General features: G+C 68.4%; 50 protein-coding genes and 3 pseudogenes (1 of these 53 only partly in view). 28 read left to right on the forward strand and 25 right to left on the reverse strand.

Going from position 1 to position 55941, the window contains the following annotated elements; genetic code table 11:
- Positions 1-159, reverse strand: partial view of an SDR family NAD(P)-dependent oxidoreductase gene (locus tag FOZ76_RS16840; protein WP_143949418.1) — the 5' end (the start) only. It extends 615 nt beyond the left edge of the window; only the first 159 of its 774 coding nucleotides appear in the window; its start codon is at positions 157-159; the stop codon falls past the left edge of the window.
- A 91-nt stretch (positions 160-250) separates the two neighbouring features.
- Here FOZ76_RS16840 and FOZ76_RS16845 point away from each other — a divergent pair, with 91 nt between their 5' ends.
- The 3 genes from FOZ76_RS16845 to FOZ76_RS16855 all read left to right on the forward strand — a co-directional run bounded on the left by FOZ76_RS16845 (position 251) and on the right by FOZ76_RS16855 (position 2834).
- Positions 251-1426, forward strand: a complete 1176-nt coding sequence (locus FOZ76_RS16845) for a thiolase domain-containing protein (protein ID WP_143949419.1) — start codon at positions 251-253, stop codon at positions 1424-1426.
- A gap of 2 nt (positions 1427-1428) precedes the next feature.
- Positions 1429-1827 carry a Zn-ribbon domain-containing OB-fold protein gene (locus FOZ76_RS16850; RefSeq protein ID WP_143949502.1) on the forward strand — a complete coding sequence of 133 codons (399 nt, stop codon included), beginning with the start codon at positions 1429-1431 and terminating at the stop codon, positions 1825-1827.
- 128 nt (positions 1828-1955) lie between these two features.
- The gene (locus FOZ76_RS16855; protein WP_143949420.1) at positions 1956-2834 is read left to right on the forward strand and encodes a crotonase/enoyl-CoA hydratase family protein; all 879 of its coding nucleotides are present in this window, start codon (positions 1956-1958) and stop codon (positions 2832-2834) included.
- A gap of 54 nt (positions 2835-2888) precedes the next feature.
- Here the strand turns inward: FOZ76_RS16855 and FOZ76_RS16860 are convergent, their stop codons facing one another.
- A complete protein-coding gene (locus FOZ76_RS16860) occupies positions 2889-3857 on the reverse strand; it encodes a Bug family tripartite tricarboxylate transporter substrate binding protein (RefSeq protein ID WP_143949421.1) in 969 nt (322 codons plus the stop codon).
- 175 nt (positions 3858-4032) lie between these two features.
- On the opposite strand from FOZ76_RS16860, the gene FOZ76_RS16865 reads away from it, so the two are divergent.
- Positions 4033-5097: a phosphotransferase family protein gene (locus tag FOZ76_RS16865; protein ID WP_143949422.1), complete on the forward strand. Its 1065-nt coding sequence runs from the start codon at positions 4033-4035 to the stop codon at positions 5095-5097.
- A complete protein-coding gene (locus FOZ76_RS16870; protein WP_143949423.1) occupies positions 5094-5474 on the forward strand; it encodes a DUF6285 domain-containing protein in 381 nt (126 codons plus the stop codon). Before FOZ76_RS16865 ends, FOZ76_RS16870 begins: the two co-directional genes overlap by 4 nt.
- Positions 5475-5510: 36 nt before the next feature.
- Here the strand turns inward: FOZ76_RS16870 and FOZ76_RS16875 are convergent, their stop codons facing one another.
- Entirely contained in the window at positions 5511-6641 is a 1131-nt protein-coding gene (locus FOZ76_RS16875; protein ID WP_143949424.1) for a CaiB/BaiF CoA transferase family protein, read from the reverse strand.
- 55 nt (positions 6642-6696) lie between these two features.
- On the reverse strand, positions 6697-7659 hold the full coding sequence (locus FOZ76_RS16880) for a Bug family tripartite tricarboxylate transporter substrate binding protein (RefSeq protein ID WP_170235499.1): 963 nt from the start codon (positions 7657-7659) through the stop codon (positions 6697-6699).
- A 182-nt stretch (positions 7660-7841) separates the two neighbouring features.
- On the opposite strand from FOZ76_RS16880, the gene FOZ76_RS16885 reads away from it, so the two are divergent.
- Positions 7842-8996 carry an acyl-CoA dehydrogenase family protein gene (locus tag FOZ76_RS16885; RefSeq protein WP_143949426.1) on the forward strand — a complete coding sequence of 385 codons (1155 nt, stop codon included), beginning with the start codon at positions 7842-7844 and terminating at the stop codon, positions 8994-8996.
- 49 nt (positions 8997-9045) lie between these two features.
- Here the strand turns inward: FOZ76_RS16885 and FOZ76_RS16890 are convergent, their stop codons facing one another.
- The 4 genes from FOZ76_RS16890 to FOZ76_RS16905 form a co-directional block, all read right to left on the reverse strand.
- Positions 9046-10422, reverse strand: a complete 1377-nt coding sequence (locus FOZ76_RS16890; protein ID WP_143949427.1) for an MmgE/PrpD family protein — start codon at positions 10420-10422, stop codon at positions 9046-9048.
- 23 nt (positions 10423-10445) lie between these two features.
- On the reverse strand, positions 10446-11405 hold the full coding sequence (locus tag FOZ76_RS16895) for a Bug family tripartite tricarboxylate transporter substrate binding protein (RefSeq protein ID WP_143949428.1): 960 nt from the start codon (positions 11403-11405) through the stop codon (positions 10446-10448).
- A gap of 26 nt (positions 11406-11431) precedes the next feature.
- The gene (locus tag FOZ76_RS16900; RefSeq protein ID WP_143949429.1) at positions 11432-12688 is read right to left on the reverse strand and encodes a CaiB/BaiF CoA transferase family protein; all 1257 of its coding nucleotides are present in this window, start codon (positions 12686-12688) and stop codon (positions 11432-11434) included.
- Between the two features lie 194 nt (positions 12689-12882).
- Positions 12883-13797 (reverse strand): LysR family transcriptional regulator, encoded by a 915-nt coding sequence (locus tag FOZ76_RS16905; RefSeq protein ID WP_211366284.1) that lies wholly within the window; start codon positions 13795-13797, stop codon positions 12883-12885.
- Between the two features lie 256 nt (positions 13798-14053).
- On the opposite strand from FOZ76_RS16905, the gene FOZ76_RS16910 reads away from it, so the two are divergent.
- The 5 genes from FOZ76_RS16910 to FOZ76_RS16930 all read left to right on the forward strand — a co-directional run bounded on the left by FOZ76_RS16910 (position 14054) and on the right by FOZ76_RS16930 (position 19135).
- A complete protein-coding gene (locus FOZ76_RS16910) occupies positions 14054-15604 on the forward strand; it encodes a class I adenylate-forming enzyme family protein (RefSeq protein ID WP_143949431.1) in 1551 nt (516 codons plus the stop codon).
- 69 nt (positions 15605-15673) lie between these two features.
- The gene (locus FOZ76_RS16915; RefSeq protein ID WP_143949432.1) at positions 15674-16498 is read left to right on the forward strand and encodes a TauD/TfdA dioxygenase family protein; all 825 of its coding nucleotides are present in this window, start codon (positions 15674-15676) and stop codon (positions 16496-16498) included.
- 46 nt (positions 16499-16544) lie between these two features.
- Complete coding sequence (locus FOZ76_RS16920) at positions 16545-17531, forward strand: Bug family tripartite tricarboxylate transporter substrate binding protein (RefSeq protein WP_143949433.1); 987 nt, start codon at positions 16545-16547, stop codon at positions 17529-17531.
- A 1-nt stretch (position 17532) separates the two neighbouring features.
- Positions 17533-18705 carry a thiolase C-terminal domain-containing protein gene (locus tag FOZ76_RS16925; RefSeq protein WP_143949434.1) on the forward strand — a complete coding sequence of 391 codons (1173 nt, stop codon included), beginning with the start codon at positions 17533-17535 and terminating at the stop codon, positions 18703-18705.
- A gap of 1 nt (position 18706) precedes the next feature.
- Positions 18707-19135, forward strand: a complete 429-nt coding sequence (locus tag FOZ76_RS16930; protein ID WP_143949435.1) for a Zn-ribbon domain-containing OB-fold protein — start codon at positions 18707-18709, stop codon at positions 19133-19135.
- A gap of 101 nt (positions 19136-19236) precedes the next feature.
- Here the strand turns inward: FOZ76_RS16930 and FOZ76_RS16935 are convergent, their stop codons facing one another.
- The 5 genes from FOZ76_RS16935 to FOZ76_RS16955 all read right to left on the reverse strand — a co-directional run bounded on the left by FOZ76_RS16935 (position 19237) and on the right by FOZ76_RS16955 (position 22635).
- On the reverse strand, positions 19237-19983 hold the full coding sequence (locus tag FOZ76_RS16935; RefSeq protein ID WP_143949436.1) for a FadR/GntR family transcriptional regulator: 747 nt from the start codon (positions 19981-19983) through the stop codon (positions 19237-19239).
- A 155-nt stretch (positions 19984-20138) separates the two neighbouring features.
- Positions 20139-20264: a hypothetical protein gene (locus tag FOZ76_RS28200; protein WP_281283011.1), complete on the reverse strand. Its 126-nt coding sequence runs from the start codon at positions 20262-20264 to the stop codon at positions 20139-20141.
- A 218-nt stretch (positions 20265-20482) separates the two neighbouring features.
- Positions 20483-20986, reverse strand: coding sequence for a MaoC/PaaZ C-terminal domain-containing protein (locus tag FOZ76_RS16945; RefSeq protein WP_143949437.1), 504 nt, complete (start codon positions 20984-20986; stop codon positions 20483-20485).
- Positions 20987-21022: 36 nt separating this feature from the next.
- A complete protein-coding gene (locus tag FOZ76_RS16950) occupies positions 21023-21445 on the reverse strand; it encodes a Zn-ribbon domain-containing OB-fold protein (protein ID WP_143949438.1) in 423 nt (140 codons plus the stop codon).
- Positions 21442-22635: a thiolase family protein gene (locus tag FOZ76_RS16955; RefSeq protein ID WP_143949439.1), complete on the reverse strand. Its 1194-nt coding sequence runs from the start codon at positions 22633-22635 to the stop codon at positions 21442-21444. Before FOZ76_RS16955 ends, FOZ76_RS16950 begins: the two co-directional genes overlap by 4 nt.
- Before the next feature lie 151 nt (positions 22636-22786).
- On the opposite strand from FOZ76_RS16955, the gene FOZ76_RS16960 reads away from it, so the two are divergent.
- The 3 genes and pseudogenes from FOZ76_RS16960 to FOZ76_RS16970 form a co-directional block, all read left to right on the forward strand.
- Positions 22787-24559 carry an FAD-dependent oxidoreductase gene (locus FOZ76_RS16960; RefSeq protein ID WP_143949440.1) on the forward strand — a complete coding sequence of 591 codons (1773 nt, stop codon included), beginning with the start codon at positions 22787-22789 and terminating at the stop codon, positions 24557-24559.
- Positions 24560-24675: 116 nt separating this feature from the next.
- The gene (locus FOZ76_RS16965) at positions 24676-24936 is read left to right on the forward strand and encodes an NIPSNAP family protein (RefSeq protein WP_246129583.1); all 261 of its coding nucleotides are present in this window, start codon (positions 24676-24678) and stop codon (positions 24934-24936) included.
- Positions 24929-25216: pseudogene (locus FOZ76_RS16970) on the forward strand (integrase); the annotation flags it as partial. The gene FOZ76_RS16965 and the pseudogene FOZ76_RS16970, both read left to right, overlap by 8 nt.
- 152 nt (positions 25217-25368) lie before the next feature.
- Here FOZ76_RS16970 and FOZ76_RS16975 read toward each other — a convergent pair.
- From FOZ76_RS16975 to FOZ76_RS17015, 9 genes are all read right to left on the reverse strand, one after another.
- Positions 25369-27087 (reverse strand): FAD-dependent oxidoreductase, encoded by a 1719-nt coding sequence (locus tag FOZ76_RS16975; RefSeq protein ID WP_246129569.1) that lies wholly within the window; start codon positions 27085-27087, stop codon positions 25369-25371.
- Complete coding sequence (locus FOZ76_RS16980) at positions 27084-27572, reverse strand: Zn-ribbon domain-containing OB-fold protein (protein ID WP_143949442.1); 489 nt, start codon at positions 27570-27572, stop codon at positions 27084-27086. The genes FOZ76_RS16975 and FOZ76_RS16980 overlap by 4 nt, the downstream gene beginning before the upstream one ends.
- A complete protein-coding gene (locus FOZ76_RS16985; protein WP_246129571.1) occupies positions 27569-28795 on the reverse strand; it encodes a thiolase C-terminal domain-containing protein in 1227 nt (408 codons plus the stop codon). The genes FOZ76_RS16980 and FOZ76_RS16985 overlap by 4 nt, the downstream gene beginning before the upstream one ends.
- Complete coding sequence (locus FOZ76_RS16990) at positions 28792-30072, reverse strand: CaiB/BaiF CoA transferase family protein (RefSeq protein WP_143949443.1); 1281 nt, start codon at positions 30070-30072, stop codon at positions 28792-28794. The genes FOZ76_RS16985 and FOZ76_RS16990 overlap by 4 nt, the downstream gene beginning before the upstream one ends.
- A 71-nt stretch (positions 30073-30143) precedes the next feature.
- Positions 30144-31112 (reverse strand): Bug family tripartite tricarboxylate transporter substrate binding protein, encoded by a 969-nt coding sequence (locus FOZ76_RS16995; RefSeq protein WP_143949444.1) that lies wholly within the window; start codon positions 31110-31112, stop codon positions 30144-30146.
- A 9-nt stretch (positions 31113-31121) separates the two neighbouring features.
- Complete coding sequence (locus FOZ76_RS17000) at positions 31122-31883, reverse strand: FadR/GntR family transcriptional regulator (RefSeq protein ID WP_143949445.1); 762 nt, start codon at positions 31881-31883, stop codon at positions 31122-31124.
- A 9-nt stretch (positions 31884-31892) separates the two neighbouring features.
- On the reverse strand, positions 31893-32867 hold the full coding sequence (locus FOZ76_RS17005; RefSeq protein WP_143949446.1) for a PDR/VanB family oxidoreductase: 975 nt from the start codon (positions 32865-32867) through the stop codon (positions 31893-31895).
- A gap of 9 nt (positions 32868-32876) precedes the next feature.
- The gene (locus FOZ76_RS17010; protein ID WP_143949447.1) at positions 32877-34199 is read right to left on the reverse strand and encodes a Rieske 2Fe-2S domain-containing protein; all 1323 of its coding nucleotides are present in this window, start codon (positions 34197-34199) and stop codon (positions 32877-32879) included.
- Positions 34200-34471: 272 nt separating this feature from the next.
- The gene (locus FOZ76_RS17015; RefSeq protein ID WP_143949448.1) at positions 34472-35401 is read right to left on the reverse strand and encodes a LysR family transcriptional regulator; all 930 of its coding nucleotides are present in this window, start codon (positions 35399-35401) and stop codon (positions 34472-34474) included.
- Positions 35402-35653: 252 nt separating this feature from the next.
- On the opposite strand from FOZ76_RS17015, the gene FOZ76_RS17020 reads away from it, so the two are divergent.
- The 7 genes from FOZ76_RS17020 (at position 35654) to FOZ76_RS17050 (ending at position 44594) form a co-directional block, all read left to right on the forward strand.
- A complete protein-coding gene (locus tag FOZ76_RS17020; RefSeq protein WP_143949449.1) occupies positions 35654-37027 on the forward strand; it encodes an MmgE/PrpD family protein in 1374 nt (457 codons plus the stop codon).
- A 40-nt stretch (positions 37028-37067) separates the two neighbouring features.
- Entirely contained in the window at positions 37068-38489 is a 1422-nt protein-coding gene (locus FOZ76_RS17025; protein WP_143949450.1) for an MmgE/PrpD family protein, read from the forward strand.
- Positions 38490-38549: 60 nt separating this feature from the next.
- Positions 38550-39920 carry an MmgE/PrpD family protein gene (locus tag FOZ76_RS17030; RefSeq protein WP_143949451.1) on the forward strand — a complete coding sequence of 457 codons (1371 nt, stop codon included), beginning with the start codon at positions 38550-38552 and terminating at the stop codon, positions 39918-39920.
- Positions 39917-41308: an MmgE/PrpD family protein gene (locus FOZ76_RS17035; RefSeq protein ID WP_143949452.1), complete on the forward strand. Its 1392-nt coding sequence runs from the start codon at positions 39917-39919 to the stop codon at positions 41306-41308. Before FOZ76_RS17030 ends, FOZ76_RS17035 begins: the two co-directional genes overlap by 4 nt.
- A gap of 59 nt (positions 41309-41367) precedes the next feature.
- Positions 41368-42375, forward strand: a complete 1008-nt coding sequence (locus tag FOZ76_RS17040; RefSeq protein ID WP_143949453.1) for a tripartite tricarboxylate transporter substrate binding protein — start codon at positions 41368-41370, stop codon at positions 42373-42375.
- Between the two features lie 62 nt (positions 42376-42437).
- Entirely contained in the window at positions 42438-43781 is a 1344-nt protein-coding gene (locus tag FOZ76_RS17045) for an MmgE/PrpD family protein (RefSeq protein WP_170235501.1), read from the forward strand.
- Between the two features lie 57 nt (positions 43782-43838).
- The gene (locus FOZ76_RS17050; RefSeq protein ID WP_143949455.1) at positions 43839-44594 is read left to right on the forward strand and encodes an SDR family NAD(P)-dependent oxidoreductase; all 756 of its coding nucleotides are present in this window, start codon (positions 43839-43841) and stop codon (positions 44592-44594) included.
- 100 nt (positions 44595-44694) lie between these two features.
- Here the strand turns inward: FOZ76_RS17050 and FOZ76_RS17055 are convergent, their stop codons facing one another.
- The 3 genes and pseudogenes from FOZ76_RS17055 to FOZ76_RS17065 all read right to left on the reverse strand — a co-directional run bounded on the left by FOZ76_RS17055 (position 44695) and on the right by FOZ76_RS17065 (position 48884).
- Complete coding sequence (locus FOZ76_RS17055; RefSeq protein ID WP_143949456.1) at positions 44695-46344, reverse strand: acyl-CoA dehydrogenase family protein; 1650 nt, start codon at positions 46342-46344, stop codon at positions 44695-44697.
- A 111-nt stretch (positions 46345-46455) separates the two neighbouring features.
- Positions 46456-47549 (reverse strand): annotated as a pseudogene (locus tag FOZ76_RS17060) (anhydro-N-acetylmuramic acid kinase).
- A gap of 33 nt (positions 47550-47582) precedes the next feature.
- Positions 47583-48884: a M23 family metallopeptidase gene (locus FOZ76_RS17065; protein ID WP_246129572.1), complete on the reverse strand. Its 1302-nt coding sequence runs from the start codon at positions 48882-48884 to the stop codon at positions 47583-47585.
- A 332-nt stretch (positions 48885-49216) separates the two neighbouring features.
- Between FOZ76_RS17065 and tyrS the strand changes: the two genes are divergently transcribed.
- The 7 genes and pseudogenes from tyrS to FOZ76_RS17100 form a co-directional block, all read left to right on the forward strand.
- Positions 49217-50452, forward strand: coding sequence for a tyrosine--tRNA ligase (gene tyrS / locus FOZ76_RS17070; protein WP_143949458.1), 1236 nt, complete (start codon positions 49217-49219; stop codon positions 50450-50452).
- A gap of 119 nt (positions 50453-50571) precedes the next feature.
- On the forward strand, positions 50572-51225 hold the full coding sequence (locus FOZ76_RS17075; RefSeq protein WP_143949459.1) for a YbhB/YbcL family Raf kinase inhibitor-like protein: 654 nt from the start codon (positions 50572-50574) through the stop codon (positions 51223-51225).
- A gap of 160 nt (positions 51226-51385) precedes the next feature.
- Positions 51386-52633, forward strand: a complete 1248-nt coding sequence (gene glyA, locus FOZ76_RS17080; RefSeq protein WP_143949460.1) for a serine hydroxymethyltransferase — start codon at positions 51386-51388, stop codon at positions 52631-52633.
- A 54-nt stretch (positions 52634-52687) separates the two neighbouring features.
- Positions 52688-53182 carry a transcriptional regulator NrdR gene (gene nrdR, locus FOZ76_RS17085; protein ID WP_143949461.1) on the forward strand — a complete coding sequence of 165 codons (495 nt, stop codon included), beginning with the start codon at positions 52688-52690 and terminating at the stop codon, positions 53180-53182.
- Positions 53183-53210: 28 nt separating this feature from the next.
- Positions 53211-54191: a D-2-hydroxyacid dehydrogenase gene (locus FOZ76_RS17090; protein ID WP_143949462.1), complete on the forward strand. Its 981-nt coding sequence runs from the start codon at positions 53211-53213 to the stop codon at positions 54189-54191.
- A gap of 63 nt (positions 54192-54254) precedes the next feature.
- Positions 54255-55403: a bifunctional diaminohydroxyphosphoribosylaminopyrimidine deaminase/5-amino-6-(5-phosphoribosylamino)uracil reductase RibD gene (gene ribD, locus FOZ76_RS17095; protein WP_143949463.1), complete on the forward strand. Its 1149-nt coding sequence runs from the start codon at positions 54255-54257 to the stop codon at positions 55401-55403.
- A gap of 275 nt (positions 55404-55678) precedes the next feature.
- A pseudogene (locus tag FOZ76_RS17100) lies at positions 55679-55941 on the forward strand (hypothetical protein); the annotation flags it as partial.

Raw genomic sequence — 55941 nt, forward strand, 5'->3', positions numbered from 1 at the left:
CAGCGTCTGCAGCGCGGCGGCCAGTGTCTGCGCGTTCATGTCCACGGCGACGACGTTGCCGCCGAGCTCGACCACCATCTCCACCACCGCCTTGCCGATACCCTGCGCCGCACCCGTGACGACGACCGTGCGTCCCGTCAAAGAAATCAATGCATCCATGGACCCTCCTTGTGTGTCTCGTTGAGCTTATTGTTTCGTTGGTTGAACCAATGATATATTTGGTGCAAGCCTAAGGTCAACAGGAGACACGATGAGCATCAAACGCAAGGCCTGCATCGCGGGCGCTTTCGAACATCCGACACGCAAGGCGCCGGACAAGACCGTGGCGCAGCTACATGCCGAATGCGCCCGGGCCGCGCTCGAGGATGCCGGCCTTGCGCTGCAGGACGTGGACGCCTACTTCTGCGCCGGCGATGCTCCCGGGCTGGGCGCCAACAGCATGGCCGACTACCTCGGCCTGACGCGCCTGCGCCACGTCGACACGACCGATACCGGCGGCTCGGCCTATCTGATCCACGTTGCGCATGCCGCCCAGGCCATCGCGGCGAACAAGTGCGACGTGGCGTTGATCACGCTGGCCGGCCGCCCGCGCACCGAGGGAGCGAGCGGGGTCGGCGTCGGTTCCCGCCTCGTCACCGCGGCCACGCCCGACGCCGCCTGGGAAATGCCCTACGCGCCCGTCACCGTCAACATGTATGCGCTGGCGGCTGCGCGCCACATGCACGAGTACGGCACGAGCGCCGAGCAGTTGGCCTGGATCAAGGTAGCCGCCGCGCACCACGCGCAGTACAACCCGCATGCGATGCTGCGCGAGCCGGTCACCGTCGAGGACGTGCTGGCCTCGCCCCTCATCAGCGACCCGCTGCACAAGCTCGATTGCTGCGTGGTCAGCGACGGCGGGGGCGCGCTGGTCGTGGTGCGGCCCGAGATCGCGCGCGGCCTCGGACGCCCCGTCGTCAACGTGCTCGGCGCCGGCGAGACCATCAAGGGCCAGTTGGGCGGCGCGGTCGACCTGACCTGGTCGGGCGCGGCCGTCAGCGGCCCGGCCGCGTTCGCGGAGGCCGGCGTGACGCCGGCGGACATCCAGTACGCGTCGATCTACGACAGCTTCACGATCACGGTCCTGATGCAACTGGAAGACCTGGGCTTCTGCAAGAAGGGGGAAGGCGGGCGCTTCGTCGCCGACGGCAACCTGATCTCCGGCACGGGCAAGCTGCCTTTCAACACCGACGGCGGCGGCTTGTGCAACAACCACCCGGCCAACCGCGGCGGCATCACCAAGGTGATCGAAGCCGTGCGCCAGCTACGCGGCGAGGCCCACCCGGCGGTGCAGGTACCCGACTGCGCGCTGGCGCTGGCCCAGGGCACCGGCGGGCTGCTCGGCTCGCGCCACGGCAGCGCAACCCTCATCCTGGAGAGAGCATGACCATGAGCACCCCGTATCAGGAGCGGCCGCTGGCCGCGCCGCTGCTCGACGCGGCGACCGCGCCCTTCTGGCAGGCGGCCGGGGAAGGCAGGCTGACGACCCGGCGCTGCACCGGCTGCGGCAAGCTGCACTGGTATCCACGCCCCGTATGCCCCTTCTGCCAGGGCAATACGCAGTGGGAGGCCCTTGCCGGCGAGGGCACGATCTACAGCGTGAGCGTGACGCGCAAGGCGGGCCCCATACCGTATGCGATCGCCTACGTGACGCTGGACGAAGACATTACGGTGCTCACGAACATCGTCGACTGCGAGCTGGATGGGCTGCGCATAGGCCAGCGCGTGCGCGTCTGCTTCAAGCCGGCGCAGAACGGCGCCAGCATTCCGATGTTCACACCGGCATGAGGCGCCCGTAGCCGTACTCGGCGAGCCGGCCGGCTCGCCGAGTACGCCGCGCCTGCGTCGCACATCCGTCCGAACGCACCCGCTTTCCTGCATGCGCCGCCGCGCGCCTCTCCTTTTTCGGAGCACGTATGGCCAAATGGCTCAGCTCGACCGACTGCATTGCCTTCGACATCCAGGATCGGGTGGCGCGCCTGACCCTGAACAACCCGGCGCGCCGCAATGCGCTGTCCTGGGACATGCTGGTGGAGTTGCGCGCCGCCCTGCTGGAAGCCGATGATCTACGCGAGGTTGCCGTCATCGTGCTCGAAGGCGCGGGCAAGGATTTCTGCGCAGGCTACGACATGCAGGCCGCCTACGCGCGCTATGCGAAGGAAGACGCGGCGCGCGACGCCTACCGTACCGGCAGCGCGTCGTTCGACGACGATGCCTGGAAGCTGGAGAGGTTCCAGGAACTGCTGCGCACCGCCTTCACCGTGCACAAGCCGGTCATCGCCAAGGTACATGGCAACTGCCTGGCCGGCGGCACCGACCTCGCCTTGTACTGCGACCTCGTCATCGCGGCCGACGATGCGCGCATTGGCTTTCCCGCCACGCGCGCGATGGGCTCGCCGCCCAACCACATGTGGTTCTACAACGTGGGGCCGCAGTGGGCCAAGCGCCTGCTGCTCTCGGGCGACACGCTGGATGGCCGGGACGCCGCGCGCATCGGCCTGGTGGTGGCCAGTGCGCCGCCCGAACGCCTGGAAGACGAGGTCATGACGCTCGCACGGCGGCTCGCCACGATCGACCCGGACCTGCTCGCGACGCAGAAGCGCATCGTGAACCTGGCCCTCGAGCTGGCCGGCGCCGGCACCCTGGCCCGGCTGGCCGCCGAGATGGACAGCCGGGCCCACCTGACGCGGGCCAAGCGGGATTTCGATGCCGATACGGCCCGGCACGGCTTCAAGGAAGCCGCCCGTCGGCGCGATGCGCCCTTCGGCGACGGCGTCGTCAAACCGTCCTGGTAGGGCCGCAGGGCCACCTGCCGGCGGGCCTGGCGCCCGCCGTGTGCAAAGCCCGGCTCAGATCCGTACCCGGCCGGACCGGGCCACCGACTCCGCCATGTCGAGTTGCTCCTTGACGAATGTGCCGGTTTGATCGGGGTTCCAGCCCACCGGCTCGAATCCCAGCTCGAGCAGGCGAGGCGCAACGTCCGGCAGCTTGACGATGCGCGCGAGCTCGGCCGACACGCGCTCCACGATGGCCTGCGGCGTCCCGGCGCGCGCATGCACACCGGCCCAGCCCGGGAAATCCACACTGGCATAGCCCGCCTCGGCGAATGTGGGCAGCGCCTGGTAGAGCGGGAACCGGGTCGGGCTCGCTACCGCCACCGCCTGCATGCGGTCCGGATATCGCATCACGCCGCCGACCGAGACGATGCAGGCATCCACGTGCTCGCCCAGCACTTCCTGGATCGCGGGCGCTTCGCCGCGATAGGGCACGTGGTTGAGCTGGATGCCCGCGGCTTCGCTCAGCATCTCGCCGACGAAATGCGCGGCCGAGCCCTGTCCGTAGGATGCATAGGAAAGCTTACCCGGCTCGGCCTTGGCCTTGCGCACGAACTCCTCGAGCGTGTTCACGCCCAGCGAGCGGCGCACGCCCAGGGCGACCGGCGTGATGCACAGCATGCAAACCGGCGCCAGGTCGGCCAAGGTGTAGTTCGGACTAGGCTGCAGCACCAGATTGGTGACGAAGCCGGTAAAGGTCAGCAGGAAGGTGTAGCCGTCGGCCGGAGCATTGAGCGCCGAGCCGATCGACACCATACCGCTGCCGCCGGAACGCGATTCGACCAGGCAGGGCTGGCCCCAGGCTTCGGTGAGCTTCTGGCCGATCAACCGCATCATGGTGTCGTGCCCGCCGCCCACCGGCGTCGGGATCAGGAACCGGATGGGCGCGTCGGGATACTGCGGCTGGGCCCGCAGCAGGGCCGGGCATGCGAGCGCGCCCAGCGCGGCGCTTCGATGCAGGAAACTTCTGCGATTCAGCTTCATACGGGTCTCCTCCGTGGTGGGGCTGGCGTCTAGGGCCTGTTAACGCTATGGCGCCCCTTTTTTTCTGGTTGCACGAAAGCGGATTCGCCTTCGGCTTTATATTTTGTTGGTTGATCCAATAGAATACAAGACCTATCCGGCCGGAAGCATCACCACTTCGGAGCGCAGATCGTCCATGACCAAAGAAGAAGCGGCTGTGCCCAGCCCCCACGGGCGGGCGCCCAGCGGCACCGAGTTCGGCGCCAGACTGCAGCGCGCGCTGCATCGGCACTTTCTTGCCGATGCGCGGATCGAGGCGCTGCAGCGCCTGACGGGCGGTGCGACCAAGCAGACGTGGTCGTTCGTGACAGGCGGCGGTGGTACGGCTGCCGCGGGCCGCTATATCCTGCAGTTGTCCGCACCGGTCCCGGCGGCGCGCGGCCCGGGCCCACGGGCGCCCCGCCTGTCGGCCGCGGCGGACGCCGCGCTGATGCGCCTGGCACGCCGCCATGGCGTGCCCGCGCCCGAGGTCTGCTGCGTGCTCGATGAAGGCGACGGACTCGGGCCGGGCTATGTCACACGGCACGTCGACGGGATCACCCTCGGCCGCGCTGTCGCGCGCGATCCGGCCTACGCGGCGGCGCGCCGGCGCATGGCCGCGCAAAGCGGGGAGATCCTGGCCGGCATCCATGCCCTGCCGACCCGCGACGCGGGTTTCCTGGACCACTTGTCGCCAACCGACGAACTGCAGGTCTATACCCGGCTGCTGCGGGCCCATGACCTGCGGCACCCGGCCCTGGAGTACGCGCTGCGCTGGGTGGCGCAGCGCCTGCCGCCGGATCGGGAGGACCGCGTCGTGCATGCCGACTTCCGTACGGGCAACCTGATCGTCGGGCCGGACGGTATCCGCTGCGTCCTGGATTGGGAGATCGCGCGCAGGGGTGACCCGCTGCAGGATCTGGGCGTGCTCTGCATGCGGACGTGGCGCTTCGGCGGCGACGGCGAAGTCGGCGGCTTCGGCAGCCGGGAAGACTTCTATACCGCCTACGAGCGCGCCAGCGGCCGCAGCCTGGATGTCGAGCGCATACGCTTCTGGGAGGCCTACGCCAACCTGAAATGGGCCATCAATTGTGTACGGCGCGGCATGGCGCAGGGCGCCGATGGCCGTCCGGCCAGCCTGGAACTGGCGGCGATCGGCCGCCGCCTGGGCGAGCCCCTCTGGGATTTCCTCGACATCGCCGCAGCGCAGGCCAGCACATGAGTGTTTCGATCCCATCCACGGACGCCCTGCTCGCCGCCGTGATCACCTATCTCGAGCAGGACCTGCTGCCCGGCCTGGAGGGCTACCATCGGTTCCAGACGCGGGTCGCGGCGAACGCCTTGAAGATCGTGCTGCGCGAACAGCGGCTGGGCACGGCGCACGCCGAACAGGACGCGGCGGCGGTCGCCGACGTGCTGGGCCGCAGCGGTGCCGGCGTGAACGGGGTGTCCAGCGAAGATATGGCGGACGCCCTGCGCGACGGCAAGCTGGCCCTGGATGCGCCGGGCCTGGCGCAGTGCCTGCGGGAGATGCTGCGGCGGCAACTGGCGGTGGACAGCCCGGCCTGGGTGCAAGGATCGGGTCGCCGGAGCGACTGAGCACGGTCGCCAGAGCGCGGCCGTGCTCAGTCGCGATCAGCGGCCGGCGGCCTGCGCGGCCAGGCGCCAGCCCTGCAGTACGTCATCGATGGAGACCGGCGCACGCGGCAGATCCTGCTGGATGGCCGACGCCGTCCTGGAAAAGCGCGGGCTGGGCGCGGGCTGCACCACCCCGTCGATCTCGACGAGGGCGCCGCGCGCGCGCAGGTGCGGATGCTCGACGGCTTCCTGCGCCGACAGCACCGGCGCGAAGCAGGCGTCGCTGCCCTCCAGCATCTGCACCCAATCGGCGCGCGTGCGCGTGCGGAACAGGCGCTCGAACTCGGCCGCCAGCGCCGGCCAGCGGCTGCGGTCTGCCTGGGCATCACGCAGCTCGCTAGCCACGCCCAGGCGCTCGCACAGCAAGGCGAAGAACTGGGGCTCTATCGGCCCGATCGAGACGTAGCGCTCGTCCGCGGTGCGGTACGCCCGGTAGTACGGCGCGCCGCCGTCCAGGACGTTCGCGCCGCGTTCGAAGACGTGCGTGCCGCCGGCCCATTGTTGATAGACCAGGCTCATCAGCGACAAGGTGCCGTCGCAGATCGCCGCATCCACCACCTGGCCCCGGCCCGAAGCCCTGGCTTCGTACAGGGCGGCGAGGATACCCGTGACCAGGTACAGGCTGCCGCCGCCGTAGTCGCCGACCAGGTTCAGCGGCGGCGCCGGCGGCGCGCCGGCCGGCCCGATGGCGTCGAGCGCGCCGGCGATCGAGATGTAGTTGATGTCGTGCCCGGCGGCCTCGGCCAAAGGGCCGTCCTGGCCCCAGCCCGTCATCCGGCCATAGACCAGGCGGGGGTTGCGGCCGGCAACCGTCTGCGGCCCCAGCCCCAGGCGCTCCATCACGCCGGGCCGGAAACCCTCGACCAGCACGTCGGCCTCGTCCAGCAGACGCAGGACGCGCTCGCGTGCCGCGGGGTCCTTCAAGTCGGCCTCGACGATATGCCGGCCGCGCTTGATGATGTCCGTGGCGCCGTTGCGTTCGCCCGGGCGCTGGACGCGCACCACGTCCGCCCCCATGTCCGACAACAGCATGCAGGCGAACGGGCCCGGCCCGATGCCGGCGAATTCGACGACGCGCAGCCCCGCCAGGGGGCCTCGCGGCGCGCGTGCATTCATTTTGGTGCCCATGGTTTCTCCGTTGCAGCCGGCGCGTTCGTGACGCCGGCCGGGTGAGTCTTGCAGACTACTTCTCCACCAGGCCGAGATCGCGGATCAAGGGCTCGAGCTTGTCCGCTTCGGCCGCCACCGTCTGGCCGAATACCTCGGGTGTGGAGCCTTCGACGATCATGCCGAGGTTGGCCATGGCCTCGACAGTCGCTGGCCTGCGGATGGCCCGCACCAGTACCTCGTTCAGTTTGGCCACCGTCTCGGGCGGCGTGCCCTTGGGCACCTGGATGCCGAACCAGGCTTCGCCCAGGAAGCCGGGCACGGTGGCGGCGACGATCGGCACCTGCTTCATCAGCGGGCTGGGCTCGGCCGACGCGGCGGCCAACAGCTTGACGCGCTTTTCGTTGATCAGGCCCTGCATGGCCTGCGAGAACGTGGAAACCAGCAGTTGGACTTCGCCGCTGACCAGAGCCATGGTGGTCGGCGCAACGCCCTTGTACGGAATGTGCAGCATGTCGACGCCGGTCTCCCGCGCGAACATTTCGGTCACCAGGTGGCCGTACGAGCCCTGCCCGGCCGATGCGTACTCGATCGGCTTGGGCTGGGCCTTGGCGTACTCGATGAAGCCCGCCACGTCATCGGCGGGCACGGCGGGGTTGACCATGAACATCATGGGCGAGCGCGTCAGCAGCGTGACCGGCACCAGGCTCGTGCGCGGGTCGACACCCGAACTGGGCTGCATCAACGGGCCTGCCACGCTCGGTCCGTTGTTGCTCAGCAGCATGGTGTAGCCGTCGGGCTTGGCGGTGGCGACGTGGCGCGCACCGATGACGCCGGCCGCGCCCGGCTTGTTCTCGACGATGACGGTGGTGTCGAAGGCCGCACCGAGTTCCTGCTGGAGCACGCGGGCGATCACGTCGGTGGTGCCGCCCGCCGGATACGGCACCACGATCGACATGGTTGCCGGCTGAGCATGCGCCGCGCCGGCGGCAATCGCGAACTGCGCCAGCAGCATGCCGGCAGTCTTGATCGGTTTCATCACTTCCTGTCTCCCCATGACGTGCGGTCCGCGACCGCGGTTCGTTTTTCTCCATCTCTGTTTGGACCAAATAACCAATGGATGGTCCATTGATGATACCATTTCCGTTCCTTCGCGGAACGCATCGAACTCAGGAAGACCGCATCGACCACGGCCTGCCTGCCATACCTAGGGGACACCACATGACACTGGTCAATACCACCGGACTCACCGAAGAACAGCGCATGATGCGCGAGGGCGTGCTCGACCTGCTCGAGCGCCACCTGCCCTGGGACAAGGTGCGCCAGATGGACGAGGCCCGCGAATTCCCGCACGAGGCCTACCAGGCGCTGGCCGATGCCGGCTACATCGGCATCTTCTATCCCGAGGAGCTGGGCGGGGCGGGCGGCAGCTACACCGACATCGCCGTCCTGCTCGAAACAATGGGCTACTACTACACCGGCATCGCGCAGGCGATCACGACCAGCGCGATCTACGCGGGCATGCACGTCGCCAAGTTCGGCTCACCCGAGATCAAGCGCAGCATCGTGCCGAAGATCGTCGATGGCAGCGTCAAGCTCGCGCTCGCGATGTCCGAGCCCGGTACCGGATCGGACGTCGCCGGCCTGAAGACCAACGCGCGCCGCGAAGGCGACGAGTTCGTCCTGAACGGCAACAAGGTCTGGATCACCTGCGCCCACGTGGCCGACTACCTGGTCGTCATCACCCGCACCGACAACGAGGGCTCGCGCCACCAGGGCATCAGCACGCTGCTGGTGGACGCCAGGGCGCCCGGCGTCACCATCCGCCCGCTGCAGATGCTGGGGCGGCGCACCACGCACGCCAACGAGGTGTTCTTCGAGGACGTGCGCGTGCCGGTCGCCAACCTGATCGGCGAAGAAGGCCAGGCGTGGAAGAACATCATGAAGTGCCTGGCGCTGGAACGCCTGGGCCTGGCGGCGATCTCGGCCGGCCACTGCTTCAAGATCACCGAATACGCCCGCGACTACGCCAAGCAGCGCATCCAGTTCGGCAAGCCCATCTCGGACTTCCAGGTGATCCAGCACAAGCTGGTCGACATGCAGATCATGGCCGAGACCGCGCGGCAGTCGATATACCGCGTCGCGCAGTTGCTCGACGCCGGCCATCCCGCCATCCAGGAGACCTCGATCGCCAAGATCGTCTGCACCGACAACAACTTCAAATGCGCGGACATGGGCCTGCAGGTGCTGGGTGGTGCGGGCTACTCGATGGAGTACGACATGCAGATGTTCTTCCGCGACTCGCGCGTCGGCCCGATCGGCGGCGGCAGCAACGAGATCCAGCGCAACGTGCTGGCCAAGATGATGGACCTCTGAGCACGCCATCGCCAAGAAAGGCAGGGCGGCCGGTTTGGGCCGCCCTTGCTCAAGCCGACGGCACCAGCAAACGCGCAAGCTCCCGTACGTTCGCCAGGTCTTCCAGTCGCGTGAGCACCTGCACGACCTGCTCCGCACGCGCGCGTCCGAGCACGGGCTCGGCGAGGGACACGAACTTGGCGACGACCTCGTCGTCGCTGAGTGGGCACTGGGCCGAGCCACGCGGGCCGGCCGGTGCCTGGATGTACTGCCGGCCGTCGGCCGCCGTGAAGACGGCCTTGCATTGGTGGTAGTGGTTCAGCGTCGGATCGGCCACCACGGTAACGCGGCCCATGGCCTGGACGATGGCCGGGTCGGCCAGATGCTCGCCCATGCGGATGCTGTGCTCCGGCCGGATGGTGTCGCCGCCCTGCATCACGATGGCCAGGCAATACTGCAGGTGAAAGCGCGCGTCGTTGGGAGAGTTCGGCGGCGCCGCCTTGCTCACCACGTCGGCCACATAGGGCGCCACGTGCACCTGCAGGGTACCGCCGGCAAAGCCCCGCGCAAGCTGAGGGCGCAACTGCGCCACTGCATCCACGGGCGCGTGGATGTAGCCGCAGCAAGCATGCAGCTTGCGGCGCGGCGCAGCCAGCGCCCATGCGCGCGCCGGCGCATCGTCGAGGCTGCCGCCGACGGAAACCGTATTGAAGTAGCCGAGCTTGCTGTCGAGCAGGTGCTGCGGGCCGGTCATGCCGTTGCGCGCATCGAACGCAGCCTTCACCGCGACCGCGGCGGGCTGGGCGCCGAACAGCAGGGGCTTCATCGTGCCGCCGTCGCCGAAGATCACTTCGGCCGGACACCAGCCGGCCATGGCGCCGGCGATGGCCATGGCGTGCCGGGTCTGACCCTCGTCCAGGTCCAGGAGCCGCGCCGCCGCCGCCGCGGCGCCCACGGATGACGGGATCCCCACGGGCACCATGCCGACCTCGGTAAAGCGCTTGAGGCTGGGATACACCGCCGCATACACCCGGGTCGTGATCTCCACGCCGCGTATCGCCGCCTCCAGCAGCGCGGCGCCCGAAGCGCCCTGCACTTCGGCGAGGGCCAGCGCTGCCGTCACGTTGCCGATGCTGGCATGGCCGCCGATCAGGTCGTTCAGCTCCAGGATGTCGCCCAGGTAGCCGTTGGCGCGCAGGGCGGCATACAGGCCCAGGCTCCAATCGGTGCCCGGGACCACGGCGGCGGGCCCGCCCTGGTGTTCGCTTTCGCAGCCATACAGCATCCGGGCCTCTGGCGTGGCCGTCCCGGCGATCATGCATCCGATCGTGTCCAGGATGCACAGCGCGCCCTGGCGCCTGACGTCGGCCGGCAGCTCGTCCAGGGTGATCCGCCGAGCCTGCGCCGCGAGCAGGGCCAGCGCGGACGATTTTCCTTCAACGTTCATGTTCGCGTCTCCGGTATACAAGGTCACTGCCTTTCGATGCCGGCTTTTTCCGCGACGCTCTGGTACTTCTGCAGGTCGCTGCGCATGGCGTCGCCATACTGCTGCGCGCTCAGCACCGTGGGCTCCAGCCCCAGGCCCGCATAGAGCTTGCGGATCTCCGGCGCTTCGACGGCCTTGGCGATCTCCTGCTCCAGGCGCTGCACGACGTGCTCCGGCGTACCGGCGGGGGCGAGGATGCCCAGCCAGCCGTTGAACTCGAAATCCTCGAAGCCCTGCTCGATCATGGTCGGCACCTCGGGCAGCGCCGGCGTGCGCTTGCCGCCGAAGACCGCGAGCGCGCGCATGCGGTCGCCCTTGAGCATCGGCATGATGGAGCCCAAGGCGTCGGGATTGACGCTCAGGCGGCCGCCCAGCAGCTCGGTGGCCGCCTGAGCGGGGCCGCGGAACGGAATGCCCTGGATGGCAATGCCGGCCTGATCGTTGAGCGCCTCCATCGCGATCCGGTACAGGCCGGCGGAATCGCCATAGGTGAGCGTATCGGGCTTGCGACGGGCCTCGGCCACCACGTCCGCGACCGTCCGGAACGGCGAATCCTTCGTCACGACGAGCAGCAGCGGGGTGTTGGCCATGGTGGCCACCGGCGTGAAGTCCTTGAACAGATCGAAGTGGACATTCTTCGAGATGATGGACGGCACGATGGTCGAGGAGACGGTGCCCACCACCAGCGTGTAGCCATCCGGCTCGGCCCGCGCTGCCGCCTGCATGCCGATGCCGCCGGTCGCGCCGGCCCGGTTGTCGATCACGACCGGCTGCCCCAGCGGCCCGGAGATCTTCTGCGCGATCGCCCGGGCGGTGACGTCGGAACTCGCCCCCGCCGTGAAGGGAACGATGAGCGTGATCGGACGCGTGGGATAAGCCTCCTGTGCCGCGACGGTACCGGTGGCCAGGATGGCGCACGCGGCGCCGAGCAGGTTGCGTATCATGGGTCGTCTCCTGTAGGTATGAGAATTCAGGCCACCGCGCCGCTGCCGTGCAAGGCGGCGATGCGCTCCGCGTCGAGGCCGAGCACCCCGGCGAGAACCTCGTCCGTGTGCTCGCCCAGCGTGGGCGCCGCGGTGGCGTCGACTACCGGGGTGCCGGAATAGCGCGCCGAGGAAGCGAGGTTGGGCACCCAGCCACCTCGCGGATGGGGGATGCGCGTCATCAGCTCACGGGCACGCGCCTCCGGTGAACGCAGCGCCGCGCCAACGGTGCGCACTTCGCCGCAGGGGATGGCTGCGGCGCGCATGCGCGGCTGCCAGTACGACCAGGGGTGCGCCGCGAAGCGTTCGTTCAAGCGAGCGAACAGCTCGTCGCGCCGGCCCATGCGGCCGTTGCGCGTAGCCAGCACCGGATCCGAGGACATGGACTCGCTTTCCAGGACTTGGGCGGCGAGGCGGTGGAAGATGCGGTCATTGCCGATATTGATGTAGAACGGCTTGTCCTGCGACATGAACACACCCGACGGGCAGGTGTCGGGGCTGACGTTGCCATGGCGCTGCGTTTCCCGCCCCGACAGCAAATGCTGGTACGTGGCATACCCGTTCATCAGCACGGCATGGTCGAACAGCGCAACCTCGACCAACTGCCCTTCGCCGGAACGCTCGCGCGCGAACAAGGCCCCGAGGATTGCGTGGCTCGCCATGGTGGCGGTACTGATGTCCATGATGGGCGACAAGGTGCGCACGCCCTGGCGGTCGGGATACCCATTCATCGACAGGAAGCCGCTCTCGGCCTGGGCGATGGGGTCGAAGCCCAGGCGATCGGCGAACTCGCCTTCGCGGCCGTAGGCCGACACCGAGCAATAGACCAGGTCCGGCTTGATGCGGCGGCAGGCTTCGTAGTCGAGCCCGAAGCGCGCCATCACCCCGGTCGAGAAGTTCTCGACCACCACATCGGCGCAGGCGATCAGGGCACGGGCAAGCTCCAGGCCCTGCTCCGTCTTCAGGTCGATGGCGATGCTGCGCTTGTTGCGATTCGTCCAGAGGTAGGGTGCGCCGCTGTCAGGCCATTCCGGTGGCACCGGCGGATAGTAGCGAAACTCGTCGCCCCGGCCTGGCGCCTCCACCTTGATGACGTCGGCACCGAGATCCGCCAGCAACGTAGTCGCGTAGGCACCGGCGATGAAATGCGCAAAATCGATGACGCGGATGCCTTCGAGCGCCTTGGGCGCTCCCGGTGGACGCGGACGCAGTGGAGGAAACTCGTCCAGGCTGCCTGCTTGCATACCTCTCCTCTCATAGGCCTAATGGATGGTCCATTGATCATATAGAAGGGAGAAAGGCAGGTCAATGCAACGCGTCCCGGGCGGCTGGCGGGGCTATGCTCGCCGGGGTTGCCGGACGCGGGGCAGAAGCGCATGGCAGGCTGCTGCCCGCCGCCTCGCGGTCCGCGTGCGCGGTGAATACACAACGAATGGACTCAGAGAACCGGACCGGCGGCCCCGACAGCCGGCGCGCCGGCTGCCCATACCGTCTTCACCGCGCCCACGAGCGCCGCGATCAAAGGGTCATCCGAGCGGTGACGCGCATGCACGAACATCAACTGCGTGGTGGTGACGGCATTCGGCCATATGGCCATTAGGCCCGCTGCCTGGGCCTCGATCGCGATGTCCTCCCGGACCAGAGACACGCCGACGCCGGCCAGGATCAACGCCTGGGTCATGGCGTCGTTGTCCGTCTGCGTGACGCTGTTCACCTGAAGTCCCTTCTCGCCGAACAACACCTGAAGCATCCTGTGATAGGAATTGCCCTGGGTCGCGGTGACCCAGGGCAGGTCGGCAAGCCGCTGCCAGTCCGCTTCCTGGAGCAGGCTCTGCCATTTCGCCGGACCGGCGACGCAGAAACTGACCGGACGCAGCGTCAGCGCCGCCAGGCTGTCGTCCACCGACTGCGCAAGCAGGAACGCAGCGTCGGTTTCCCCGCTGCGGGTGCTCTGTAGCGAGGCCCCTGAACTTTGCACGCGCACGCTCAGGCCTATGGCCGGGTGGGCACAGTGCATATGGCCAACCACGTCCGCGGCCCGGCTCAGGATGGGGTCGTTGTTGCATCCAAGCACCAGGGCACCCTGGATCCGGCCGCTGAACTCCCGGGCGGTCGATGTAAACGAACGCGCCTCGGCCAGCACCCGCCTGGCTCTGTGCAGCAGGACCTGCCCGGCCTTGGTCAGTTCCAGTCCCCGGCTGCGGCGTTCGAAAAGAACGACATCGAGGTCCCGCTCGAGCATCCGGATATGGCCGCTTGCCGCAGGCTGGCTGATGTGCAGGCGATCGGCAGCCCGCGTCAGGTGTCCCTCTTCGACCACCGCAACGAATGTCCGCAACTGTGTGAGATCCATGCAAGTACCCCGGCCGTGCCGAATGCGGTGCGCCCGCCGGCAACGGAACCCTCGCGACGGCGGCGTCCCGGTGCCAGATGATCCGGCGCAGTCTGCCAGAAGCCCGGCTGCGGAGCTATTGCCGTCAATACCGATTGCCGGGACCCGCCTGGTTTCATCGCAAATTCCGATCAGGTACATCCGGATTCGCAATTGGACACTGTCTGAGGCCGACTCCTAGACTGCTCGCCATATACAACGTTGAGGAAGACCTCCGGTGAGTTTGATCGACTTGATTGACAACGGGTTGAACCGCGCCCCCCATCGGCCATGCCTGATCGACAAGAATGGCACATATCTGCATGGCGAAGTCCGCGAGCTCAGCCACAGGGTGGCCAACGGTCTACGGGCGCAGGGACTCGAGCGGGGCTCGCGCGTGGCCATCCTCAGCCCCAACGTCGCACCGGCCTTGGTGGCGCTCATCGGCATCCTGCGGGCGGGTGCCGTATGGCTGCCGGTACAGGTGCGCAACGCGCTCGACGAGAACGTCGAGTTCCTCGCCGAGAACGCCTGCGAGTACCTGTTCTTTCACAGCAGCTTCGCCCAGGAAGCCGAGGCCGTCCGAAGCCGTGTGGCCGGACTGAAGGGCATGGTGTGCCTGGACGCCTCTGCCGCGGGTGCCGCCTCGTTCCATGAATGGGTGGCCGGCTACCCCGGCACGTTTCCCGACGAGGCGCACAACGGCGAAGACCCCGCCTGGGTCAAGTCGACCGGCGGCACGACGGGCAAGCCCAAGAGCGTCGTGATCTGTCAGCGCAACGTGGAGACGCTGCTCGCCACGTTCCACTTGTGCATGCCACTGGCCGACCCTCACGTCAACCTGGCCGCGGCGCCGGTCACGCATGGCGCGGGCAACATCGCGCTGTGCATCATCTTCGGCGGCGGGACAGTGGTCCTGATCGACAGGGCCGAGCCCAACGCGGTGCTCGAGGCCATCGAGACGCATCGGGTGACCACCGTGTTCCTGCCGCCCACCGTCATCTACAGCCTGCTCGCCATGGACGGCGTGCGCGAGCGGCGCCCGCCGACGCTGAAGTATCTGATTTCCGCCGGCGCTCCCATCTCCGCGCAAAAGCTCGCCGAAGCGATCGAGGTCTTCGGTCCGGTCATGGTGCAGGCTTGGGGACAGACCGAAGCGCCGTTCATCTGCACCTACCTCGGCCCCGACGATCTGGCATCCGACGATCCCGATCTGCGCGAGCGGCGCCTGAAGAGCTGCGGACGCAGCAGTCCGCTGACGCGCGTGGAGATCATGGACGACGACGGCGCGCTGCTGCCCGCCCACAGCGTGGGCGAGATGGTGGTGCGCGGCAATCTGGTGATGCTCGGATACCGGGACCGACCGGAAGAGAACGAGGCGGTCTCGCGCTTCGGCTGGCACCACACCGGGGACGTCGGCTACCGCGACGACGATGGCTATTTCTACATCGTCGATCGCAAGAAGGACATGATCATCAGCGGCGGCTTCAACATCTACCCGAGCGAAGTCGAGCAGGTGCTGTGGCGGCATCCCGATGTGCTCGACTGCGCGGTCATCGGCGTGCCGGACCCCAAGTGGGGCGAAGCGCTGAAGGCCGTCATTGAACTCAAGCCAGGGCGCAGCGCCACCGAGGACGAACTCAAGCATCACTGCAGGGCGGCGCTCGGCGGGATGAAGACGCCCAAGACGGTCGAGTTCTGGCCGAGCCTGCCACGCAGCGAATTCGGCAAGGTGCTCAAGCGGCAGATCAGGGAACGGTACTGGGCCGGTCACGACCGCCGGATATGACAACGGCGGCGCGCCCGGTCGGATCCGGCACGGGAACGCTAGGACGGCAAAAGGATACACGGAGGGCATATGAGAATCGAACCACTGGACGCGCCGCTGGGGTGCGAAGTGCTGGACGCCGATCTGTCCAGGCCGCTCGATGAAGGCGACATTGCCGCCATACGGCAGGCATTCCTCGAACATGGCGTCCTGATTGCGAGAGGCCAGGAACTGGCCGAACCGGAACTGATCCGCTTCGCGCGCAGCTTCGGCCCGCAGGAGCCGTACGAATCGACCCTGAAAGACTATCTGCAGCCCGGCCATCCCGAACTTCTCGTCCTCTCGAACATCGTGGAGAACGGCAGGCGGCTCGGCGTGCAGGACGGCGGGCAGTACTGGCATACGGACCGCTCGTATGTCGAGCGTCCGGCTTGGTCGTCGGTGCTGCACGCCAAGTGCGTCCCGTCCGATGCGCACGGCAACCCACTGGGCGATACGCTGTTCAGCAGCTCGGTGGTGGCGTTCGCAGCCCTGTCCGCCGGCGAGCGCGCCCGGCTGCGGACGCTGCGCGCGCGCCACGAGTACGTTTTCCGGTTCAGCCGGCCCAACGATTCGATGCCGGCCGTGGACCACCCCGTCGTCCTGCGCCATCCGCTGACCGGGGCCGAATGCCTGTACGTGAACGCGGGATTCACCAAGGAAATCCCCGGCCTGCCGCCGGAGGAAAGCCGGCAGCTGCTCGAATCCCTCTACGAACACGCGGCCCGGCCCGAATTCGTCTACCGCCATCGATGGCAGCCCGGCGACGTGCTGATGTGGGACAACTACAGCACCCAGCACAAGGCCGTGGGCAACTATGGCGAGATCCCCAGGCTGATGTGGCGCGCCACCATCCAGGGCTTTGCGCTGCACTAGCGGAGCGCACCCCGGACAAGAATATTCCAACAAAGGAGAGCGAGACATGAAATTCCCCATCCCATGGCCGCGCCTGGTGGCCTGCGCGACTGCGATCGTCCTCTGTTCCTCCGCATTCGCTGCGGACTATCCATCGCGTCCTGTCAAGGTCGTGGTTCCCTTCGGACCGGGCGGTGCGGCCCAGGCCCTTGCCGAGAAGGTCGGCGCGGAGATATCGAAAACCCTAGGCCAACCGCTGGTGCACGAATACAAAGGCGGCGCGGCGGGGCTGGTCGGCGCCGAAACCGCCGCGCGTGCCCCGGCCGACGGCCACACCGTGTTCATGGGCGTGCCCAGCGCGCTGATCGTCGCCCCCCTGGTCATGAAGTCCCTCACCCGCTTCGACCCCGAAGGCGACTTCGAGCCCATCGCGGGCATCGCCTCCACGCCGTTCGTGGTGTTCGTCAACGCCAGGCTGCCCATCGGCAACCTGCGCGAACTGATCGACTACGGCAGGCAACACCCCGGCAAGCTGAACTTCGGCAGCATCGGTTCCAACGGGACCGACTATATCGCCGGCCAGGTCCTGCAGAAGGAGGCGGGCTTCCAGATGACCAGCGTGCCCTACAAAAGCGTCGGCGCGCTGCTGCCGGACATCCTGTCGGGCCGGGTCGACGTCGCCATTCTCAGCCCCATCCCCATCATGGCGCACGTGCGTGCGGGGGACCTGCGCATACTCGCCGTGACCTCCGGCGAACGATCGCAGTCGTCCGCGCTGAAGGACGTTCCCACGGTGGCCGAGGAAGGCGTGCCGGGCTACGAGATCGTATCGTGGTACGGGTATTTCGCACCCAAGGGCACGGCGCCGGACCAGATCCTCAGCCTCAACCGGGCGACCGCGGCGGCCCTCGGCGACGAGGGCGTGATCGCCTACCTGAAGGAGCAGGGACTGCAGCCGTTCGACCTCGCGCCCGAACAGTTCGCCGACTACTACCAGGCCGACATGAAGAAATGGACGCAGTTCGTCCACGAGGCCAACATACCGGTGCAATGACATGACCGACATCAACCGACGCGCGTGCATCGTGGGCGTGGGCGAAACGCAGTACGCCCGCTACGGCAGCCTCCAGGACCGCGACGAGTTCCAGCTGGCCTGCCAGGCCATCATGGCCGCCGCCCGCGACTGCGGCCTGGCCCCAGGCGACATCGATGGATTCGCCTGCTATGCGGACACCTCGATCGATGCATCGCTGCTGCAGCTCGGCCTGGGTATCGACGAACTATCCTTCTCCGGTTCGGTCTGGGGCGGACGCGGCGGCGGCTCCTGCGGCGCCCTGGCGCTCGCGGTCAGCGCCGTCGAGACCGGCCAGGCCAGGCACGTCGCCGTCTTCCGCAGCCTGTGCCAGGGCCGCAGCCGCCGCTATGGGCAGTTCTACGCGCAGCGCATGCACAGCGACATGATGGGACCCTACGGCCTGTTCTCCGCGGCGCAGGGCCTGGCCCTCGTCGCGCAGCGCTACCGTCATGAGTACGGCTTCGCGGCCGAAGACCTGGGAGCGATCGCGATTTCGTTGCGCGACAACGCCCAGCGCAACCCGCGCGCGGTCATGCACGGCAGGACGCTGTCGATGGCACAGTACCTGCAATCCAGGCCGATCGCCGAGCCGTTCCGGCTGCACGACTGCTGCCTGGAGACCGACGGCGCCTGCGCGGTCATCGTCACCACCCGCGAGCGCGCGCGGGACCTGCGGGCCACCCCGGTCGACGTGCTGGCCTGCGTGCAAGGCGGCGACCCCGGCTGGGGCACCGGGGCCATGGGTTCGCACAACATGCCCGCCGACAGCTACCTCACCGGCGGCCAGCGCCGGCTCGCCCGGCGATTGTTCGCGCAGGCCCAGGTGAGCCCGCAGGATATCGCCGTCGCCCAGTTCTACGACCACTTCAGCGCCATGATCTTCCTGACGCTGGAGGACTTCGGCTTCTGTGGGCAAGGCGAGGGGCCGGCCTATCTGCGCGAAGGCCATGGGCTGTGGCCGACGGGACGCATGCCGATCAACACCCATGGCGGCGCGCTCTCCGAAGCCTACGTGCACGGCATGAACCACATCGTCGAAGGCGTCCGGCAACTGCGCGGGGAGTCCACCAGCCAGGTCCCCGACGCCCGCCTTTGCCTGGTCACCGGCGCCTCGGAGATCAGCCCATCCAGCGCTGCGATCCTGGGAGTCTAGGATGCCCTACCTGCCCGACACCGTACCGGCACCGCACGTCGATGACGTCAACGGCCCCTTCTGGGAACACTGCAACGACCGGCGCCTGGCCTTCCAGCAATGCGGCGATTGCCGGACCCTCGTCCACCCCCCCTTACCGGTCTGCCCACGCTGCCAATCCCTCGACCGCCAATGGCGGCAGGCCCCTGACGAGGCCATTGTCTTCTCCTTCACCTGGGCGCACACGGCCGCACACGACTCGGTGCGCGAGTCGCTGCCGTACAACATCGTGCTCGTCGAGTTCCCCAGCCTGCCGGGCGTACGCCTGATCAGCAACGTGCTGGACGTCGCGCCGGGGGAACTGTCCATCGGCGACCCGCTGCGCCTGGCGTGGGATGCGAACGGGGAGGCGGGCCAGATGCTGCCTCGCTTCAGGAAGCGCGAGAGCTGAATGACGCCGGCTCCGCCCGGGTGCGACGAAGGGCGTATCGGCGGCTCATAACGGCCACGACGGCTCCTCGGACCGGCGCCGGGAGGAATGGAGGCACGGGCTCACGCCCGCTGCTTGGCCTCCCACTGGCTGAGATAGCTCACGCGCAGGCGCTCGAGCAGCTTGGTCATCTCGGCGACGGCGGCGTCGGCGTCGCGCTTGCGCAGATGCTGCATGAAACGGCGCCGCGACGGCAGGACATACGGGTTGTCGCTGGGCCCGATGCCGCGGATGAACTCCTGCAGCACTTCGGACACGCCCATCATGGTCGCGTGCAGCACCGGGTTGCGCGTGGTCTCGGCCAGCCGGACATGGAACTCGACCTGCAGGCGCGCCCTCCGCTCGAAGTCGCCGGCGTCCCGCGCCGCGGTCGCCGCCGCGATATTGGCCTCCAGTGCGGCGAGATCCTCTTCGGTGACGCGTTCGCAGGCCACGCGCACGACCACCGCGGTCAGCCAGATGCGCGCTTCGGTCAATTGCGCGGGGGAGATGGCGCCCAGGTGATAGAGATTCATCAAGCCGTTCACGATGACGTCCGGGCTGCCGGGAAGAACGAAGGCTCCGCCCGCCGCCCCCTTGCGCAGCTCGACCAGGCCGGACAGTTCCAGCGCCCGCAGAGCCTCCCGCATGGTGTTGCGGCTGACGTTGAACTGGGCGGACAGCTTGCGTTCGGCCGGCAGCCGATCGCCCGGTTTGAGCCGGCCGCTGGCGATCAGGCCGCGGATCTGGCCGGCGATGTCCTCGAAGGCGCGCTGCGGGACGATCGGCACGAACTCCAGGGGCGAATCGGGTGAAGAGTGGTCTTCCATTGCGGTAAATGCTCAGTAGCTGAATCAAACCCGATTCTACCGGCTCGGCCGTCTTGTCCATCGGAGTGCGCACGGCTGCGTCGCGGCGCATAGCGGCGCAACCGGCTCGCTGCCCGGGGCCGTCGGCCGGGCTCGGTCGTGCGCAATGTCGGGGCTCAGCGCCCGACGAACACCGGCTCGCGTTGCTCGACGAAGGCGCGCATGCCTTCCCGGCCATCCGCGGTCTCGAAGCGGATGTTCTGCGCAGCATGCCGGACCGGCCTCCCCGGCAGCACGACCACGCGCGCGGCCGCATCCGCCCCCCCCCATCTGGCCGGGCGCGGCGACGACTTTCCCGCGAAATGTACCGCCCGGCGCGTTGCGCCTTTCCGGGCGGTTCAGCGCGATTCCGGCGATGCCGGCGGCGTCGAGCTCGTACGTAGCGCGTCCGGCATGTTCGATCGTGGTTCCTTTCCGAATCGATCGATAGTGGCGACTTTCATCCTGCGACGCCCTGCCCTCAAGCCGCCTGGTCCTGCGGGCGGCAGCGGTACAGCAGACTGACCACCATCGAATGCACGACTTCGCCGCGCTGGTTGACGATCAGGCGGTCGATGACGACGGTGCCGGTTCTGCCGGACGAGCTCAGCTTCTTCTCGGTGGGGGTGAACACCACGTGGATGGTGTCGCCGTGCTTGACGGGCAGGTGCATGCGCCACTTGTCGACGCCCAGCATGGCCACGATCGTGCCGTCGTTGACGCCGCTCAGGCACTGCAGGCCGCCCGCGATGGCGAGGATGAGCGGGCCGTGCGCGATCGGCTCTCCGTACGACTGGGTCTTGCAGAACTCGTGGTCGATGTGCGGCGCGTTGTGGTCGCCCGACAGGCAGGCGAAGTTGACGATGTCGGTCGAGGTCACCGTACGGCGCGAAGTGGCGTAGCGCTTGCCGATGACGAAGTCTTCGAAATACATGCCGCGGGCCTGGGCGAGATCCTCGTGGCGCAGCGAATCTTGGGTTTGCATGATCGAATTCCGGAGTGTGAGGGTATCGGCTGCACTTCAGGCCGGGCGGGCCGCGAAGAGCGGGCCATCCTGGTAGCGCAGGGCCACCATCCGCATGCGCATGCCGGGCGCGTACGTGCCGGAGTCGGGATCGAGCAGCCGGACGGCGATGCGCAGCCCGCCGTCCAGATCGATGATCCCCAGCGAATACGGCGCTTCGCCGGCGAAGACGGCGGGCGGCGCGTGCACCCTCGTCCAGGAATACAGTTCGCCCTCCGTGGCGAACGCCTCCCATGCCATGTCCTTCGACCAGCAGTGTGGGCAGATGGGCTTGGGCGGAAAGGTGAAGCGCGAGCACTGGGTGCAGCGGGTGGTCTGCCAGCGGCCTTCGGCCAGCCCTTGCCAGAACGGCTGCGTGAATTCCGACACCCTCGGCGGGTAGGCGCGCGCATGCGCAAGTTCGATGATGTCCAAAGTCATCGCACAGCCTCCAGAACGTGAATCAGAGCGGCGTTGTAGTTGCCCAGCTCGCCCGTGGTGACGCCCAGGCGGGCGTCGGCCACCTGCCGCTCGCCGGCACGGCCGAACAACTGGTCGGCCATCTCGACATAGCTGTAGAGCGACGTGACGTAGGCCGGGTGCCCGCGCGAGGTCAGGCCACCCGAAGTGGACAGCGGAATCCGCCCGCCCAGCCGGGTCTCGCCGGCGAGCGCGGCCGGGGCGCCCTGGCCGCGGCCGAACAGGCCCAGCGCTTCGCTCACCAGCACTTCGATGATGGTGCAGGGTGCATAGATCTCCGCCAGATCGACGTCCTCGGCCGTAATGCCGGCCTGCGCATAGGCATCGGCCGAGGCCCGGCGCGCCGACGCCAGCTCGATCATGTCGTTGGGGATTTCATTGATCTGGTGCGAACCGTCATGGCAGAAGCCGCGGCCGCGCACAATGGCGTAGGGCTTGCCCAGGCTGCGCGCGACCTCCTCGGACGCCAGCACGATGCAGGCGGCGCCGTCACTGCGGCCCGGCACGTCGAACAGGCCGAGCGGCTCCACGATGGGACGGGCCGCCAGCACTTCATCGATCGTGGTCGGCTTGCGGTATTGGGCCAGCGGATTGAGGCTGGCATGGTATCGGTTCTTCACCGCGACGGCGGCCAGTTGCTCACGGGTGGCGCCGTACTCGTGCATGTAGCGCATGGCGTCCATGGCGTACCAGGCGATCGGCGTAAAGCCGACGCTCGAGTGGAAGTCCACGTCGCCCGTGGTGCGCATGCTGCTCATGGCGTGCTCGCTGGCCGGAATCGCCGACTCCATGTTCACGCCGAGCGCAAGCGCGACCTTGGCCCGGCCGAGCGCGATCTCGTTGCACGCCTGGTCGAACGCCAGGGCGGCCGTCATGCCGTTGCCCATGACTTCCATCACGTTGCCCGTGCAGGCCAGGCGCAGATGACTCACCAGGAACGTATGAAAGTACTTCTGCAGCGTGTAGGGCCTGGGCAGGGTGAAGACCAGGCTCTGGATGTCCCTGCGCTCGACGCCGGCGTCCTGGACTGCGTCCACCACCAGACGCGTCATGATCTCCTGTTCCAGCACCTGCAGCGGCGCATCCGGCGCGGCCTGGATCCGGCCGACCGGAACCGCGCTGGTGCCGACGATGGCTACCCGTGTCGTCATCCTCTCCCTCCGGGTTCGAGTTGCTTGTGAGTTGAACATTGTAGACCAATGGAAGTACCATTGGACATAAGAGACCAAGCACATCCGACAACGAGACCATCGACGCGGCACGCCGTCGGCGGCCGTACACCAAAGCGAGAGGGACAACCCTATGAACGATGACCCAAGGAACACCGACACGTGCGACGTCGTCGTGCTGGGCGCTGGCGCCGGCGGCATGGCGACGGCCGTGACGGCGGCCAGGCACGGGCTCGAAGCGGTCATCATCGAAAAAAGCCCGTACTTCGGCGGCACCGCCGCGTTCTCGGGCGGCGTGCTGTGGATTCCCGGCAACGCCCACGGCAAGCAGGCCAATCCGAAAGACAGCCGCGCGCTGGCCAGGCGCTACCTGCAGCACGAAGCGGGCGAGTACTTCGACGCTGCGATGGTCGACGCCTTCCTGGACAAGGCGCCCGAGATGGTCGAGTTCTTCGAGCGCGAGACGCAGGTGGCGTTCGTGCCCACGCTGTATCCGGACTACCACCCCGACGTCGAGGGCGGCGCGCCGGTCGGACGCTCCATCCTCGCAGCCCCCTACGACATCCGCGCGCTCGGCGGCGACATGGCGCGGCTGCGCCCGCCGCTGGAGACCATCACGTTCTTCGGCATGATGTTCAACTCGTCCAATGCCGACATCGCGCACTTCTTCAAGGCGACCAAATCCCTGACCTCGGCCGCCTACGTGACGCGGCGACTGATCCGCCATACGCTGGAGCTGCTGCGCTATCGCCGGGGCATCAACGTGACCAGCGGCAATGCCCTGGCGGCACGGCTCGCGCGCTCCGCCCTGGATCTGGGCATTCCGATCCACACCGATACCCGGCTGCTCGAACTGCTGCGCGACGACCGGGGCGTGCACGGGGTGCGCGTGGCCGGGCCGCACGGGGAGCGGCGCATCCTCGCGCGCAAGGGCGTGGTGCTCGCCACCGGCGGCTTCTCTCACGATGAAGAGCGGCGCACGGCGGCCTATGCCCACCGGCGCGCCGGCAGCGAACACTTTTCGCCGGTGCCCGCGGACAACGCCGGCGACGGCGCACGCCTGGCCGAGCAGGCCGGCGGGCACGTCGACATCCGCTACGCCGAGCCCGCGGCCTGGATGCCGGTCTCCAAGGTGCCTCTGGGCGACGGCCGCTACGGTGCCTTCCCGCATCTGCTGGATCGCTACAAACCCGGCATCATCGGCGTGAACCGCCAGGGCCGACGCTACACCAACGAATCGAATTCCTACCACGACGTCGGCGCCGCCATGGTGCGCCAGGCAGCGCAGGGCGGCGAGGCGGCCATGTGGCTGATCTGCGATCACGCGACCATCCGCAAATACGGCCTGGGCTATGCCAAGCCTGCGCCCATGCCGCTCGGCGGGCTGCTGCGCAAAGGCTATCTGCATCGCGGCCGCACGCTCGAAGAACTGGCCCAGCGCGCCGGCATCGATCCACAGGGGCTGAGCGCGACGGTGGCGCGCTACAACGAGCACGCCCGCAAGGGCGAGGACCCGGAATTCGGCCGCGGCAGCACGGCCTTCAACCGCTACCTGGCCGACCCCGCCCATACGCCCAACCCCTGCGTGGCGCCCATCGAACGCGGGCCCTACTATGCCCTGAAGCTCGTCATGGGCGATCTTGGCACGTTCGACGGCATCGAGACCGACGTCGTCGGACGCGTGCTGGACCGCGCAGGCAGCCCCGTGCCCGGCCTGTTCGCCGCCGGCAACGACCGCGCCAGCATGATGGGCGGCAACTATCCGGCCGCCGGCATCACGCTCGGGCCCATCCTCACCTTCGGCTACATCACCGGCCGCTATCTGGCCGGGCTGGAGGACGGCCTCGCCCAGGCACCAGCCCGGGCGCCGAGCGCGGCCGAACCCGCACTCAAGGAGTCCGCATGAACCCGCCGCCGTCCGCACCGCAGCACGAGCCGCTCGCACCCGGCGCCCGGGCGGCAGCGGCGGGGCTCGCCCTGCCGCTGGTCGATCACCGCATCTACACCATCCGGTTGCGCAAGATGCCCGAGTTCCTGGAAGTCTTCCGTACCATGGCCATGCCCATCCTGCGCGAGACCCTGGGCAACCCACTGGGTTTCTACGTCAGCCAGGTCGGCCCGCTCAACCAGTTCATCCACCTGTGGGCCTACGCGAGCCTGGCGGACTACGAGGCCCGCAGTCTGCGCCGGGACGCCCATCCGGGCTTTCCCGCGTACCTGCAGGCCTCGGAACACCTGATACTCGCCCAGGAAACCCGCCTCATCCGCCGGGTGGATCTATAGGCCCCGGCACCGCTTCGCCGCCACCGTCGAGATCCGGGATGCCGAGGCTTTCGCGGCCGAGCTGCAGGCGTTCGTCCACGAGCGTGTGGAGGCGGTGGAGCTTCCCGCCAACCTGGAAATGGAGACGGTGGGGCAGACCTTGGCACGCAAGGCGGCTGCGTTGCGCGCCGACACGCGCTGGGCGCCCGGCGGAACCGACATCCGGCGCGGCCGCGCCGTGTTGCTGGAAGCCTTCGAGCAGCCGCACAACCTGCCGCTGCCCAAGTTCGCCAAGTTGGCGCTCCAGCACGTGAGCCGCACGGCACTGCCTGCGCCAACTCGTTCGGCTACGAGGACGACGCCCACGCCGCCAACGCCTTCAGGACCGTGCGCGCGGCCACGACCGACGTCGTCCGGCGGGTGACCGCCTGAGCCAGTCGGCCGGGGCCGGGCTCACCCGCCGGCCTGCGCCGCGTGGCGGGCCGCCACGTAGCCGAAGGTCATGGCGGGGCCCAGGGTGATGCCGGGCCCGGGATAGGCGCTGCCCATCACCGAGGCCATGTCGTTGCCGCAGGCATACAATCCCTCGATGGGCGTGCCATGCGCATCGAGCACGCGCGCGTGGGCATCGGTGCGCAGCCCGGCGCCGCTGGCGGCGTCGGCGGCCCAGACCTGCATGGCGCAGAAAGGGCCCTGCTCGATCGGCGCCAAGCCGGGGTTGGGCGTATGGCCGGCATCCCCGTTGAAGCGGCTCAGTACCGTATGGCCCTTGCCGAACGCCGGGTCCTCGCCTTGCCGGGCATGCGCGTTGTAGCTGCGCAAAGTGGCATCCAGGGCGTCGGCATCGATGCCGGCCCGGCGCGCCAGCGCGGCCACGCTGGCCTCGCGCAGCAGATAGCCGCTGCGCACGTGGCGATCCAGACTGCGCGTGCCGGGACGGATCGCGCCCAGCCCATAGCGCCTGACGAAGCCTTCGGTGCAGATCAGCCAGGCCGGCGTGCGCCCGCTGGGGTCTGCCGCGATCATCGCTTCGACGAAATGGTGGTAGGAAGCGCCTTCGTTGACGAAGCGCCGGCCGTCCGGCAGCACCGCGATCAAGCCGGGCTTGCCGCGGTCCATCGCCAGATGCGGGAACAGGGCCTCGCGCCCCCGCTGCTGCGGCATGACGGACACCGGCTGCCAGAATGCGGCCGGCGCGTGGTGCGCCGTCTCCACGGCGCCGCCCAGCTCGCCGGCCAGCGCCAGGCCGTCGCCCTGGTTGCCCTCGAAGACGAGGGAGCGAATATCGGCGAGCCGGCCCAGCAGCCGGCGCCGCCACGCCGCGCCCTGGCCGAAGCCTCCGGTGGCGAGCACCACGCCCCGATGCGCACGCACGCGGGCCTGCGTGCCGTCGGGCAGCACGAACTGCGCGCCGCACACCCGGCCCTGCGCGCGCAACAAGCTGCTGGCACGCACGCCATAACGTACCGCCGTACCGCGGGCGAGATTGGCGTGCAGCAGGCGCGCGACCAGGGCGTTGCCCATGACCAGCCGCGTGCCGCGCGGGTAGCGCAGCCGGTCGACGGCCCAGCGCCCCGCCAGCCGCGCGGCGTACAGGAAGTCGCGCAGCGAGGCATAGCGGCGCAGCAGGCGCTGGACGTCGTCCTTGCCGACCATCATCGAGCCGAGCACCATGAAGGACGGCAGCGGCGCACGGACCCGCGCAAAATCCCGCCCAAGCAGCCTGCCGTCGAAGGGCGGCGGCGCCATGGCGCGGCCCGAGCGGGCGGCTCCCGGCGCTTCCAGATAGTCCGGATGCAGCGCGGCCGGGACGAACGGAATGCCGCCTTCGGCCAGCAGGAAGTCGAAGGCTTCGGGCGCACGGGCGAGAAAGGCGCTGCGCGCGCCGTCCGTATCGGCGCCGGCCAGCGCCTGCAGATAGCGCTCGGCGGCTGCGACGGTGTCGCCGTAGCCGGCCTCGCGCCCGGGCGTGTTGCCGGGCACCCAGACCGTGCCCGCCGACGTGGCGGTAGTGCCGCCCACCTGCTGCGAGGCTTCGCACAGCAGCACGCGCAGGCCGCTCAGGGTACCGACCAGTGCGGCCGTGAGGCCGGCGGCACCGGCGCCCAGCACGAGCAGGTCGATATCGTCGGGCAGGCTGTCGGGGCGCATCGGGCCGCCCGACGCGTTCATCCAGCCGCCTCCAGCCGCCACTGCAGCAGCGAATACGGCTGTGCGCCGCCGGCGTGATGCTCGTAGACGCCGCGCACGGCCGCGCCGATGCGTACTTCCTGCAGGGGGTCGCCCAGCAGGTTGCCGAGCATGCGCACACCGCCGGCGTGCGGCAGTTCGACCAGCACGACCAGATAGGGCCCGTGGTCGCGCAAGACAGGATGGGCGGCATACCAGACGCGCTCCCAACTGTAGATGCGGCCGACCGGCTCGACCTGCGTCCAATCCGGATCGAAGGCCAGGCACTGGTGGCACAGCCACTCCGGGCCGAACTGCCAGGTGCCGCAGTGGCGGCAGCACTGCACGCGCAACCGCTCCTCGCGCAGCCCCTGCCAGTACGGCAGCGTGAGGGCATCCGGCTGCGGCGCCGGCAGGCCGGAGGGCAGATACGAGATGCCCGAGGCTGCTACGGGCGACGGAACGGCCGGCTTGCTCGGCGATGTCATAGCGTATCCTCCGATCCGAATATCAGGGCGCTCACCGGCGAGACCATCGGGCCGCCGGCCACCAGGGCCACATCGCTGCGCGCGGCCTGGCTGGTGGACGCGCGGCGCACCTGGCGCACGGCCTCCACGACCAGCTCGAAGCCATGGACGTAGCATTCGGCGAGGTTGCCGCCGCTGGTGTTGAGCGGCAGGCGGCCGTGCGGCGCGGTGAGGTTCTCGACCGTGAGGAATTCGTTCGCCTCGTCGGGCGCATAGAAGCCGAATTCCGCGAGCGCCATCGCCACCCCGCCGGTGAAATTCTCGTAGCTCTGCACGACGCCGACGTCGTCCGGTCCCACCCCGGCCATGCGATACAGATCTTCCGCCACCGAAGGAAAGCCCGCGCTGGCGTAGTGCGGCGCATTGTGCGGGGAGGCGGCGGCGCGGTGGCCCGAGCCGCTCGCCGCGCCGAGCAGGTAGGCCGGGCGCTGGGCGCAGTCGCGCGCGCGTTCGGCCGACATCAGGATCACGGCCGCGGCGCCGTCGTTCTCCATGCAGCAGTCGTACAGATGATAGGGTTCGACCACCCAGCGCGAGGCATCGTACTTCTCCACCGTGAGCGGCTTGCCGTACATGACGGCGCGCGGATTGTTCTGCGCATGATGGTAGGAAGCGAGCGCGATCGCTCGCAGCGCCTCCTGCCGTACGCCATGCTCGTGCATGTAGCGGTGTGCCCGCATGGCGAACTTCTGCGGCGGCGCGAGCACGCCGTAGGGCGTCTGGTAGGCCATGTCGCCCGCCACGCTGGCCGCGCCGGAACTCTGCCCGAAGCGGCCGAACTCGCCCTGCGCCAGCGCGCGGAACACCACCACGCATTCCGCCAGACCCGCGGCGATGACCGCGGCGCCGTTGGCGACGGCTGCGCAGCATCCGCCGCCACCGCCGCCCCACTGCATGGTGGTGCTGCGCAGCCTCGGCAGGCCGAGCGCCGCCGACAGGCGCGAGGCGTCGCTGCGATCGTCGCTGAACGAGGCAAAGCCGTCGATGCTGCGCGGATCGATGCCGGCATCCGCACACGCGGCCAGGATGGCGCGCAAGGCCAGCTTGAACTCCGGCTCCGGCGACTGGCCGCGCTTGTAGTAGCCGCTCTCGCCGATGCCCACGACGGCCACCCGGCCGCGCAGAGAGCGATCGTCGCCGCGCCCTGCGGCAGCCCCCGTTGCGATGCTGTGCGCCGCGCTCACGCCAGATCCTCCGCTGGACGACTCACACCCCCCACGACGCCGGCCGCAGCCAGCTCGCCGAGCGCTGCGTCGTCGTAGCCGAGCTCGCGCAGCACTTGCTCCGTGTGCTCGCCCACCGACGGGGCCGGCACCGGATCGGCCATCGGCGTGGCGGTATAACGAATCGGCGAAGCGATGTTGGGCAGCCATCCCGTGCGGTGCGCCACCTTGCCGACCAGCCCACGCGCCCGCGCTTCGGGCGAACGCAGCGCTTCGCCCACCGTGCGGACCTCGCCGCACGGAATACCGGCCTCGCGCATGCGCTGCTGCCAGTGCGCCCAGGGCTGCTGCGCGAACGCCTCGCCAAGGATGGCGAAGAGTTCTTCGCGCCGCGCGATGCGGCCATTGCGGTCGGCCAGGACCGGATCGTCGGCCAGTTCGGGCCGCCCGACGACCTGGCGCATGAGCCGCTGGTAGATCTTGTTGTTGCCGCAATTGATGTAGAACGAGCGGTCGGCGGCACGGAACACCCCCGACGGGCAGGTGTCGGGACTGGTATTGCCGTGGCGCTGCGGATCCTCGCCGGTGAACAGCGTCTGCAAGGAGGCGTAGCCGGTCATCAGCACGGCGGTGTCGAACAGCGACAGCTCGATCGCCTGGCCGATGCCGGTGCGCGCACGCGCATACAAGGCGCCGAGGATGGCGTTGGCGGCCATCATCGCAGTGCTGATGTCCATCACCGGCGAGAGCGCGCGCACGCCTTCGCGGTCGGCATAGCCGTTCATGGAGACAAAACCGCTCTCGGCCTGCGCGATGGGGTCGAAACCGACCCGGTCGGCGAAGGCGCCATCGCGGCCGTAGGCCGAGACGGAGCAATAAACAAGACCCTCGTTCAATGCCTTGCAGGTGGCGTAGTCCAGCCCCAGACGCTCCATCACACCGCTGGAGAAATTCTCCGCCACCACGTCCGCGTCTGCGATGAGTTCGTGGGCGATGCGCACGCCGCGCGCCGACTTCAAGTCCAGCGCGATGCTGCGCTTGTTGCGGTTCGACCACAAGTACGGCGCGCCCAGCGTCGGGTCGGCATCGTGAGCGGGCGGATAGTAGCGGAACTCGTCGCCCCGCCCGGGCGCCTCGACCTTGATGACGTCCGCGCCCATGTCGGCCAGGATCATGGTGGCGAGCGGGCCGGCGATGAAGTGCGTGAAGTCGACGACCTTGACGCCGGCCAGCGGAAGCGGGGCGTCGGCGGGGCGGCGCGCCTGCTCGGGAAATTCGTCCAGCTCGGGAATGCTCATGAGTGCCTCGGAATGGTGGGATGGCTTGCGCCCGCGGGCGCAAGCGCGTTCATGCAGGCTCGCCTATCCGGCTACATCTCGATTCGGGCATCGCGCACCACGGGCTTCCATTGCTCGATCTCCCCTTCGATGATGCGGGTGAGCTCCTGCGGTGTGCTGCTCTTTGCCTCGACATTGCGCTCGGAGAAGATGCGCTGCGTCTCGGGCCGGGCCACGGCATCGGCGACCACGCGCTGCAGCTTGTCGACCACCTCCTGCGGCATGCCCTTGGGGCCCAGCACGCCGAACCAGGCAATGCTGCGGAAACCTGGAACGGAGTCAGCGATCGCCGGCATGCCCGGCAGAACCGCGGTCGCCTCGGGCGTGCCGACGGCGAGGTAGCGGACCTTGCCGGAACTGACGAAGGCCGCGCCGTCCAGGCCGGTGACGAAGGCGGCATCCAGCTCGCCGGTGACGAAGGCGGTCACCATCGGCGCGCCGCCGTTGTAGGGGATGTGCGTCATCGACGTGCCGGCAAGCATGTTGAAATACTCGCCGGTGAGGTGCGAGAGCGAACCCACGCCGACCGAGCCGAAGTTCACGGCGCTGCCCCTGCTCTTGGCTTCGGCGACGAAATCCTGCAGTGTCTTCGCCTTGCTCCCGGCGGGCACGGCGAGGATCATCGGCACGTTCGCCACGGTGGAGATCGGCTGCAGGTCGGTCAACGGGTCGTAGGAGACCTTGCGCATCAGCCCGACCACCGCATTCGGCCCGGTGTTTCCGAACAGCAGCGTGTAGCCGTCCGGGTCCGCCCGCACGACGGCATCCACGCCTATCGTGCCGCCCGCGCCGGGGCGGTTCTCGATGACCACCGGCTGCCCCAGCGCTTCGCTCATGGGCTGAGCCACGACGCGGGCGAGCTGGTCGGTACTGCCGCCGGCAGCATACGGGACGATCACGCGGATCGGCCGCGAGGGATAGTCGGCCGCGAGCGCGGCTGGCGCATTGGCCAAGAGTGCTGCACCGGCCAAAGCACAGGCCAGATTCCGAAAGTTGAACATCCCAGTCTCCTATGGTGATAAATGTGTCGGCGGGGCGTGGGCAGCGCCCGCCGATTCTTCGAGGGAAGGCTTCCCCTCATCGAATACGACGCTCCAGTAAGTTCGTGCCCGGGCCATGTGGGTCAGCATCAGCCGGCGCGCCGCCGGCTCGTCGCCGGCCCGAACGGATGCCAGCAGCTCCATGTGTTCGGTCAAGGTGCGGCTGCTCTGCTGCGCATCGCGAAACATCACTTCGCGGCGTGGCGCCGTGAATTGGTAGAAGGCGTTGAGCACCCTCACCAGCACCGAGTTGTGCGCGGCCTCGGCGACGGCCAGGTGGAATTCGGTGTCCCAGGCCGCGATACCTTCGCCCGCCGCCAGCGCGGCGCGGGTCTCGCGCAGAACGCCTTCCAGCCGCTCGACGTCGTGCGCCGTGCGGTGGCGGCAGGCTAGGCCCACCGCCAGCAGCTCGAGGTGCTCGCGAACGGCCATGGTCTCGTCCACCTCGGTGGCATCGGGCACCTCGCCCAGGCCGGCCAGCATCACCAGCGCCTCGAAGCTGCTGTCCTTCTCGTAGCGCCGCAGGTAGATCCCGGAGTTCGGCCTGGCCTCGACCACGCGCAGGGCGACCAGCGTGGCGATCGCTTCGCGCACGGCGTTGCGGCCGATTCCCAGGCGTTCGGCGAAGTCCCGCTCCGACGGCAGCCGGTCGCCCGGCTGCAGGCGGCGGCTGCGCACATAGTCCATGATGCCGCCCACCGCCGGATTGCCGCTCCTCGGGATTCCCGCCATGGCGATCACCTACAGGTCGAGAACCAGCTCGGCGGAACGCGAGCCCGAGCAGCAGACCATGATGCAATCGTTGCGCTGCCTTTCCTCCTCGGTGAGGTAATCGTCGCGGTGATCGGGCACCCCTTCGATGACGATGGTGCGACAGGTGCCGCACACGCCGGAGGAACACGCGTACTGCACATCGACGTCGTTCTCCGTGAGCACGTCGAGAATGGTCTTGCCTGCCGGCACGCTCAGGCGCTGGCCGGTGCGCGCCAGCACGACGGCGTAGCCGCCCTGCGTGGCGGCCGGCCCGGCCGCGCCGAAGCGCTCGTAGTGCACCCGGGCCTCGGGACGGCCCGAGGCAGCGTCGAGGAACGCGTCGATCATGCCCTTCGGACCGCAGCAGTACACATCGGCCTCGGCGTCGACCTCTGCCAGCGTGCCGGGGATGTCCAACGGCCTGCCACGCTCGTCGTCCAGCCAGAGATCGAAGCGCCCGTGCCCGGCCTGCGCCAGGCGGCGCAGCTCCGCGACGAACGCCGCATGGCGCGCGGAACGCGCCGCATACACCAGGTGCCACGGCTTGCCGAGCGCACACAGCCGGCGCACCATGGCGAGCACCGGCGTGATGCCGATACCGCCGGCCAGGAAGAACGACGTGCTCGCCGCCTCGGCCAGCGGGAAGTCGTTGGCCGGCGGGCGCGCGTACATCAGCGAACCGACCCTGGGCACGTCGTGCATCCAGATCGAGCCGCCCTTGCCGGCCGCATCGCGCTGCACGGCGATCACATAGCGGTGCGTCTCGACCGGGTCGTTGAGCAGCGAATAGCTGCGCACGCGGGCCTCGGGCAGCAGCACATCGATGTGCGCGCCGGCCGTGAAGGACGGCAGCGGCCGGCCGTCCGGGTCCACCAGCTCGAACGAGACGATCTGGTGCGCTTCGTAGCGCAACTGCGCCAGTTGCAGGGCGACGCCTTGGGCCCCGGCATTGACGGATTCCACGGTGTCCTCTCAGGGGGTGTAGCCGAAGTCCGCGCCGAGACGAGCCTGCATATGGACTTGCTGATCCTCGTCCTGCCAGGACGTGCCGGCCGGCAGCGTCAGAGACACCGCACGCACCATCCACAAGTCGGGGTCGTCATGGCGCACCGGCCCTCCCTCACCGTTCTGCATCCGACGCACGTTCTCGAGCAGCATGCGGCGGGTCATCGCAATGCCCGTGTCGCTCACGCCCAAGTGTTCGCGCGAGCGATCGTAGATCGGCGCCACCCCCGACTGGCAGGCGGCATCCTGCACCCACAAACCCGGCAGCCCCGAAAACCACGTCTTGGTCTGCGCGTCGTAGTCGAAGAGAAAAGCGGTGTCCAGGTTGAATTTGGTCCAGTACTTGGCATACGGCTGACTGGGCGGCCGCGGCGCATACGCGTGCTCGCTGGCGTGTCCGGTCTCGCGGCCTGCGTGGCCTTCCTTGAAAAGCTGGCGCGTGCGCGGATAGAGTTCACCCACCGGACGATACGAGAACATGATGCACAGCGTGTTCTCGTCATCGATCGGCACCCAGGCATGCCCGCTGAGCTCGGGATACTTGGTCTGCGGCGGCACCAGCGTATAGAAGGGCAGCAGGAACTGGTTCACGCGCCAGTAGTGCGTCTGCTCGTCCAGCACGCGCCGCGAGGCGATGCTCATGCCGAAATCGTTGCGCTGGCATTCGAACACCGGACGCAGATCGCGCTTGGCGACCCAGTCGTTGATCGCGCCCTGCGAATCGATACGACCATGCAGGATGGCGGCGTGCGCCGAGTCGATCTCGCCCTCGACCGCCTGCAGCCAGTTGCACTCCTGCACGCGGAAGCTGACGTGCACGTTTTCCTGCGGCACCAGGTTCCACTCGATATTGGGCAGCGCGGGCGGGCTCTCGGGGTTCGGCCCCATGTACGTCCAGGCGATACCGTTGCGCTCCACGCAGGGATAGTTCTTGATCCGCACGTTGTTCTTCAAGCGGCTGCTCTCCGGCTCGGCCGGCGTGTCCATCACCTTGCCGTCCACGCCGAATTTCCAGCCGTGATAGACGCAGCGCACGCCACAATCCTCGTTACGGCCGAAGACCAGTGGCGCGCCGCGATGAGGACAGGCGTGGTCGATCAGGCCGAGGCGTCCTTCGCTGTCGCGAAAGGCGATCAGGTCCTCACCGAGCAGGCGCACGCGCTGAGGCTGGCCGTCGACCTGCAGGTCGGTGGCGGGGAGAAAGGGAATCCAGTAGCTGCGCATCAGGCGCCCCATCGGCGTATCCGGCCCGACGCGTACGAGCAGTTCGTTGTCTTCCTTCGAAAGCATGTCTTGCCCCTCTTGTTGGCCCAACCAATTTGGTGGAGCCAATTCTATGCGGGCCCAAACTAGATAGTCAATGGTTTTTTGGCTCTACCAATTTAAAGGTAAGAAAGGCTTATCGAGCATTCCCGGGAGAATGCCTACCGTGATTTTCAGAAGGAAGTCCGCCTGGCCGGGACAGGCGTAGGCCCGGCCCTCGATGCCTTTGACGGCGGTGTCGATGCCCTCGATGTCGCTGGCGTTCGGGCGATGCCGACGGCGGGCCGGCCCAAGCCCGCTCAGTTCCTGTGCAGCGTGGCGCCGGGCCACTGCCCGGCCGCAACGAGCGAGTTTGCCGTGGCGGTCAACACCACGCGCGCTGCGAGCCCCACCGGCGAAAGTTCGTCATCGGACAGGCTGGCGATCAGGTTTCTGCGATGTGCATGCGCGTCGGCGATGGGCCAGCGCTGCTGTGCCTGCGCGCCTGGCCGCGCCAGGACGGCACCGGGCTGCACCGTGGCCGCTATCCCGGCGGTTACCGTATCCATCAGCATGGAGAAACCGTCGATCTCGGCGATCACGCGCGGCTCGACCCCGACACGCTCGAACGCGGTGTTGATCAGCGCGCGCAGGCCATGGGGAGCCGAGGGCAGGACGAGCGGCACGTCGGAGATCTCCGCCAGCGTCACCGACTCTCCGCGTCGCGGCATATGGGGCAACGAGGGATTGCCCACGAGGTAAAGCCGCTCATCGAGCAGCGGCTGCGCCCAATACGGGGGGGCGCGCTCCCGGCCGAAGAGGATGGCGAGATCGATCTGCCGCGCATGAAGCATCGCGGTGAGGGGAATCGAGAGCGCTTCCACCACCCGCAGGCGCGCTTCCGGATACCGCTCCAGCATGGCGCGCAGGAAAGGAACGCCCAGCACCGCCGCCGTGGACGGCGCCATGCCAACGCTGACGTGGCCCGATACCCGCCCGCTGCGCGCGGCCTCTACCGCATGCTCGGCATGACGCATGACGAGCTGGGCCTGGCGGAAAAAAGCCAAGCCCGCATTGGTGGGGACCACTCCGGTTGCGGTGCGCTGCAGCAAGCGCGTGCACAACTCCCCCTCGAGCCGGCTGATCTGCTGGCTGAGCGCGGAGGTGCCGATATCGAGCTCAACCGCCGCGCGGCCCATGCTGCCGAGTTCGACCGCGCGAACGAAATAGCGGATTTGACGGAATTCCATGGCAAGGGGGCGAAGCGCCAGCGCAAGGCGATGTCACCCGAGGTTCTGGCGCCATGCCTGGGTTGAAGGAGTCGTTGCGACACCAGTCTGTTCAGCCCACCGCAACCGCTCGAATCTACCACGGGTGCCGGGTCGATGGGCGCCGGGTCGGTGCACACCCTTCACGAATTCTAAACAGGGGTTGTCGATTGCGGTCTGGCCTTGTGAGGTGGGCGTTCCTAGACTCATCCCAGTTCAAGAAGAATTCTCGATATGTCCAGGAAAACCCTCACCACCGAATTCGCCGAGAAACTGCTCGCCATCGAATACCGGACGCTGCCCAGCGCCGCAGTCGATATGGCGCGCCAGGTGGTTCTCGACGGCCTGGGCGTCATGGTCGCCGGCGCGAACGAACCCCTGGGCGTGGGGCGGATCTCCATTGACTATGTTCGCGGCATGGGCGGCAGCGAACAGGCATCCGTCGTTACGGGGGGCTTCAAGACCGCCATGCAGAACGCAGCCTACGTGAACGGCACGTTGGCGCACGCGCTGGACTGGGACAACACATGGTATCCGCTGAATCATCCGACCTCGCCGACGCTGCCGGCCATCCTGGCGATCGCCGAGCACCATCGGCTGCCGGGCGAGAGGGTCATCGAGGCGGTGGCCGTGGCCTTCGAGGTGCAGGCCCGCGTGCGCCTGGCGGCCACGGGCCTGAAGACCGGGCAGGGCTTTCACAAGCCCGGCACCACGGGCATCTTCGGTGCGACCGCCGGCGCCGCCAGGCTGCTGGGCCTATCACTGCCCCAGACGCTCGCTGCGCTCGGCCTGGCCGGGTCGCGCGCCGGCAGCCTGTCGCTGAACACCGGCACGATGACGAAATCCTCGCATTCGGGGCATGCCGCACGCATGGGAGTCGAGTGCGCGGTGCTGGCACAGATGGGCTGGTCTGCGAGCACGGACGTCTTCGGCCCAAAGGGCTTCTTCGATACCTTCCTGCATGGCGAGGCCGACCCCGGCAAACTCGTGGAAGGGTTCGCGGCCCCGCTGCGCATGGTGGAGCCCGGGGTCGGCTTCAAGAAATATCCCAGCAACTACTTCACTCACCGGCCGATCGACGCGGCGCTGGCGCTGCGCGCCGAACACGGTATCCGCGGTGAGCAGATCGACTCCGTCGAGGTCCGGTTTCCTCCGTTCGAGTACGTCAACCGTCCGGCGCCGCGCACGGGCCTGGACGGCAAGTTCAGCATCCAGTACGCCACGCTGGTCGCATTGCTGGACGGCGAGGTCACCATTGATTCCTTCACCAATCAGCGTCGCTTCGCGGTAGATGTCGAGGCGCTGCTGCCGTCGGTGAAGCTGGTCGTCGACCAGGCCATTCCCAGCGAGTTCGACGATACATGGGCGGTCGTCACGGTGCGACTCAAGGACGGCCGCGCGCCCAGTCTGAAGATGCGGGAGCTCTCGGGATGGGTCGGCCATCCGCTCACGCGCGAGCAGCGGCTCAAGAAGTTCTTTGCCGCCACGCGCCATGCGCTCCCGGAGGATGCGGCGCGCGAGGTGCTCGGTTGCGTGGAAAGGCTGGATGCGCAGGACGACCTCCTTGGCGTGATGTCGATCCTGCGCGATGCACGCCATTGCGCATGAGTACGGAAGACGAGCAAACCAGCCGAACCAAGATATCCACATGTCCAAGACACAGACGATCGACGATCGCTATTCGAGAACCATCGCGCAGTTCGTGGCCGACCTACGCTACGAGGCCATTCCCCAGGAGGTGCGGGAGCGCATGAAACTGCTCCTGCTGGATGCCTTCGGCTGCGGGCTCTATGGCGCGGCACTGGACTGGAGCCGCAGTCTGCAGCGGGCATGCGGCAGCGTGGACGATACGCGCAAGTGCACCATCTGGGGCACCAGCCAGAAGCTCTCGGCACCGAGTGCTGCGCTCATCAACGGCACGCAGGTGCAGGGTTTCGAACTCGACGATGCCAATCACCGTGGCGTGGTGCATCTGGGCGCGGCAACGCTCTCGCCCCTGGTGGCCCTGGCCGAATCGCGCGGCGGCATGTCGGGCCGGGATCTCATCGTGGCGGCCGTGGCCGGCTACGAGATCGGCTCGCGCGTGGGCATCTGCATGACTCCCGATCACATCGGACAGGGCTGGCATCCCGCTGGCACCGTCGGCATTTTCGCCGCCGCCTGCGGCTCGGCGCGAGCCATCGGGCTGGATGCATCGCGTACTCAGTGGGCACTGGGACATGCGGGCTCGCAGGCCTCCGGGCTCATGGCGGCGCAGTACGGCGCCATGATCAAGCGTGTGCATGCTGGCCATGCCGCCGAATGCGGGATGATGGGCGCCCTGTTCGCCGAGGAAGGGCTGACAGGCATCGTGAATGTCTTCGAATCCGAGTACGGGGGCTTTCTCACGACCTACTCGCGTTCGAACGACCGCTTCCGGATCGAGGAACTGTGCGCGGGCCTGGGCACGCATTGGGAGACCATGAATGTGTCGCTCAAGTTCTACGCTTGCGTGTTCAGCGGCCATACCGCGCTCGATGCCATCCGCGAGATACAGCAGGAGCGGCCCTTCGGCCCGGCGGACGTCGAGCGCATCGTGGTGCACGGCTCGAAGGTCACGATGGACCATGTGGGCTGGAAATACCGGCCAGAAGGGATGACCTCCGCCCAACTCAACCTGCCGTTCTGCATCGCCACGCTGCTGCTCGAGGGCGACGTCTTCGTCGACCAGTTCACCCCCGAGTCGATTCACGACGCGCAGCGCATTGCCCTGGCCGACCGGGTGAAGGTCATTGAGGATGCGGCCATCACGGCGCGCGGTGCGCGCTATCGCCATATGGTTCGCGTGGAGGTCTTCTTCAAGGACGGGGGACGGCTGGAGCGTACGGTCGAGGTGTCGCGCGGCAGCGAGAAGCGCTTCGCGCCTGCGGCGGACATCGTTGCCAAGTACGAGAAGCTCGTGCGCCACGTCCTGCCGACCCGGCAAATGGATGCGCTTCGCGAAGCCGTGCTGGACCTCGAGCGGCTGGACGACGCGGTGCGCCTGGGGCCGCTGCTGGCGCGTGGCCGAGGTGCTCTCGATGCCGCCTGACCGCCTCACCCTGTCCGCGGCTTCGATCCGACGCGATACGACGGAACGGAGCCGTTGACCATGGACATGCACGCAACGGTACCGAGCCTGACGCAGCGCCTTGCCGAGCATTTCGTCGGACCGCGCGCCGCCGCACCCGCCGAGGCTGCGCGTGTGACGGCAAGAAGCCTGTTGCTGGATTACCTTGGGGTTGCGCTGGCGGGAAGTTCCAGCGAAAGCGGCCGGATCGCCCTGCGCTATGCGCAGCACGACGGCGATACAGGGCAGGCAAGCCTGATCGGCGGCGCAGGCGCAGGCGTTTCGGCGGAGCGGGCGGCCTTCGCCAACGCGATTTCCGCGCACAGCATCGAGCTCGACGATAGCGACGTGGACTCCTATCTGCACTTCAGTGCGCCGGTGGTGTCGGCTGCGCTCGCCGCTGCGCAAGTCGCCCACCGTTCCGGCCACATGCTGCTTGCAGCCATCGTTGCGGGCTGCGAAATGATGCAACGCCTGAGCCGGGCCGCCAACCCCTCGCTGCGCGACCGGTGCTTTCACTCCACGGCGGCGATCGGCGTCTTCGGCGCCACCGTGGCGGCCGGTCGGCTATGGGACTTGCCGCCCGTGCAGATGGTCTCGGCCATCGGCCTGGCGGGCGCCCAGGCGGGCGGTATCCTCGAGTTCCATGGGCCGTCGATGCAGAAGCGCTTCAGCCCCGGGCCGGCGGCGCGGGGTGGCCTGACGGCAGCGCGCATGGCGCAGCTCGGCTACACCGGCCAGGACACGGTGCTCGATGGCCCGCGCGGCTTCCTGCGGGCTTTCACCGACCGCGCGGACGCCGGCGCGCTCGTGAAGGACCTCGATGTACCTTACCGGCTGGACATCGAGTTCAAGCCCTACGCCTGCGCACGCCCGATCCACAACGCCATCGACTGCGCGCTCGCCATCCGCGAGCGCCATCGGCCCGACCTGGAGCAGATCGAGACCATCGAGATCGCGCGCCATCCGTCATGGGCGCACAAGCACCGCAACCGCACGCCCGGCTCCTACCATGCCGCGCAGATGAGCCTCGAGTTCTCGGTGGCCGTGGCGCTCAAGGACGGTGCGGCGCTGCTGGACCAGTATACGGAGCGCAACCTCGGGGACCGGCTCGTGCACCGGCTCATGTCGCGAGTGCATGTCGGCGTCGACCCGTCGCTCCAGCGCGGCGTCTCATGCCGTATGGTCATCCATATGCAGGACGGACGGCGCATGGTCCAGCAGGTCGATTACCCGCGCGGCTCGGTCCGCTGGCCATTGAGCGACCTGGAGCTCGAAGCCAAGTTCCGCACCCTTGCCGCGCCCGTTCTCGGCGAGGCAGGGACGGTGCGCCTGCTCGATGCCGTCGGGAACGTCGAAGCGTGCACCGACATCGCAGCGCTGATGGCCGGGACGCAGGTCATGCCGCCATGAAAGACCGACCCGACACCGGAACCACGGGGAAGGCGCTCCCGGCTGCCGGGGGCCCGAGCTTGGCGGAGGCCTTTGGCGCATTCGTGGCCGCGACGCGCTTCGAAGCGCTGCCCGCCGCCGTGACCGAGGCGGCGAAGCTGCGCATCCTGGACGTACTGGGCGCCGCGCTGGCGGCCTATGGAAGAGCCAGGCACGCGCAACTGCTGCCGCTGCTGACATCCCAGGGCGCCACGAACGCATGGGGCCTGCGCGACAGGCTGGCCCTGCGCGACGCGATCCTGCTCAACAGTTTCCTGTCGCACGCCCTCTATCTCGAAGACGGTTCGCGCTTCAGCGGCGGCCACCCGTCTTCCGTCGTCATCCCGTGCGCGATCGCCTTCGCCGAGGCGCAAGGCGCCAGCGGTCGAGACCTGATCGCCGCAGTCGTCGTCGGCTACGACGTCTTCCTGCGCCTGGGCCGCGCCATCTACCCCTCGACCGTGCGGCGTGGCTTCCAAAGCACGTCCGTCGCGGGCGCCGCGGCCTCGGCCGCCGCCGCGGCTCATCTCCTGCGTCACGATCCGGGCCAGGCTCGCAACGCGCTGGCGATCGCCGCGACACTGGGCGTCGGGCTCATCGCGGCCTCCACCAGCTCCGGCAGCCAGCCGCTCCAGGTGGCGCGTAGCTGTGAGGGCGGTGCGCTCGCTGCGCTGTTCGCCGGACAAGGCGCGGTGGGCGCAGGCGGCATCATCGAGGATGGCTTCCTGCAGGCTTTTTCCGACGCTGCGCCGGCCATCGACATGCTGGCGGGGCTCGGCAGCGATTTCCGCATTCTCGAGACCTACCTCAAGATGCACGGCGGCTGTCGGGGAAACCATGCGCCGGTGGATGTCGTGCAAGCCCTGCGCCTGCGGCACGGCTTCGATGCGGCCGAGATCGCCAGCCTGCGCATCGCGATCGACTCGGTGACCGATCGCATCGCCATCCACGAACCGGCCAACGGCACGCAGGCGCAATACTGCGTCGCGTTCGCGGTTGCCGCAGCGCTCGCCAACGGCGACGCATCGATCGCGCAGTACACCGACGCGATGCTCCAGGCGCCGCACATTCGTGCGCTGATGGAGCGGATTCAGGTGGCTGTCGACCCTGCCCTGGACCACGGCTATCCCGACAGGCGCGGCGCCCACGCTGAAGTGGTACTGCGCGATGGGCGGCGTTTCAGGGGCGCGATCGACAACGCGCGAGGCGAACCGGAACAGCCCTTCGCCGCCTCGGAGGTCGAACGCAAGTTCTTCACGCTGGCGCGGGATGTCTTGCCCCTGGGCGGCAGGCGCGTACGGGATCTCGTGATGGACCTCGAGTCCCTGGATGATGTCGGGACGCTGGCCGCCGCGCTGAGCAGCCCGTGACGGGGCGCCCCGCCGCCCTGTTCCCCGTTACACGTACAACCATAGAGAAGGAGACTGCCATGCCCGCCACACACTGGAAGCCCACCCGGCGAGACGTGCTTCGTTCCGCACTCTTTCTTGCCCTTGGCGACGCGATCGTGGGACGTACCGTCTTCGCACAGGATGCGACCTATCCGAACCGGCCGATCCGGATCATCGTGGCCACGGCTGCCGGCGGCGGCATCGATGCAGTGGCCCGCACCGTCGGAGCCAAGCTGCAGGAGGCCTGGGGGCAGAGCGTGATCGTGGAAAACCGCCCGGGCGGCAATCAGACGATCGGGACCAACCACGTCGCCAAAGCCGAACCGGACGGCTATACGCTGCTGTGCATCAGCAGCACGCACACCATGATCTCGGGCCTGATGCCGAAGCTGCCTTTCGATCCCATCGAGGACTTTGCGCCGGTGACCATGCTGGCCTACGGGCCCAACATTCTGGTAGCGCATCCGGCACTGCCCGTGCAGTCCCTGGGGGACTTCATCGCGCTGGCCAAGAGCGAGCCCGGAAAATTGAACTACGGTACCTCCGGCAACGGCAGCCTCGGGCATCTGGCCATGGAAAGCCTGAAGTCGATGACAGGCATCGAACTCACGCATATACCCTACAAAGGCGCGGCGCCCGCGCTCAACGCCGTGCTGTCCGGCGAGGTGTCCGTGGAGATCGTGCAAATCATGACGGCTCTGCCGCACGTGAAGGCGGGCCGGCTGCGCGCGCTGGGCATCACCACGGCCACGCGTTCGCCGGCTGCTCCGGACATCCCGACCATCGCCGAAGCCGGCGCGCCGGGATTCGAAGGCAGCTCCTGGTTCGGGATCGTCGCCCCCGCCCAGACGCCGCCGGCCGTCATTGCCAAGCTGAACGAGGAATTCGTCCGGATCATGAATCTGCCGGACATCAAGACCAGATTTCTGAGCGAAGGCGTGGAGCCGGTAGGCGATACGCCGGAGCAGTTCGCGGCGACGATGCGTGACGAAAGCGCACGATGGGGCAAGGTGATCAAGGACATGGGCATCACGATCCAGCAGTGACTGCTCTGGGGCTCGGGCCCCCGTGCGTCTTGAGAAAGGAGTGTCATCGCATGAATGCTGCCATGCAATCCGATATGCTGGAGCGGCTCGTCGCCATCACCGGCTCGGTACGGTACGAGAACCTCTCCGCGGCCTGCGTGCATGCGGCCAAGCGCGCGATCCTCGACAGCCTTGGCTGCGCGATCGCAGCCATCGGCTGCGAACCCGTTCGCATCGCGGCGTCGGCGATGCCGGCCGGCGCACCGGAGGCGACTGTGATCGGCGAGAGCGGCAAGTCCTCGCTGGAACGGGCAGTACTGCTCAATGGCATGCTGCTTCGCTACCTCGATCTGCTCGATGTGTACAGGGCGCAGGATGCCTGCCACCCTTCCGAGAACGTTTCGTTGGCGCTTGCCGCTGTGGAGTCATGCCAGGGCAGCGGCCGCGGGCTGATCGAGGCCGTGGTCGCGGGCTATGAAGCGCAGTCTCGCCTGGCCCGGCTTTTTTCGCTCCAGCACATGGGCATGCACCACGTGAGCGCTGCGGGGCTGGTTGCGCCGCTGGTCATCGCACGCGCGTGGCAACTGTCCCCCGAGGTCGCTGCGCACGCGGCGGCGCTGTCCGGTGTGCGGCAGTTCACGCTGCACGCCCTGTCCAAAGGCAACCTGTCGATGGCCAAGGCCATCGGTTATGCCTGGTCGTGCAAAGAGGCTTTGCTGGCAGTGCGTCTTGCGCAGGGAGGCTACACCGGCCCGGTGCACTTGCTGAACTGGCTGACGCACGATGGCCAGGCGAAAGGCAGCCTGGATTGCACCGCGCTGGCCGGCGACGATACGGCGCTGATCGAGCACGTGAGCTTCAAGCAGTTCCCCGTGCAGGTCGACCTGCAGACGCCGAACGAGGTTGCGCAGCGCCTGCATGCCCGTCTGGATCACGCCGAGATCGAGCTGGTGGAGATTGCCATGCCCGGGCGGGCCGTGGAGCGTACGGCCGATCCCAGCAAGTTCCAGCCTGGCACTCGCGAGACGGCCGATCACAGCCTGCCGGTGTCGGTTGCGATCTCGTTGCTCGACGGCCGGCTCACGGCAACGCAGTTCGAGCACGGCCGCTGGGCCGATCCGGAAGTCGGGGCCCTGGTGGCGAGAACCCGGGTGGTCGTCGACGACGAGATGGCTGCCGCGCACCCTCAAGGCAGTCCTGCACGCGTGACCGTGACCACGCGCGACGGCCGTTGCTTCTCCGAATTCGAGGCCGTTGCCAGCGGCGACAGGGCCCGCCCCCTCGACGATACGGCACTGGAGCGCAAGTTCATGCTCAACGTTCTGCCCGTGCTCGGCGAAGCCCGGGCACGCGAAATCGTAGAAGCGGTCGCTTCCCTGGACAAGCTGGAACGCATCGATGAGCTCACGCATCTGTTGGCTGCGTGAAGGCGTCCCTGAAGCGCCGTCGCCTCTCATGTCTTTCTCACCCCCGAAGGAAATGTCATGGACCTGGAATTGAAGGGCCGTACGGCGCTGGTCACCGGCGCAAGTCAGGGCTTGGGACGCGCCATCGCGCTGGCGCTCGCGGCCGAAGGCGCGCGCGTGGCGATGGTCGCGCGGCGAGCGGAATTGCTGGAAACGCTGACGCAGGAGATCGTCTCCGCCGGCGGGGCGCGGCCAGTAGCGCTGCAGGCCGACCTGTATCCCGACGACGCCGGCGAGACCATCGCAGCACGCGCCATCGCCGCGCTCGGCCACGTGGAGATTCTCATCAATGCCGCGGGCGGGAGCCGTCCCCTGCCTCTCGACGCCCCGAAGGAAGCCTGGTACGAAGGCGTTACGCTGAACTTCTTTCGCCTGCGCGAACTCACCCACGCCGTGCTGCCGTCGATGCAGAAGCACGGCTACGGCCGTGTAATCAACCTCACCGGTACGCGCGAGCCGCGCAACCTCAACGCCGCGCATGCGGCCAAGGCAGCGGTCCATGTGTGGTCCAAGGGCCTTTCCAAGGTCGTGGCTGCCGACGGGATCACGATCAACTGCATCCAGCCGGGCAAGCTGCGCAGCGAGCAGATCGACAAACGCTGGCCAACCGAGGAGGCTCGCCGCGAATGGGCGAAGAAAGAGGTGCCGATGGGCCGCATGGGAAATCCCGAGGAACTGGCCGATCTCGCCGTCTTCCTCGCCTCTGCGCGTTCGAGCTACATCACGGGGAACATCATCGCTTTCGATGGCGGCGCACGGTTCTTCGCATTCTAGGCGTGCACGGTGTGGGTACGCAGGCCGGAATACGCAGGCAACTCCCTGTGCCGCGCCGGGCCTACCGGGCCTGTCGTACCCGCAGCATCCACCGGCGCCGCTACAACAGGGGCAGAGCTCGCGCCAGGATCGGCCCCGCATCCAGGCCCTGCGGCAACACGCCGAAGACCCGGCCGCTCTCGGCATGGAAACGGCTGCGCACGAAGGCCTCGGCGACCGGCGCCGGGGCGCAGGCCTGCATGACGCTGGCCTGGGCAAGCAGCGCAATGTCCTGGGTGATGCCGCGCGCGGCGGCCTGCATGGCGTCCTCGGGCAGCGCGAAGGCGCGCTCCAGCCGGCGCAGCGCATCCGCCACGACGGGGTGCACAGCCACCAACTCGGCAAATTGACCCAACAATCTCCTGGCGACGTCGGGCTGGCGGGCGACGGCCCGCAGCACGTCCAGGCAGATGACATTCCCCGAGCCTTCCCAGATGGAGTTGACGGGCGCCTCCCGATAGAGCCGGGCCAGCGGCCGGCTCTCGACGTACCCGTTGCCGCCCAGCACCTCCATCGCTTCGCCGGTCTGCGTGACCGCCCGCTTGCAGATCCAGAATTTCGCGGCCGGCATGACGATGCGGCACCAGCCCTGCTGCTCTTCGTCGTCGGCGTGCGCGAAGGCATGCGCGAGCCGCACCATCAGCGCGGTGGCGGCTTCGCTTTCCAGCGCGAGATCGGCCAGCACGCTGCGCATGAGCGGCTGTTCGGCGAGTTCCCGGCCGAAGGCCCAGCGGTGGCGCGCGTAGTGCAGGGCCTGGACGAGCGCCTGGCGCATCAAGGCGGCGCTGCCCATGACGCAGGAGAGCCGGCTGAACGTCGCCATGCGCATGATGGTGGCGATGCCTCGGCCTTCATCGCCGGCCATGATGCCTTCGGCGTCGTGAAACTCGACTTCGCTGCTGCTGTTGGAACGGTTGCCGAGCTTGTCCTTGAGACGCTGGATGGCGATGGCGTTGCGCGTGCCGTCGGCGCGCCAGCGCGGCACAAAAAAGCACGAGGGGCCGGCATCGGTGCGCGCCAGCACCAGGTGCGCATCGCACATGGGTGCGGAAAAGAACCATTTGTGGCCGGTGATGGCGTACCGGGCGCCGCGTCCCACGCCGGACACGGGAACCGCCCGCGTCGTGTTGGCACGCAGGTCGGAGCCGCCCTGCTTCTCCGTCATGCCCATGCCGATGGTGATGCTGCGCTTGTCCTCGATGGGGACATCGCGCTCGTCGTACTCGCGGGCATAGAGCCTGTCGCGCAGGCGCTCGAACAGGGCGGGCTCGTCGCGCAGCACGTCGATCGAGGCCATGGTCATGGTGCTGGGGCACAGGCTGCCGGCGTCCACCTGGCCATGCAGGTACATGGCGGCGGCATAGGCCGGCCATGCGCCCGGCCCGGGCTCGCTGTAAGGCAGCGTGACGAAGCCGGCCTCGCGCAGCATGCCCATCAAGCGGTGCCAGGCGGGATGGAAACGCACCTGGTCGATGCGATGGCCGGCGCGGTCGTGCGTCTGCAGCTCGGGCGGGTAGCGCTCGGCGTCCTCGGCCCAGGCGCGGGCCTGCGGCAGGCCGAGGGCCGCGCCATAGGCCGAAAGCCTGCCGGCCAGCCGGTCCGCGCCGACCCGGCCCAGGGCGTCGGTGAGGCCGGCATCGGTCGTGTAGAGGTCGTAGGGCGGCAGGTCATCGACCTGGTTGATCACCTCGTGGGTGGCGTGCTTGTCCATGTCGTCTCCTCCGGGATCTCGAGCGGCGGCCGCCGGACGTCTTGCCGGACGATGCGTGCCGGCGCGGGCGCGGGCCTGTGCTTCGAGTGTAGGAGCAAACCGCGGCCGGTGTCAGGCCGGGTAGTACGCACCCAGGATGCGCGGCCCGCGGGCGCCGGTGACGGCGGGCAGGTTGCCCGACAGCCCTTCGACGTGGGTGCGGGCGAGCCAGGCGAACGCCAGCGCCTCGACCTGCTGCGGCGGGATGCCGAGCTCGGCGGTGCTGGCCACGACGACGCCGGGCAGCTCGGCGGCGATGGCGGCGAGCAGGACGGGATTGGCCGCTCCGCCGCCGCAGACGTAGCACTCGGTGATGCCGGGGGCATGGCGGCGGATCGCGTCGGCAACCGTACGCGCGGTGTAGGCCGCCAGCGTGGCCTGCACGTCGGCAGCCTCGGGCGCGCGGCCCGTGGCGCTGCGATGGCGGGCCAGGCGGTCGTCCAGCCACTCGGCATGGAACAGGTCGCGCCCGGTGGACTTGGGCGGCGGCAGGGCGAGCCAGGGTTCGCTGGCGACCAGCAGTTCGAGCAGCTCGCCGTCGACGGTGCCGCGGGCGGCGAGCGCACCGTCCCGGTCGTAGGGCTGGTCGGTGTGGCGGGCCGCCCAGAGATCCATCAAGACATTCGCGGGCCCGGTGTCCAAGCCCAGCACGCCGCCGCCTTCGAGCAGGCTGACGTTGGCAATGCCGCCCAGGTTGAGCACCACGCGCGGCGTGGGGCCGGCGAACACAGCGTGATGGAACGCCGGCGCGAGCGGTGCGCCATGTCCGCCCGCCGCCACGTCGCGGCTGCGCAGGTCGGCCACCACGGCGATACCCGTGGCCTCGGCCAGCCGGGCGGGCGCGTTCAGTTGCAGGGTGTAGCCGAGCGCGGGCTGATGCCGTACCGTCTGGCCGTGGGCGCGCCGATGGCGCGCACCTCATGGGCGCCGAGGCCGGCCGCCCCGAGCAGACGGCCGACGACATCCGCATAGACGTCCACCAACTGGTTGGCCGCCATCGCGGCCCGGTGCAGCTCGTTGTCGCCCGGCCGGTTGAGGGCCAGCAGTTCGGCGCGCAGCGCCGGCGCGAACGGGGCGCTGGCGGCGGCCTGCACGCGCGGCAGCCCGCCCGCCTCGTCAAAGACCGCCAGCACGCCGTCCGCACCGTCCAGGCTGGTGCCGGACATGAGGCCGATGTACGGGACGGCCGGCGCCACGGTTCAGCGCGCAGCGCCGGTGTCGGCCAGGGCGACCGCACCGTCGGTGTCGAGCGTGCCGTCCTGCGCCTTCTGCAGGTTGGCGAGCATGTCGAGCTGGCCGCGGTAGCTCGCCACGTGCTGCTTGAAGCGATCCAGTTCCTTGCCATCGAGCGACTGGGCGATCGGGATATCGGACGACTGCGGGTCGATCTGGCGGCCGGCGATGCGGAACTCGTAGTGCAGGTGCGGCCCGGTGGCCATGCCGGTGGAACCGACGTAGCCGATCACGTCCCCCTGCGCCACGCGGCTGCCCTTGCGCAGGTTGGAAGCGAAGCCGCGCATGTGCGCATACAGGGTGGTGTATTCGCCGTGGTGCTTGACGATGACGGTGTTGCCGTAGCCGCGCTGCGAGCCGATGAACTCGACCGTGCCGTCCGCGGTGGAGCGAATGGGTGTGCCCGGCGGCGCGGCGTAATCCACGCCCTTGTGGCCGCGCATCGTGTTCAGCACGGGATGGCGGCGCAGGCCGAAACCGGAACTGATGCGCGTGAACTCCAGCGGCACGCGCAGGAAGGCGCGGCGCCGGCTGGTGCCGTCCAGCGCGAAGTAGCCGCCCGACTTGCCGGCTTCGTCGGGGTCGTACCACACGGCCTCGTACGACTTGCCGTTGTTGACGAACTCCAGGGCCAGCACGCGGCCGCTGCGGGCGTTCTCGCCGTTGGTGGTGAAGGTCTCGTACACCACGCGGAACTGGTCGCCCGGACGCAGATCGCGGAAGAAATCGACGTCGCTCGCCAGGATGTCGATCATCTGCTGGGTGACGTTGTAGGGCACGCCCGCGGCATCGGTGGCGCCGAACAGCGAGCTGCGGATGGTGCCCATGCCGACGTTGATGCGGCGCTCGGCGGGGAACTCGTGCTCGGCGGCCTCGAAGCCGCCTTCCGGGGTGCGCAGCACTTCGAGCAACTGCTGCACGACCTCGCCGTCGGACTGCGCGCCCGGCGTGTGCACGTAGCGCAGCCAGCGCAGCTCGCCCTCGGCGTCGGTGGCGACCTGGATGGCGCGGCCCGGGTACAACTGATAGATGCTGCGCGCGGCGGGCTCCTGCACCAGGAAGCGCTGCAAGGCGGGGTCGCTCACCTCGAGGCGATTGAGCATGCTGGCGACCGAATCGCCGCGCTGCACGCGCTCTTCGCGCACATAGAGGCCGTCGTCCGGGCCGGCCTGAACCGAAGGCACGGCGACGGGCTCGGGAAGCTGGAGAGTCTGGACGATATGGCGGATGTCCGGGACGACGGTGGCATCGGCGTTTTGCGATACCATTCCCACCGCCGCTGCGGCGCCGAATAGGCCGAAGGCGCAAAGCACGAGAAATCGACGGGGGAAGTCGGATCTCCTCGGGCCTGACGCGTTGGAACCGAAACGCATTATGGATTTACCCTAGAAATTTGTAACAACAGACGCCGGCGCCGCGCACCGAAACGGGCAAAAAGAGCGCCGGGAACGCATGACAGGCCGCGCGGCGGACGAATCCAGGACCGCGGCCAGCTAGGAAACTTGAGAAACCACGCGAAGAATCTTGCAAATGCGCTTGATTTTCAAGCCTATTTGCAAAATCTAACAGTTAACACCTAAAACGTTACGAAAGTATATCCATGTCCGACGACCGAATCCAGCCGCCCGCGATCACGCCTGAAGTCGAGGCCGACCTCGCCGTGGTGCGGCGCGGCTGCGACGAACTCCTCGTGGAAGCCGAGTTCGCGCGCAAGCTCGCCCGCAGCCGCAGCACGGGCAAGCCCCTGCGCGTGAAGCTGGGCCTGGACCCCACGGCGCCCGACATCCACCTGGGCCACACCGTGGTGCTGACCAAGCTGCGCCAGCTCCAGGATCTCGGCCACACGGTGATCTTTCTCATCGGCGACTTCACCTCGATGATCGGCGACCCGAGCGGACGCAACGCCACCCGCCCGCCGCTCACGCGCGAGCAGATCGCCGAGAACGCGAAGACGTACTACGCCCAGGCCAGCCTGGTGCTGGACCCGCAGCGCACGGAGATCCGGTACAACTCGGAATGGAGCGACGCCCTGGGCGCGCGCGGGCTGATCCAGTTGGCCTCGCGCTATACGGTGGCGCGCATGCTGGAGCGCGACGACTTCACCAAGCGCTATCGCGCGGGCGTGCCGATCGCAGTGCACGAATTCCTGTATCCGCTGATGCAGGGATACGATTCGGTGGCACTGGAATCCGACCTCGAACTGGGCGGCACGGACCAGAAGTTCAACCTGCTCGTCGGGCGCGAACTGCAGAAGGAATACGGCCAGGAGCCGCAGTGCGTGCTCACCATGCCCCTGCTCGTCGGCCTGGACGGCGTCGAGAAGATGTCCAAGTCCAAGGGCAACTACATCGGCATCAGCGAGGCGCCGGACGCCATGTTCGGCAAGCTCATGTCGATCTCGGATACCTTGATGTGGCGCTACTTCGAGTTGCTCTCGATGCGCCCGATGGCCGAGATCGATCGCCTGCGCGCCGAGACCGAGGCCGGGCGCAACCCGCGCGACGTGAAGGTGATGCTGGCCCAGGAGATCGTCGCGCGCTATCACGGCCAGCCGGCCGCGGCGGCGGCGCTGGCGGCGTTCGAATCGCGCTTTCGGGACGGCGCGCTGCCCGAGGACATGCCGCAGGTCAGCCTGGCCGGCGCGCCGCTCGGCATCCTCAAGGTGCTGCGCGAGGCCGGCCTGTGCGCCTCGGCCTCGGAAGCCCAGCGCAACGTCGAGCAGGGCGGTGTGCGCGTGGACGGTAACCGCATCGAAGACAAGGGGCTGGCGCTGCAAGCCGGCACCTATGTGATACAAGTAGGGAAACGGAAGTTCGCTCGGGTCAGCATCGCCTGAGCCACCGCCCGGCGGCCGCTGCCTGCGCCGCCATCCGACTTGCTCGCCGTACCGCCCGCCAGCCCGCTCCGCCCAGGACGAGCCGGCGCGCGGTACTGTCTTTGTCACTAGGAGCCATCATGAGAGTCTGGAGCCAATCGTTCACCGACGGTCAGCCAATACCGCCGCGCTATGCGTTCTGCAAGATCGACGCCAAGACCCGCGTGGCGATGGCGGACAACCTGAACCCGCATCTGGCCTGGTCCGACCTGCCCGAGGGCACCAAGTCGATCGCCGTGATCTGCCACGACCCCGACGTGCCGAGCAAACCCGACGACGTCAACCAGGAGGGGCGCGAGATCCCGTCCGACCTGCCGCGCGTGGAATTCTTCCATTGGGTGCTGGTCGACCTCTCCCCCGAGCACGACGACATCGACGAAGCCGCCTTCAGCAGCGGCGTCACCCCGCACGGCAAGGGCGGGCCGGTGGCGCCGATGCAAGCGCGCCAGGGCATCAACGACTACACCGGCTGGTTCGCCAACGATCGCGACATGCAGGGCGAGTACTTCGGCTACGACGGCCCGTGCCCGCCGTGGAACGACTCGATCGTCCACCGCTATGTGTTCACGGTGTATGCGCTGGACGTCGAAACGCTCGGCGTGGACGGCACCTTCACCGGCGCCGACGTGCGCGCCGCCATGGAAGGCCACGTGCTCGGGCAGGCCAGCCTGACCGGGGTCTACACGCTCAATCCGCGCCTGGCCCCCATGCGCATCGGCGCCACCAGCGCCTGATCCACCCGCCGGCCCGCTGCCGCGGCCCCGCGGCAGCGGCGTCGGCCGGCTTGCGGCCCGCGCGGTACGGGTGCCGCGCCCACGCCGCAGATCCGGCAAAGCGCACGGGAGAATCGATTAAACTGGCTCGTTTCGCCTGCCCCATCCCCGGGAGTACCCCATGTTCGACCGCAACATCACCCTCGACCAGGCCGATGCCGAGCTCTGGGCTGCCGTTCTCAAGGAGAACCAGCGCCAGGAAGAGCACATCGAGCTCATCGCTTCGGAAAACTATGCCAGCCCCGCCGTCATGCAGGCGCAGGGCACGCAGTTGACCAACAAGTACGCCGAGGGTTATCCGGGCAAGCGCTACTACGGCGGCTGTGAATACGTCGACATCGTCGAGCAACTGGCCATCGACCGCCTCAAGAAGCTCTTCGGCGCCGAAGCGGCCAACGTGCAGCCGAACTCGGGCTCGCAGGCGAACCAGGCCGTGTACATGGCCGTGCTCAAGCCGGGCGACACGGTGCTCGGCATGAGCCTGGCCGAAGGCGGCCACCTCACGCACGGCTCGCCGGTCAATGCCTCGGGCAAGCTCTACAACTTCGTGTCCTACGGCCTGAACGAGAAGGAAGAGATCGACTACGACCGCCTCGCCGAGCTGGCCGCCGAGCACAAGCCCAAGCTGATCGTGGGCGGCGCATCCGCCTATGCCCTGCGCATCGACTTCGCGCGCATGGCCAAGATCGCGCGCGACTGCGGCGCGTATTTCATGGTCGACATCGCCCACTACGCCGGCCTGGTCGCGGGCGGCGCCTACCCGAACCCGGTGCCCCACGCCGACTTCGTGACCTCCACCACGCACAAGTCGCTGCGCGGCCCGCGCGGGGGCATCATCATGATGCGCGCCGAGCACGAGAAAATCATCAATTCGGCGATCTTCCCCGGCATCCAGGGCGGCCCGCTGATGCACGTCATCGCCGCCAAGGCGGTGGCTTTCAAGGAAGCCCTGCAGCCCGGGTTCAAGCAGTACGCCGAACAGGTCGCCAAGAACGCGCAAGTGCTCGCGACCACGCTCGCCGCGCGCGGCCTGCGCATCGTATCCGGCCGCACCGAGAGCCACGTCATGCTGGTCGACCTGCGCCCCAAGAACATCACCGGCAAGGACGCGGAAGCGGCCCTGGGCGCGGCGCACATCACGACCAACAAGAACGCGATCCCGAACGACCCGGAAAAACCCTTCGTGACCAGCGGCATCCGCCTGGGCACGCCGGCCATGACCACGCGCGGTTTCCGCGAGGCCGAGGCTGCCCTCACCGGCAACCTGATCGCCGACGTGCTGGACAACCCGCGCGACGAGGCCAACCTCGCCAAGGTCCGCGCGCGCGTGCACGAGCTCACGCGCGCCTTTCCGGTGTATGGCGGCTGATTCAGCCGCTCGACAGGGGCGCGACATGCCGACGCCTGCGCGCAAGGCCTTGCCATGAAGTGCCCCTTCTGCGGCCATGACGACACCGTGGTCGTCGAGACGCGCGCCCCCGAAGAGGGCGACGTCATCCGCCGGCGCAGGCGCTGTACGGCCTGCGACCGGCGCTTCACCACCTATGAGCGCGCCGACGTGCAGATGCCCATGGTGGTCAAGCGCAACGGCGCGCGCGCCGAGTACGATCCCGCCAAGCTGCGGGCGAGCCTGACCCTTGCCCTGCGCAAGCGCCCCGTGGCCACCGAGCAGATCGAACGCGCCGCCGAGCGCATCGAGGAAAGCCTGCTGACCCAGGGCAGGCGCGAGGTGCCCTCGGCCGACATCGGCGAGCTGGTGATGAACCAGTTGATCGAACTGGATGAAGTGGCCTACGTCCGCTTCGCTTCCGTCTACAAGAGCTTCGAGGACATCGGCGCCTTCACGGCCATGATCCGCGACATGCGCAAGCCCGCCGGACGCAAATCGCGCCGCAGCGGCGGCGACGACGCCGGATGAACGTCCCCATCGCCATCCCTTCCGAGCCATGACGCACAACGATCCCCTGCACGTGGTCTTCCTGGACCGCGCCACCATCCCTTCCGATATTCCGCTCAAACCGTTCGGCTTTCCGAACACTTACCTCGAGCACGACCGCACCCGGCCCGACGAGGTCGCCGCGCGCATCGCCGACGCCGACGTGGTCATCGTCAACAAGGTGCGCATCGACGCCGCTGCCCTCGACGCGGCGCCCCGCCTCAGGATGATCGCCGTGGCCGCCACCGGGACCGACAACGTCGATCTGGCGGCCTGCAGCGAACGCGGCATCGTGGTGAGCAACGTGCGCGGCTACGCGGGCCGCAGCGTGCCCGAGCACACCTTCGCTCTCATCTTCGCGCTGCGCCGCAACCTGCTCGCCTACCGCGACGCGGTGGGCGGCGGGCGCTGGGAGCAGTCCGGCCAGTTCTGCTTTCATGACTACCCGATCCGCGACCTGGGCGGCAGTACGCTTGGCATCATCGGCGACGGCGACCTGGGGCAGTCGGTGGGCCGCATCGGCGCCGCCCTGGACATGCGGGTGGTCTACGCAGAACACGGCGTGCGCCACGCGCCGCAGGCGGAGTACCTGCCGCTGGAGGACCTGCTGCGCCAGAGCGACGTCATCACCCTGCACGTACCGCTGCGGCCCGAGACGCAGCATCTGATCGACGCTCCCCAGTTCGCCCTGATGGAGCGCCGCCCCCTGCTCATCAACACCGCCCGGGGCGGCCTGGTCAACGAGCACGCGCTCGACACCGCGCTGCGCAGTGGCCGCATCGCGGGCGCGGGCTTCGATGTGGCCAGTGCCGAGCCGCTGCCCGAAGGCCACGTCCTCATGCGCCTGACCGAGCTGCCCCAGTTCCTGCTCACGCCCCACATCGCCTGGGCGAGCGACCAGGCTATCCGCGCCCTGGCCGATCAGGTCGTGGAGAACGTCGAAGCCTTTCATCGCGGCAGCCCGCTGCGTACGGTGGCGCCGCGCCGCTGACGCGGCACGGCCGCGCACTACAATCGGCCATAGGGGCGGCGTGGTCCGCCCCGGTCCCAGACGATGACCATGACAGCCCAAGACACTGACGCACTGTGGATGCAGCGGGCCCTCGAGCTCGCGGGGGGCGTCATGAACATCACGTCGCCCAACCCGCGCGTCGGCTGCGTGATCGTGCGCGACGGCCGGGTGCTGGGCGAAGGCGCCACCCAGCGGGCGGGCGGCCCGCACGCCGAGGTCTGCGCGCTGCGCGACGCGGCCGCACGGGGGGAGGACCCGGCCGGCAGCACCTTCTACGTGTCGCTCGAGCCCTGCAGCCATCACGGCCGCACGCCGCCGTGCGTGGATGCGCTGATCGACGCGCGCCCGGCGCGCGTGGTGATCGCCATGCTCGATCCCAACCCGCTGGTCGGCGGGCAGGGCCTGGCAAGGCTGCGTGCGGCCGGCATCCACGTCAAGGTGGGCGTCGGCCTGGAGACCGCGCTCGCGCAGAACGTCGGCTTCGTCGCCCGCATGGTGCGCAAGACGCCCTGGCTATGGCTCAAGCTTGCCGGCTCCCTGGATGGCCGCAGCGCGCTGCACAACGGGGTGTCGCAATGGATCACCGGCGCGGCGGCGCGCGAGCACGGCCACCGCTTTCGGGCGCGCGCCTGCGCGGTGCTCACCGGCGTGGGCACGGTGTTGAGCGACAACCCCCAGCTCACGCCGCGCGGCGTGGACGCGCAGCGCATCCCGTACAAGATCGTGCTCGACACGCAATTGCGCACCCCGCCCTACGCCCGCATTTTCGACGAAGGCGAAGTGTGGATCGTGACGGCGAGCGAAAACGCCGAGCGCACCGCCCGGCTCGCCGATCGCGGCGCGCGCATCGTGCGCCTGGGCGAGGCGCACGCAGGCATCGACCTGAAGGCGCTGACGCGCTGGCTCGGCGCGCAGAACCTCAATGAAATCCACGTCGAGGCCGGCGCCACCTTGAACGGCGCCTTCATGCGCGAGGGCGTGGTCGACGAGCTCGTCACCTATATCGCCCCCATGCTGCTGGGCGACGCCGCGCCCATGGTGCGGCTGCCCGCCCTGGACAGCCTGCCCGCCAGCCGGGAGTTCACGTTCACCGGCGTGGAGCCCGTCGGCGAGGACCTGATGCTGCGCGCGCGGCGCCCGGCGAGCTGGGCGCCCCTGCTCGCCGCCGTTCAGGGCGAACGGCAGAGCTGAAATGTCGCCCCTGCGCGCTGACGCGCGCCCGTGGGTCGGCGCCGGGCGGATGATAGGAGTGCAGCCGGGCATGGTGCCCGGCCAGGTAGCGGGCGTCATGGCCGTCAGGCCCGAGAAAAGGCCCCCACGCTGCGCCTTCGGCTGGCTGCCCCCCAGGGGGCGCTTTTTGCCTTGGGGCGGCCCGGCGACAAAAAAAACCACTGCGTGCCATCCGCCGCACTTGTGCGGCACGGGAGCGCTGGCGGCCGTAGGCTGTCGTCTTCCCAGGAGACGACATGCCCGCTGCCTTGCCGCCAGGCGATCCGCTGCCCGAACCCTACCCGGACGCGGCCCCCGAGGCCGACCACGACGGGCGCTGGAAAGATGCACTCGAAGCCTATCTCCAGCCCTGCCTGGCCCTGTTCTGGCCGGCAGTGCATGCCTTGGTCGACTGGTCGGTGCCGGTGGTGTTCCTCGACAAGGAGCTGCAGCGCCTGGCCGGCGCCACGTGGACACGCTGGTCCAGGTGCGCCTGCGCGAGGGCGCCAGCGCGCACCTG

This window comes from Verticiella sediminum, from assembly GCF_007558815.1.
In the GTDB taxonomy this organism is placed as follows: domain Bacteria; phylum Pseudomonadota; class Gammaproteobacteria; order Burkholderiales; family Burkholderiaceae_B; genus Verticiella; species Verticiella sediminum.

Coding starts and splice junctions, on each gene's coding strand:
- FOZ76_RS16845 (WP_143949419.1), top strand. CDS start 251: ATGAGCATCAAACGCAAGGCCTGCATCGCGGGCGCTTTCGAACATCCG.
- FOZ76_RS16850 (WP_143949502.1), top strand. CDS start 1,429: ATGAGCACCCCGTATCAGGAGCGGCCGCTGGCCGCGCCGCTGCTCGAC.
- FOZ76_RS16855 (WP_143949420.1), top strand. CDS start 1,956: ATGGCCAAATGGCTCAGCTCGACCGACTGCATTGCCTTCGACATCCAG.
- FOZ76_RS16860 (WP_143949421.1), bottom strand. CDS start 3,857: ATGAAGCTGAATCGCAGAAGTTTCCTGCATCGAAGCGCCGCGCTGGGC.
- FOZ76_RS16865 (WP_143949422.1), top strand. CDS start 4,033: ATGACCAAAGAAGAAGCGGCTGTGCCCAGCCCCCACGGGCGGGCGCCC.
- FOZ76_RS16870 (WP_143949423.1), top strand. CDS start 5,094: ATGAGTGTTTCGATCCCATCCACGGACGCCCTGCTCGCCGCCGTGATC.
- FOZ76_RS16875 (WP_143949424.1), bottom strand. CDS start 6,641: ATGGGCACCAAAATGAATGCACGCGCGCCGCGAGGCCCCCTGGCGGGG.
- FOZ76_RS16880 (WP_170235499.1), bottom strand. CDS start 7,659: ATGAAACCGATCAAGACTGCCGGCATGCTGCTGGCGCAGTTCGCGATT.
- FOZ76_RS16885 (WP_143949426.1), top strand. CDS start 7,842: ATGACACTGGTCAATACCACCGGACTCACCGAAGAACAGCGCATGATG.
- FOZ76_RS16890 (WP_143949427.1), bottom strand. CDS start 10,422: ATGAACGTTGAAGGAAAATCGTCCGCGCTGGCCCTGCTCGCGGCGCAG.
- FOZ76_RS16895 (WP_143949428.1), bottom strand. CDS start 11,405: ATGATACGCAACCTGCTCGGCGCCGCGTGCGCCATCCTGGCCACCGGT.
- FOZ76_RS16900 (WP_143949429.1), bottom strand. CDS start 12,688: ATGCAAGCAGGCAGCCTGGACGAGTTTCCTCCACTGCGTCCGCGTCCA.
- FOZ76_RS16905 (WP_211366284.1), bottom strand. CDS start 13,797: ATGGATCTCACACAGTTGCGGACATTCGTTGCGGTGGTCGAAGAGGGA.
- FOZ76_RS16915 (WP_143949432.1), top strand. CDS start 15,674: ATGAGAATCGAACCACTGGACGCGCCGCTGGGGTGCGAAGTGCTGGAC.
- FOZ76_RS16920 (WP_143949433.1), top strand. CDS start 16,545: ATGAAATTCCCCATCCCATGGCCGCGCCTGGTGGCCTGCGCGACTGCG.
- FOZ76_RS16925 (WP_143949434.1), top strand. CDS start 17,533: ATGACCGACATCAACCGACGCGCGTGCATCGTGGGCGTGGGCGAAACG.
- FOZ76_RS16930 (WP_143949435.1), top strand. CDS start 18,707: ATGCCCTACCTGCCCGACACCGTACCGGCACCGCACGTCGATGACGTC.
- FOZ76_RS16935 (WP_143949436.1), bottom strand. CDS start 19,983: ATGGAAGACCACTCTTCACCCGATTCGCCCCTGGAGTTCGTGCCGATC.
- FOZ76_RS16945 (WP_143949437.1), bottom strand. CDS start 20,986: ATGCAAACCCAAGATTCGCTGCGCCACGAGGATCTCGCCCAGGCCCGC.
- FOZ76_RS16950 (WP_143949438.1), bottom strand. CDS start 21,445: ATGACTTTGGACATCATCGAACTTGCGCATGCGCGCGCCTACCCGCCG.
- FOZ76_RS16955 (WP_143949439.1), bottom strand. CDS start 22,635: ATGACGACACGGGTAGCCATCGTCGGCACCAGCGCGGTTCCGGTCGGC.
- FOZ76_RS16960 (WP_143949440.1), top strand. CDS start 22,787: ATGAACGATGACCCAAGGAACACCGACACGTGCGACGTCGTCGTGCTG.
- FOZ76_RS16965 (WP_246129583.1), top strand. CDS start 24,676: ATGCCCGAGTTCCTGGAAGTCTTCCGTACCATGGCCATGCCCATCCTG.
- FOZ76_RS16975 (WP_246129569.1), bottom strand. CDS start 27,087: ATGAACGCGTCGGGCGGCCCGATGCGCCCCGACAGCCTGCCCGACGAT.
- FOZ76_RS16980 (WP_143949442.1), bottom strand. CDS start 27,572: ATGACATCGCCGAGCAAGCCGGCCGTTCCGTCGCCCGTAGCAGCCTCG.
- FOZ76_RS16990 (WP_143949443.1), bottom strand. CDS start 30,072: ATGAGCATTCCCGAGCTGGACGAATTTCCCGAGCAGGCGCGCCGCCCC.
- FOZ76_RS16995 (WP_143949444.1), bottom strand. CDS start 31,112: ATGTTCAACTTTCGGAATCTGGCCTGTGCTTTGGCCGGTGCAGCACTC.
- FOZ76_RS17000 (WP_143949445.1), bottom strand. CDS start 31,883: ATGGCGGGAATCCCGAGGAGCGGCAATCCGGCGGTGGGCGGCATCATG.
- FOZ76_RS17010 (WP_143949447.1), bottom strand. CDS start 34,199: ATGCTTTCGAAGGAAGACAACGAACTGCTCGTACGCGTCGGGCCGGAT.
- FOZ76_RS17015 (WP_143949448.1), bottom strand. CDS start 35,401: ATGGAATTCCGTCAAATCCGCTATTTCGTTCGCGCGGTCGAACTCGGC.
- FOZ76_RS17020 (WP_143949449.1), top strand. CDS start 35,654: ATGTCCAGGAAAACCCTCACCACCGAATTCGCCGAGAAACTGCTCGCC.
- FOZ76_RS17025 (WP_143949450.1), top strand. CDS start 37,068: ATGTCCAAGACACAGACGATCGACGATCGCTATTCGAGAACCATCGCG.
- FOZ76_RS17030 (WP_143949451.1), top strand. CDS start 38,550: ATGGACATGCACGCAACGGTACCGAGCCTGACGCAGCGCCTTGCCGAG.
- FOZ76_RS17035 (WP_143949452.1), top strand. CDS start 39,917: ATGAAAGACCGACCCGACACCGGAACCACGGGGAAGGCGCTCCCGGCT.
- FOZ76_RS17040 (WP_143949453.1), top strand. CDS start 41,368: ATGCCCGCCACACACTGGAAGCCCACCCGGCGAGACGTGCTTCGTTCC.
- FOZ76_RS17045 (WP_170235501.1), top strand. CDS start 42,438: ATGCAATCCGATATGCTGGAGCGGCTCGTCGCCATCACCGGCTCGGTA.
- FOZ76_RS17050 (WP_143949455.1), top strand. CDS start 43,839: ATGGACCTGGAATTGAAGGGCCGTACGGCGCTGGTCACCGGCGCAAGT.
- FOZ76_RS17055 (WP_143949456.1), bottom strand. CDS start 46,344: ATGGACAAGCACGCCACCCACGAGGTGATCAACCAGGTCGATGACCTG.
- FOZ76_RS17065 (WP_246129572.1), bottom strand. CDS start 48,884: ATGGTATCGCAAAACGCCGATGCCACCGTCGTCCCGGACATCCGCCAT.
- tyrS (WP_143949458.1), top strand. CDS start 49,217: ATGTCCGACGACCGAATCCAGCCGCCCGCGATCACGCCTGAAGTCGAG.
- FOZ76_RS17075 (WP_143949459.1), top strand. CDS start 50,572: ATGAGAGTCTGGAGCCAATCGTTCACCGACGGTCAGCCAATACCGCCG.
- glyA (WP_143949460.1), top strand. CDS start 51,386: ATGTTCGACCGCAACATCACCCTCGACCAGGCCGATGCCGAGCTCTGG.
- nrdR (WP_143949461.1), top strand. CDS start 52,688: ATGAAGTGCCCCTTCTGCGGCCATGACGACACCGTGGTCGTCGAGACG.
- FOZ76_RS17090 (WP_143949462.1), top strand. CDS start 53,211: ATGACGCACAACGATCCCCTGCACGTGGTCTTCCTGGACCGCGCCACC.
- ribD (WP_143949463.1), top strand. CDS start 54,255: ATGACCATGACAGCCCAAGACACTGACGCACTGTGGATGCAGCGGGCC.